The sequence below is a fragment of the Sphingomonas sp. ERG5 genome (assembly GCF_000803065.1).
Lineage (GTDB): Bacteria > Pseudomonadota > Alphaproteobacteria > Sphingomonadales > Sphingomonadaceae > Sphingomonas.
Genome location: NZ_JSXI01000067.1, coordinates 57,066 through 113,317 on the forward strand (window position 1 = coordinate 57,066; position 56,252 = coordinate 113,317).

General features: G+C 65.1%; 54 protein-coding genes and 1 riboswitch (2 of these 55 cut by a window edge). Of the genes, 36 read left to right on the plus strand and 18 right to left on the minus strand.

The genetic code is table 11. The features are described from left to right. Window positions 1-1,604: the 5' portion of an ATP-dependent chaperone ClpB gene (gene clpB, locus OO12_RS21780; RefSeq protein WP_034160857.1), read on the minus strand. The gene continues 976 nt to the left of window position 1, outside the view; 1,604 of the gene's 2,580 nt are visible here — the first part of the coding sequence; the start codon lies at window positions 1,602-1,604; its stop codon lies off the left edge, out of view. A gap of 240 nt (window positions 1,605-1,844) precedes the next feature. Between clpB and OO12_RS21785 the strand changes: the two genes are divergently transcribed. The 4 genes from OO12_RS21785 (at window position 1,845) to OO12_RS21800 (ending at window position 9,737) form a co-directional block, all read left to right on the plus strand. After that, window positions 1,845-4,226 (plus strand): TonB-dependent receptor domain-containing protein, encoded by a 2,382-nt coding sequence (locus OO12_RS21785; RefSeq protein WP_034160858.1) that lies wholly within the window; start codon window positions 1,845-1,847, stop codon window positions 4,224-4,226. A 93-nt stretch (window positions 4,227-4,319) separates the two neighbouring features. Next, on the plus strand, window positions 4,320-6,476 hold the full coding sequence (locus OO12_RS21790; RefSeq protein ID WP_034160859.1) for a penicillin acylase family protein: 2,157 nt from the start codon (window positions 4,320-4,322) through the stop codon (window positions 6,474-6,476). Window positions 6,477-6,571: 95 nt separating this feature from the next. Then, complete coding sequence (locus OO12_RS21795; RefSeq protein WP_034160860.1) at window positions 6,572-9,397, plus strand: M16 family metallopeptidase; 2,826 nt, start codon at window positions 6,572-6,574, stop codon at window positions 9,395-9,397. A gap of 37 nt (window positions 9,398-9,434) precedes the next feature. Further along, window positions 9,435-9,737: a hypothetical protein gene (locus OO12_RS21800; RefSeq protein ID WP_034160861.1), complete on the plus strand. Its 303-nt coding sequence runs from the start codon at window positions 9,435-9,437 to the stop codon at window positions 9,735-9,737. A gap of 241 nt (window positions 9,738-9,978) precedes the next feature. Here OO12_RS21800 and OO12_RS21805 read toward each other — a convergent pair whose 3' ends face one another. The 5 genes from OO12_RS21805 to OO12_RS21825 form a co-directional block, all read right to left on the minus strand. After that, window positions 9,979-11,049 (minus strand): 5-(carboxyamino)imidazole ribonucleotide synthase, encoded by a 1,071-nt coding sequence (locus OO12_RS21805; protein WP_034160862.1) that lies wholly within the window; start codon window positions 11,047-11,049, stop codon window positions 9,979-9,981. Then, entirely contained in the window at window positions 11,046-11,531 is a 486-nt protein-coding gene (gene purE / locus OO12_RS21810; RefSeq protein ID WP_034160916.1) for a 5-(carboxyamino)imidazole ribonucleotide mutase, read from the minus strand. The genes OO12_RS21805 and purE overlap by 4 nt, the downstream gene beginning before the upstream one ends. Window positions 11,532-11,711: 180 nt before the next feature. Beyond that, window positions 11,712-12,398 (minus strand): 2,3-diphosphoglycerate-dependent phosphoglycerate mutase, encoded by a 687-nt coding sequence (gpmA, locus tag OO12_RS21815; RefSeq protein WP_034160863.1) that lies wholly within the window; start codon window positions 12,396-12,398, stop codon window positions 11,712-11,714. Window positions 12,399-12,480: 82 nt separating this feature from the next. Then, window positions 12,481-13,626, minus strand: a complete 1,146-nt coding sequence (locus OO12_RS21820) for a M14 family metallopeptidase (RefSeq protein WP_034160864.1) — start codon at window positions 13,624-13,626, stop codon at window positions 12,481-12,483. Beyond that, complete coding sequence (locus OO12_RS21825; RefSeq protein WP_034160865.1) at window positions 13,623-14,240, minus strand: DUF4136 domain-containing protein; 618 nt, start codon at window positions 14,238-14,240, stop codon at window positions 13,623-13,625. The genes OO12_RS21820 and OO12_RS21825 overlap by 4 nt, the downstream gene beginning before the upstream one ends. Window positions 14,241-14,399: 159 nt before the next feature. Between OO12_RS21825 and ykgO the strand changes: the two genes are divergently transcribed. Both ykgO and OO12_RS21835 read left to right on the plus strand, forming a co-directional pair. Then, on the plus strand, window positions 14,400-14,525 hold the full coding sequence (gene ykgO, locus OO12_RS21830; RefSeq protein ID WP_003046794.1) for a type B 50S ribosomal protein L36: 126 nt from the start codon (window positions 14,400-14,402) through the stop codon (window positions 14,523-14,525). Then, window positions 14,526-15,143 carry an HAD family hydrolase gene (locus tag OO12_RS21835; RefSeq protein ID WP_034160866.1) on the plus strand — a complete coding sequence of 206 codons (618 nt, stop codon included), beginning with the start codon at window positions 14,526-14,528 and terminating at the stop codon, window positions 15,141-15,143. Window positions 15,144-15,256: 113 nt separating this feature from the next. On the opposite strand, the gene OO12_RS21840 is transcribed toward OO12_RS21835, so the two are convergent. After that, window positions 15,257-16,438 carry an aspartyl protease family protein gene (locus tag OO12_RS21840; RefSeq protein WP_052216161.1) on the minus strand — a complete coding sequence of 394 codons (1,182 nt, stop codon included), beginning with the start codon at window positions 16,436-16,438 and terminating at the stop codon, window positions 15,257-15,259. Window positions 16,439-16,545: 107 nt separating this feature from the next. Then, window positions 16,546-18,003, minus strand: a complete 1,458-nt coding sequence (gene pyk / locus OO12_RS21845) for a pyruvate kinase (protein ID WP_034160867.1) — start codon at window positions 18,001-18,003, stop codon at window positions 16,546-16,548. Between the two features lie 74 nt (window positions 18,004-18,077). On the opposite strand from pyk, the gene OO12_RS21850 reads away from it, so the two are divergent. From OO12_RS21850 to OO12_RS21885, 8 genes are all read left to right on the plus strand, one after another. Beyond that, window positions 18,078-18,386 carry a DUF1244 domain-containing protein gene (locus OO12_RS21850; RefSeq protein WP_034160868.1) on the plus strand — a complete coding sequence of 103 codons (309 nt, stop codon included), beginning with the start codon at window positions 18,078-18,080 and terminating at the stop codon, window positions 18,384-18,386. 73 nt (window positions 18,387-18,459) lie between these two features. After that, window positions 18,460-19,827 (plus strand): metal-dependent hydrolase family protein, encoded by a 1,368-nt coding sequence (locus OO12_RS21855; protein ID WP_235364959.1) that lies wholly within the window; start codon window positions 18,460-18,462, stop codon window positions 19,825-19,827. Between the two features lie 83 nt (window positions 19,828-19,910). Then, entirely contained in the window at window positions 19,911-20,150 is a 240-nt protein-coding gene (locus tag OO12_RS21860; RefSeq protein ID WP_034160869.1) for a DUF2312 domain-containing protein, read from the plus strand. Window positions 20,151-20,297: 147 nt separating this feature from the next. Further along, entirely contained in the window at window positions 20,298-21,041 is a 744-nt protein-coding gene (locus OO12_RS21865; protein ID WP_034160870.1) for a YebC/PmpR family DNA-binding transcriptional regulator, read from the plus strand. Between the two features lie 67 nt (window positions 21,042-21,108). Then, window positions 21,109-21,606 (plus strand): crossover junction endodeoxyribonuclease RuvC, encoded by a 498-nt coding sequence (gene ruvC / locus OO12_RS21870; RefSeq protein ID WP_034160871.1) that lies wholly within the window; start codon window positions 21,109-21,111, stop codon window positions 21,604-21,606. A 120-nt stretch (window positions 21,607-21,726) separates the two neighbouring features. Further along, window positions 21,727-22,317 carry a Holliday junction branch migration protein RuvA gene (gene ruvA, locus OO12_RS21875; protein WP_034160872.1) on the plus strand — a complete coding sequence of 197 codons (591 nt, stop codon included), beginning with the start codon at window positions 21,727-21,729 and terminating at the stop codon, window positions 22,315-22,317. Between the two features lie 85 nt (window positions 22,318-22,402). Further along, entirely contained in the window at window positions 22,403-22,744 is a 342-nt protein-coding gene (locus OO12_RS21880; RefSeq protein ID WP_034160873.1) for a hypothetical protein, read from the plus strand. 231 nt (window positions 22,745-22,975) lie between these two features. Continuing rightward, on the plus strand, window positions 22,976-23,626 hold the full coding sequence (locus tag OO12_RS21885; protein ID WP_034160874.1) for an RcnB family protein: 651 nt from the start codon (window positions 22,976-22,978) through the stop codon (window positions 23,624-23,626). A gap of 67 nt (window positions 23,627-23,693) precedes the next feature. Here OO12_RS21885 and OO12_RS21890 read toward each other — a convergent pair whose 3' ends face one another. Further along, window positions 23,694-24,290 carry a hypothetical protein gene (locus tag OO12_RS21890; RefSeq protein WP_034160875.1) on the minus strand — a complete coding sequence of 199 codons (597 nt, stop codon included), beginning with the start codon at window positions 24,288-24,290 and terminating at the stop codon, window positions 23,694-23,696. Window positions 24,291-24,424: 134 nt separating this feature from the next. Between OO12_RS21890 and ruvB the strand changes: the two genes are divergently transcribed. After that, window positions 24,425-25,447 (plus strand): Holliday junction branch migration DNA helicase RuvB, encoded by a 1,023-nt coding sequence (gene ruvB / locus OO12_RS21895; protein ID WP_034160919.1) that lies wholly within the window; start codon window positions 24,425-24,427, stop codon window positions 25,445-25,447. A 19-nt stretch (window positions 25,448-25,466) separates the two neighbouring features. Here ruvB and OO12_RS21900 read toward each other — a convergent pair whose 3' ends face one another. After that, complete coding sequence (locus OO12_RS21900) at window positions 25,467-26,360, minus strand: LysR substrate-binding domain-containing protein (protein ID WP_034160876.1); 894 nt, start codon at window positions 26,358-26,360, stop codon at window positions 25,467-25,469. A gap of 117 nt (window positions 26,361-26,477) precedes the next feature. On the opposite strand from OO12_RS21900, the gene OO12_RS21905 reads away from it, so the two are divergent. The 6 genes from OO12_RS21905 to ftsH all read left to right on the plus strand — a co-directional run bounded on the left by OO12_RS21905 (window position 26,478) and on the right by ftsH (window position 34,877). Next, complete coding sequence (locus OO12_RS21905) at window positions 26,478-27,350, plus strand: PhzF family phenazine biosynthesis protein (protein WP_034160877.1); 873 nt, start codon at window positions 26,478-26,480, stop codon at window positions 27,348-27,350. A gap of 64 nt (window positions 27,351-27,414) precedes the next feature. Beyond that, the gene (gene ptsP, locus OO12_RS21910) at window positions 27,415-29,685 is read left to right on the plus strand and encodes a phosphoenolpyruvate--protein phosphotransferase (RefSeq protein WP_034160878.1); all 2,271 of its coding nucleotides are present in this window, start codon (window positions 27,415-27,417) and stop codon (window positions 29,683-29,685) included. A gap of 111 nt (window positions 29,686-29,796) precedes the next feature. After that, the gene (locus tag OO12_RS21915) at window positions 29,797-30,810 is read left to right on the plus strand and encodes a helix-turn-helix domain-containing protein (RefSeq protein ID WP_052216162.1); all 1,014 of its coding nucleotides are present in this window, start codon (window positions 29,797-29,799) and stop codon (window positions 30,808-30,810) included. 60 nt (window positions 30,811-30,870) lie between these two features. Next, entirely contained in the window at window positions 30,871-31,833 is a 963-nt protein-coding gene (locus tag OO12_RS21920; RefSeq protein ID WP_034160879.1) for a tetratricopeptide repeat protein, read from the plus strand. Between the two features lies 1 nt (window position 31,834). Then, on the plus strand, window positions 31,835-32,839 hold the full coding sequence (gene tilS, locus OO12_RS21925; RefSeq protein WP_235364960.1) for a tRNA lysidine(34) synthetase TilS: 1,005 nt from the start codon (window positions 31,835-31,837) through the stop codon (window positions 32,837-32,839). A gap of 79 nt (window positions 32,840-32,918) precedes the next feature. Further along, window positions 32,919-34,877 (plus strand): ATP-dependent zinc metalloprotease FtsH, encoded by a 1,959-nt coding sequence (gene ftsH / locus OO12_RS21930; protein WP_034160881.1) that lies wholly within the window; start codon window positions 32,919-32,921, stop codon window positions 34,875-34,877. 235 nt (window positions 34,878-35,112) lie between these two features. Here the strand turns inward: ftsH and OO12_RS21935 are convergent, their stop codons facing one another. Next, the gene (locus OO12_RS21935; RefSeq protein WP_235364961.1) at window positions 35,113-36,210 is read right to left on the minus strand and encodes a DUF3667 domain-containing protein; all 1,098 of its coding nucleotides are present in this window, start codon (window positions 36,208-36,210) and stop codon (window positions 35,113-35,115) included. A gap of 58 nt (window positions 36,211-36,268) precedes the next feature. On the opposite strand from OO12_RS21935, the gene OO12_RS21940 reads away from it, so the two are divergent. The 13 genes from OO12_RS21940 to OO12_RS22000 all read left to right on the plus strand — a co-directional run bounded on the left by OO12_RS21940 (window position 36,269) and on the right by OO12_RS22000 (window position 46,586). After that, window positions 36,269-37,540, plus strand: coding sequence for a glutamate-5-semialdehyde dehydrogenase (locus OO12_RS21940; RefSeq protein ID WP_034160882.1), 1,272 nt, complete (start codon window positions 36,269-36,271; stop codon window positions 37,538-37,540). 30 nt (window positions 37,541-37,570) lie between these two features. Next, window positions 37,571-37,834: a CopG family ribbon-helix-helix protein gene (locus tag OO12_RS21945; RefSeq protein ID WP_052216163.1), complete on the plus strand. Its 264-nt coding sequence runs from the start codon at window positions 37,571-37,573 to the stop codon at window positions 37,832-37,834. Continuing rightward, window positions 37,822-38,118, plus strand: a complete 297-nt coding sequence (locus OO12_RS21950) for a type II toxin-antitoxin system RelE/ParE family toxin (RefSeq protein ID WP_034160883.1) — start codon at window positions 37,822-37,824, stop codon at window positions 38,116-38,118. Before OO12_RS21945 ends, OO12_RS21950 begins: the two co-directional genes overlap by 13 nt. Continuing rightward, window positions 38,115-38,732: a nicotinate-nucleotide adenylyltransferase gene (locus tag OO12_RS21955; RefSeq protein ID WP_034160884.1), complete on the plus strand. Its 618-nt coding sequence runs from the start codon at window positions 38,115-38,117 to the stop codon at window positions 38,730-38,732. Before OO12_RS21950 ends, OO12_RS21955 begins: the two co-directional genes overlap by 4 nt. Window positions 38,733-38,740: 8 nt before the next feature. Further along, entirely contained in the window at window positions 38,741-39,154 is a 414-nt protein-coding gene (gene rsfS / locus OO12_RS21960) for a ribosome silencing factor (RefSeq protein ID WP_034160885.1), read from the plus strand. 49 nt (window positions 39,155-39,203) lie between these two features. Then, on the plus strand, window positions 39,204-39,626 hold the full coding sequence (locus OO12_RS21965) for a 23S rRNA (pseudouridine(1915)-N(3))-methyltransferase RlmH (protein WP_034160886.1): 423 nt from the start codon (window positions 39,204-39,206) through the stop codon (window positions 39,624-39,626). Window positions 39,627-39,631: 5 nt separating this feature from the next. Next, entirely contained in the window at window positions 39,632-40,819 is a 1,188-nt protein-coding gene (locus OO12_RS21970; RefSeq protein ID WP_034160887.1) for a murein hydrolase activator EnvC family protein, read from the plus strand. A gap of 511 nt (window positions 40,820-41,330) precedes the next feature. Next, window positions 41,331-42,653 (plus strand): S41 family peptidase, encoded by a 1,323-nt coding sequence (locus OO12_RS21975; protein ID WP_034160888.1) that lies wholly within the window; start codon window positions 41,331-41,333, stop codon window positions 42,651-42,653. Continuing rightward, entirely contained in the window at window positions 42,653-43,141 is a 489-nt protein-coding gene (locus OO12_RS21980) for a disulfide bond formation protein B (RefSeq protein WP_034160889.1), read from the plus strand. The genes OO12_RS21975 and OO12_RS21980 overlap by 1 nt, the downstream gene beginning before the upstream one ends. Beyond that, the gene (locus OO12_RS21985) at window positions 43,138-43,674 is read left to right on the plus strand and encodes a demethoxyubiquinone hydroxylase family protein (protein ID WP_034160890.1); all 537 of its coding nucleotides are present in this window, start codon (window positions 43,138-43,140) and stop codon (window positions 43,672-43,674) included. Before OO12_RS21980 ends, OO12_RS21985 begins: the two co-directional genes overlap by 4 nt. Window positions 43,675-43,747: 73 nt before the next feature. Further along, on the plus strand, window positions 43,748-44,164 hold the full coding sequence (locus tag OO12_RS21990; protein WP_034160891.1) for a hypothetical protein: 417 nt from the start codon (window positions 43,748-43,750) through the stop codon (window positions 44,162-44,164). Between the two features lie 172 nt (window positions 44,165-44,336). Next, window positions 44,337-45,806 carry a hypothetical protein gene (locus tag OO12_RS21995; RefSeq protein ID WP_052216164.1) on the plus strand — a complete coding sequence of 490 codons (1,470 nt, stop codon included), beginning with the start codon at window positions 44,337-44,339 and terminating at the stop codon, window positions 45,804-45,806. Continuing rightward, a riboswitch (ZMP/ZTP riboswitch) is annotated at window positions 45,793-45,871 on the plus strand. (Overlaps the previous gene by 14 nt.) Before the next feature lie 19 nt (window positions 45,872-45,890). Further along, complete coding sequence (locus OO12_RS22000) at window positions 45,891-46,586, plus strand: DJ-1/PfpI family protein (RefSeq protein WP_034160892.1); 696 nt, start codon at window positions 45,891-45,893, stop codon at window positions 46,584-46,586. Here the strand turns inward: OO12_RS22000 and OO12_RS22005 are convergent. The 6 genes from OO12_RS22005 to OO12_RS22030 all read right to left on the minus strand — a co-directional run bounded on the left by OO12_RS22005 (window position 46,583) and on the right by OO12_RS22030 (window position 52,998). Beyond that, window positions 46,583-47,215 (minus strand): DedA family protein, encoded by a 633-nt coding sequence (locus OO12_RS22005; RefSeq protein WP_034160893.1) that lies wholly within the window; start codon window positions 47,213-47,215, stop codon window positions 46,583-46,585. The genes OO12_RS22000 and OO12_RS22005 overlap by 4 nt on opposite strands. Before the next feature lie 41 nt (window positions 47,216-47,256). Then, complete coding sequence (locus tag OO12_RS22010) at window positions 47,257-48,654, minus strand: UdgX family uracil-DNA binding protein (protein WP_034160894.1); 1,398 nt, start codon at window positions 48,652-48,654, stop codon at window positions 47,257-47,259. Between the two features lie 15 nt (window positions 48,655-48,669). Then, entirely contained in the window at window positions 48,670-49,155 is a 486-nt protein-coding gene (locus OO12_RS22015) for a hemerythrin domain-containing protein (protein ID WP_034160895.1), read from the minus strand. A gap of 48 nt (window positions 49,156-49,203) precedes the next feature. Next, window positions 49,204-50,256 (minus strand): SO2930 family diheme c-type cytochrome, encoded by a 1,053-nt coding sequence (locus OO12_RS22020; protein WP_235364962.1) that lies wholly within the window; start codon window positions 50,254-50,256, stop codon window positions 49,204-49,206. Between the two features lie 98 nt (window positions 50,257-50,354). Then, entirely contained in the window at window positions 50,355-51,548 is a 1,194-nt protein-coding gene (locus OO12_RS22025) for a parallel beta-helix domain-containing protein (protein ID WP_034160896.1), read from the minus strand. Window positions 51,549-51,750: 202 nt separating this feature from the next. Next, window positions 51,751-52,998 (minus strand): putative DNA modification/repair radical SAM protein, encoded by a 1,248-nt coding sequence (locus tag OO12_RS22030; RefSeq protein WP_034160897.1) that lies wholly within the window; start codon window positions 52,996-52,998, stop codon window positions 51,751-51,753. A gap of 229 nt (window positions 52,999-53,227) precedes the next feature. Between OO12_RS22030 and OO12_RS22035 the strand changes: the two genes are divergently transcribed. Then, entirely contained in the window at window positions 53,228-55,276 is a 2,049-nt protein-coding gene (locus OO12_RS22035; protein WP_034160898.1) for a sulfatase-like hydrolase/transferase, read from the plus strand. A 79-nt stretch (window positions 55,277-55,355) separates the two neighbouring features. Beyond that, window positions 55,356-55,787: a hypothetical protein gene (locus OO12_RS22040; protein WP_052216165.1), complete on the plus strand. Its 432-nt coding sequence runs from the start codon at window positions 55,356-55,358 to the stop codon at window positions 55,785-55,787. Window positions 55,788-55,982: 195 nt separating this feature from the next. On the opposite strand, the gene OO12_RS22045 is transcribed toward OO12_RS22040, so the two are convergent. Continuing rightward, window positions 55,983-56,252, minus strand: the final stretch of a protein-coding gene (locus OO12_RS22045) for a TonB-dependent siderophore receptor (RefSeq protein ID WP_034160926.1). It continues 1,875 nt past the right edge of the window; only the last 270 of its 2,145 coding nucleotides appear in the window; its start codon lies beyond the right edge, outside the window; the stop codon is at window positions 55,983-55,985.

Consider the following 56,252-nt stretch of genomic DNA (forward strand, 5'->3'; position numbering starts at 1 on the left):
TCGGCGGTCACTTCCTCGCGCAGCATCGCGCCCTTGGTCGCGCCAGCCGCCTCGTCGAGCTGGCGCTGCAATTGCGGGATCGTGCCGTAGGACAGCTCGCCCGCCTTGGCGAGATCGCCGGCACGTTGCGCCTGGTCGAGTTCGAGCCGTGCGGCGTCGAGCTTCTCCTTGACCTTGGCCTCGGCCGAGATCTTGTCCTTTTCCGCCTGCCAGCGCGTGGTCAGTTCGGCGGATTGCTGTTCGAGATTGGCGAGCTCGCCCTCCAGCGTCGCGAGCCGGTCGCGCGACGCGGCGTCACTTTCGCGCTTCAAGGCCTCGCGTTCGATCTTGAGCTGGATGATCCGCCGGTCGAGCGTCTCGATTTCCTCGGGCTTGGATTCCACTTCCATGCGGATGCGGCTTGCCGCCTCGTCCATCAGGTCGATCGCCTTGTCGGGCAGGAAGCGATCGGTGATGTAGCGGTTGCCGAGTGTCGCCGAGGCGACGATCGCCGCATCGGTGATGCGCACCCCGTGGTGCAGCTCATATTTCTCCTTCAATCCGCGCAGGATCGAGATCGTGTCCTCGACCGTCGGTTCGCCGACGAACACCGGCTGGAAGCGCCGCTGCAGGGCCGGATCCTTTTCGACATGCTTGCGATACTCGTCGAGCGTGGTCGCACCGACGCAATGCAGCTCGCCGCGCGCGAGCGCCGGCTTGAGCAGGTTCGACGCGTCCATCGCGCCTTCGGATTTGCCCGCGCCGATCAGCGTGTGCATCTCGTCGATGAACAGGACGATATCGCCGTCGGCCGATTTGACTTCATCGAGCACGCCCTTCAGCCGCTCTTCGAACTCGCCACGATATTTCGCGCCGGCGATCAGGCTGCCCATGTCGAGCGACATCAGGCGACGGTCCTTCAACGTGTCGGGCACATCGCCATTGGCAATGCGCAGCGCGAGGCCCTCGGCGATCGCGGTCTTGCCGACGCCGGGTTCGCCGATCAGCACCGGGTTGTTCTTGGTGCGCCGTGCGAGAATCTGGATCGTGCGGCGAATCTCCTCGTCGCGGCCAATGACCGGATCGAGCTTGCCGTCGCGCGCTGCCTGAGTCAGGTCGCGGGCGAATTTCTTCAGCGCATCGAAGCGGTCCTCCGCTCCCGCGCTGTCGGCAGTACGCCCGCCGCGCACCGTGTTGATCGCGGTGTTGAGCGCATCGGCGCGAACCCCCGCCGCCTGCAGCGCCTTGCCCGCGGCAGTGTTGAGCGACAGGGCAAGCGCAACCAGCAGCCGTTCGACCGTAACGAAGCTGTCGCCCGCCTTGGCGGCGATCTGTTCCGCCTGGTCAAGCACGCGCACTGCGTCGTTATCGAGCCCGGGGGTCTGCTGGGCACCGCCGCCCGACACGACCGGGATCTTCGACAAGGCGAGATCGGTTTCACTCACCGCGCGCTTCGCATCGCCGCCCGCCGCGGCAATCAAACCCGCCGCCATGCCCTGCTCATCTTCCAGCAGCGCTTTCAACAGATGCTCGGGCGCAATGCGCTGGTGGCTCATGCGGATCGCGACGGTCTGCGCCGATTGCAGGAAGCCCTTGGCGCGGTCGGTGAATTTCTCGAGGTTCATGTTGCTCCCATCTTCACTTGCTCGTGCGATATAGTGTTGCACTTATGCAACACAACCCGTCCGGCCGCCGCTTTGCCGTGATGATTGGAGCGTAACGCATCGCGCGCTGCAAGATGTCTCGAATACGCCATGCAACTGGCATCGAACTGTCATCGCGCCTGCGTAATTGTGCAACGCACAAAGCCTAGGCGGCGAGCGACGCGCAACTGCGCGCCTCGCTCTGCCCAAGGGGATTTCATAATGCGTGTTCTCACCGCTTGCCTGCTTGCCGGCACCGCGCTTGGCTGGCCGCTCGTCGCCAATGCTGCCGTCGCTGATGATGTCGCTGCTGCACCGGTTGCGCCAGCCGCCGACTCCGGCCCGGCCGAGCCCGAGGCAAATGCCCCCGAGGGCGATATCATCGTCATCGGCCGTGGTGAGACCCGCCAGGTGCAGCGTTTGGGCCAGGATGACATCTCGATCCTGGCGCCGGGCACCAGCCCGCTCAAGGCGATCCAGAAACTGCCCGGTGTGAACTTCCAGTCGGCCGACCCCTTCGGCGCCTATGAATGGTCGCAGCGCGTCTCGATCCGTGGTTTCAACCAGAATCAGATCGGCTTCACGCTCGACGGCATTCCGCTTGGCGACGGCACCTATGGCAACACCAACGGCCTGCATATCAGCCGCGCGATCAGCTCGGAGAATATCGGCGAAACGCGTGTGTCGCAGGGCTCAGGCTCGCTCGGGACTCAGGCGACCAATAATCTCGGCGGCACGATCGAATTCTTCTCGTCCGATCCGAAATCCGATTTCGGCCTGTCGCTCAATGGTACTTATGGCAGCAGCAACACGGTCCACGCCTTTGGCCGCCTCGACACCGGCGAACTCGGCGACAACGGTCCCAGCGCCTATGTGTCGTACAGCTATCTCGACACCGGCAAATGGAAGGGCCGCGGCGCGCAGCGCCAGAACCAGGTCAATGCCAAGTTCATCGCACCGGTCACCACGGACTTGCGCGTGGTCGGCACCTTCAATTATTCGGAGCGCCGCGAGGAAGATTATCAGGACATGTCGCTCGATATGATCAAGCGGCTTGGCTATCGCTGGGACAACATCACTGGCCAATATCCGCTCGCCGTGCGGGTTGCCGATGTTGCGAACAATATCGATAATGTAAACAACACGACTGGTGCGCCGGGGGCCGACGGCTTGTCGGACATCACTGGGCTCGCCCCGTCCAACCCGTCCGCAGGCAAGGTTTTCCCGGCGCCATTCGGCTCCATCGACGATGCCTATTACGACGCGGCGGGCCTGCGGAACGATTATGTCGCCTCGCTTGGTATCGAGACCCGCAAGGACGCGAAGATTCATGGCCAGCTCAAGGCCTATTATCACGACAATCGCGGCCAGGGCATCTGGTTCACGCCTTATGTGCCATCGCCTTCCGGCGTGCCGATCTCGGTCCGGACGACCGAATATAATATGCACCGCAAGGGCGTGTTCGGATCGCTTGGTACCGATCTGGGCGCATTCGGCGACATCACCGTGGGGGCCTGGTACGAGCGCAACGATCTGCGCCAGGCACGTCGCTTCTATGGGCTCGACAGCCGTATCGTACCGACACGCACTGCGCTTGAGTTCCAGAGCGGCGCGTTCGCGACGCAATGGGACCTGCGCTACAAGACCGACACCGTGCAATATTATGTCGAGGACAAGATCGCGATCGGTGATCTGACCATCAATCTTGGCTGGAAGGGCTTCGATGTCCGCGGCAGCTCGGATGCGATCATTGCCGGGCCGCTCGCGACCGGCAAGGTCAAGACCACCGACTGGTTCCAGCCGCATGCCGGCTTCACGTACAAGCTGAGTGAGCGCGCCGAGCTGTTCGGCGGTTTCACGCAGGTGACCCGTGCCTTTGTTGCCGCCGCCACCAACGGGCCGCTGGCGACCAGCCAGGCCGGTTTCAGCAAGCTCGGCGATCTCAAGCCCGAATCCTCGGACACCTATGAACTTGGTGCGCGCGGACGTTCGGGCATCTTCACCGGTTCGCTCAGCGGCTATTATATCGATTTCCGCAACCGCTTGCTGGCTTTTGCCAATGGCGCGGGGATTCTTGGCAACCCTGCAATCCTGCAGAATGTCGGCGGCGTTCGTTCATACGGCATTGAGGCGACCGGACAGGTCAAGCTGCCCGGCGGGTTCGGGGCGTTCGCATCCTATGCCTATAACAACTCGACCTATCGCAACGACGTGTTCAACGCCGATGGGTCATTGGTCGGTGGCGTGGGCATCAAGGGCAAGACGGTGGTCGACGCACCGAAGCATATCGCCTCGGGCGAGCTGACCTATGACAGCAACCTGTTCTTCGGCCGGCTCGGCGCCAATTACATGAGCAAGCGCTACTTCTCCTACAGCAACGACCAGTCCGTGCCGGCACGGGTGTTGTTCGACGCGACGGTCGGCGTGCGGATGAAGGTCGCCGGGGATCGCCAGGTCGAATTGCAGGTCAATGGCACCAACCTGCTCGACAAGAACTATATCGCGACGATTGGTTCGAACGGTTTCGTCCAGAAGGGCGATAGCCAGACGCTCCTGATCGGCGCACCGCGCCAGGTGTTCGTGACACTCAAGGCCGGGCTCTGATCCACCTTCTCAACCCCTCCCGCACCGGGAGGGGTTGAGAAGCATTCCGCCTGCTGTACCGTGCCCGCAAATCATAAAGCGGGGAGGACGGCAATGCGCAGAGTCTTGAAGATCGGCGCGCTTGGTCTCACCGCGCTTCTCGTCCTGATGGCGATCGGGCTGGCTGTGTGGGAACCGCTTCTCGCCGAGACGCCGGCACCGCCGCCAATGCACAATTATGCCAGCGTCATCGCGCGCGACACGTTCGGCGTACCGCACATCTTCGGCAAGACCGATGCGGATGTCGCCTATGGCGTGGCCTATGCGCATGCCGAGGATGATTTCTCGACGTTGCAGGAAGCGGTCGCCATGTCGCGCGGGCGACTTGGCGCGATGACTGGCGCGGATGGCGCAAAGGTCGATTATGCGCTGCACCTGCTCGGCGCCCGCGAGACGGTCGATCGCGACTATGCAAAACAACCCGCCGATGTCCGCGCGCTGCTCGACGGCTATGCATCCGGTTTGAACCGCTATGCCGAGCGGCATCCGGGCGAAGTGCGATTGTCCCGGCTCTTCCCGGTCGATGGACGCGATATTGCCACCGGCTTCGTGCTCAGGACGCCATTCTTCTTCGGGCTCGACCAAGTGCTGGGCGCCTTGTCCGGCGATACGCCATTGCCGAAGGAAAGCGCCGGGCCGACGCCGGATTCGCCCGATCCCGCGGCGATTCCGGCGGGTGCGCAGAGTGCCGGTGACGGCAATCAGAACGGATCGAATGCATTCATCGTCGCGCCCAGCCGGTCGGCTGACGGCTTCACGCGCCTCGTGTCGAACTCGCATCAGCCATGGCGTGGGCCAGTCACCTGGTATGAACTGGTTGTCCATTCCGGGCAGGGCTGGAATTTCGCCGGCGCGACTTTTCCGGGCGTGCCGTTCCCGGTGCTGGGACATAACGAGACGCTTGGCTGGACCAACACGGTCAACCGGCCCGACCTGACCGACGTCTATAAGCTGGTGCTCGATGCCGCCGGCACGCAGTACCGCTTCGACGGGAAATGGCTGCCGCTGCAACGGACGCGGGTGTGGCTGCATGTGAAGTTCGGACCGTTCGTGCTGCCAATCCCGAAGATGGTCTACCGCGCCGTGCAGGGGCCGGTCATCATCAACAAGAGCGGTGCGTTCGCGATGCGCTACGCCGGGGCCGATCAGGTGCGGATGATCGAGGAATATTATCGCCTGACCAGGGCGCGCGACTTTGCCGAATGGCAGAAGGCGCTGGCGATCCAGGGGGTCTCGGCGACCAATTTCCTCTATGGCGACGCCAAGGGGAACATCGCCTATTTCTACAATGCGAGCTTCCCCAACCGTAAGCCGGGATTCGACTATTCGACCGTGTTGCCGGGCGATACCTCACGCGACCTGATGGCGGGGACGGTGCCCTGGGCGCGGGTGCCGCGCAACGTGAACCCGGCATCGGGTTTCCTGATCAACGCCAACAACACGCCCTATCAGGCGGCGGGGGCAGGGTCGGAGATCAACCCAGGCGACTATTCGCCACTGCTCGGGATCGAGACCGACACCACCAATCGCGGCACGCGCGCGATCGAACTGATGGGCGCGAACCCATCGATCAGCCGTGCCGATCTGGAGCGGATCAAGTTCGACACCGGGGTGAGTAAGCTCAGCTGGGCGGCGAAATGGTATGCCGATCTCGCGGCGGTCGATGCGAAGGGCGATCGCGCCCTGGTCGACGCCAAGGCGCTGATGGCGAAATGGGACTGGAACTTCGACGGCAGGAACCCGGCCGATGCGTTGGCCGCGATCCTGTTGAGAGCGGGGCAGAAATGGCATTATCGCCGCGCGCCGCGACTCGATCCGCGCGAGGAACTGGGCAAGGCCGCTGCCTATTTGACCACGCATTTCGGGCGGATCGATCCGCCGCTCGGCACCGTGCTCAGATTGCGCCAGGGCAAGGTCGACTTGCCGCTGGATGGTGCGCCTGACGTGCTGCGCGCCGCGTCGACCTGGGACGAAGCGCCCGATGGGCGGCTGGTGGTCAACCATGGCGACAGTTTCGTGATGTTCGTCGAATGGGACAAGGGCGGGCGAGTCAGCTCCCGCTCGATTCAGCCCTATGGCGCAGCGACGACGCGGCCGGATTCGCCGCATTATGCCGACCAGGCGCCGTTGTTCGTTGCGCACAAGTTCAAACCGGTGCGCTTCGCGCCGGCGTCGCTGCGCGGCAATGTCGAGCGAGTCTATCGACCCTGACCGGAACGGATGGAAAGGACAGGCTGGTTCGATTGCACCGGATCGTTTCAGTGTTATTGTGTCACATAACGGTCTTAAGCCAAGGATTCTCCCCGATGACTGCCAAGATTTTCGCGCTTTCCGGCGTGGCGCTGTTCGCGCTCACAACCCCCGCACTCGCCGCGCCTGATGCTGCCGCGGCCGCCAAGCCCGCGCCGGTCGCCGATCTCGTCAAGCAAGTCGATATTCCGTACGAGGAATTCACGCTCAAGAACGGACTGCGCGTCATCATCCATACCGACCGCAAGGCGCCGGTCGTCGCGGTGTCGGTGTGGTATGACGTCGGCTCGAAGCATGAGCCCAAGGGCAAGACCGGCTTTGCCCATTTGTTCGAGCATCTGATGTTCAACGGCAGCGAGAATGCGCCGGGCGACTTCTTCGAGCCGCTGAAACAGATCGGCGCGACCGACTATAACGGCACCACCTGGTACGACCGGACCAATTATTTCGAGACGGTGCCGACCCCCGCACTGGAAAGCGCGCTGTTCCTCGAAAGCGACCGCATGGGCTATCTGCTCGGTGCGGTGACGCAGCATGTGCTCGATGTGCAGCGCGGCGTGGTGCAGAATGAGAAGCGCCAGGGCGACAATCAGCCTTATGGCCTGGTCGATTATGCCAAGACCGCGGCGTTGTTTCCCGCCGACCATCCTTACGGCCATGACACGATCGGATCGATGGCCGATCTCGATGCCGCGAGCCTGTCGGATGTGAAGAACTGGTTCCGCGACCATTATGGCGCGAACAATGCGATTATCGTCCTGGCAGGCGATGTCGACACGGCCACCGCGCGGCCGTTGATCGAGAAATATTTCGGCGCCATTCCTGCGGGCACCAAGACGGTCCGTCCCGCGGCACCGGTGCCGACTCTGCCCGCAGCCAAGGTCGAAGTGATGAAGGATCGGGTCGCGACGACCCGTATCATGCGGATCTGGGCCGTGCCGGGGCTCGACAACAAGGATGCAACGGCGCTCGACGTTGCCGCCGGCGTGCTTGGCGGACTGGCCAGTTCACGGCTCGACAATGCGCTGGTGCGCAAGGAGAAGCTTGCCGTGGCCGTGACGGCGGGCAACCAGACCTTTGCTCAGATCGGCACGTTCGAAGTCAGTGCCGATGTGCGTCCCGGAGTCGATCCGGCATTGGTCGCCAAGCGGCTTGACGAAATTGTTGCCGATTTCATCAAAAATGGCCCGACCGCCGATGAAGTGCAGCGCGTAACGACCGGCGAAGTCAGTGACCGTATCGAGGGGCTGGAATCAGTCGGCGGTTTTGGCGGCAAGGCCGTCGCCCTGGCGCAAGGTGCGCTCTATTCGGACGATGCGGGCTTCTACAAGAAGCAACTCGCGACGCTCGCGGCCGAGACGCCTGACAGCGTCAAGGCAGCGATGAAGACCTGGCTGACGCGACCGGTCTATGCGCTGACCGTCGAACCCGGCGCGCGCACCGCCTATGACGAGGCGAAGGCGCCCGAGGAAAAGGCTGATGTGGCGGAGGGCGCACCGTTCAAGGGCACGCGTGGCGATATGCCCGCAGTCGGCACGATTGCCGATCTCGATTTCCCCAAGGTCGAACGCGCCCGGCTCAGCAACGGCATCGAGCTGATCTATGCGCAGCGCAATGCCGTGCCGATCACGCGCGCGGTGATCAGCTTCGACGCCGGCGTCGCCGCCGACCCCGCGACCAAGCTCGGCACGCAGCAACTGACGCTCGGCATGCTCGACGAAGGCACGACGACCAGGGATTCGATCGCCATCGCCGAGGCGCGCGAGCGGCTCGGTGCGGAGATCGGTACCGGAGCGAGCCTCGACCGGACCTATTTGTCGCTCTCCGCGCCGAGCCCAAATCTTGGCGCGGCGCTCGATCTGTTCGCCGATGTGACGTTGAACCCGGCCTTCGCGCCCGATGAGGTGGCGCGGCTGAAGAACCAGCAACTGGCGGCGATCGCGTCGGAACTGACCAATCCCAGCGGGCTTGCCGGGCGCGCGTTGCCCAAGCTCGTTTATGGCCCGGCTTCGCCTTACGCCAAGTCATCGGGTCGCGGCGATCCGGTTGCGGTCGCGGCGCTGACGCGCGACGATCTGATCGCCTTCCAGCACGCCTGGCTGCGCCCGGAAAAGGCGAAGATCTTCGTGGTCAGCGATCGCCCACTCGCCGAGGTGAAGGTGGCGCTCGATCAACGCTTCGGCGGCTGGAAGGGCGTCGGTGCTGCCGGGGTCAAGAATTTCAGCGTGGTCTCCAAGCCATCGGCGCCGAAGATCCTGCTGATCGATCGCCCCGATTCGCCGCAATCGCTGATCCTTGGCGCCGCGCCCAACAGCCTCAAGGGCACCGCGGAACTGCTGCCGGTGATTACCGCCAATGACACGCTTGGCGGCAGCTTCCTGTCGCGGATCAACATGGATCTGCGCGAAGAGAAGCACTGGACCTATGGCGCTTCGGGTAATTTCAGCCGCTCGCAGAACGCCGCGCCCTATATCGTCTCGGCGCCGGTCCAGGCCGACAAGACCGGCGCGTCGATCGCCGCGATTCGCCAGCAAGTGGGTGAGTTCCTGACCACCAAGGGCCTGACCAAAGCGGAGTTCGACCGCACCATCACCGGCAAGACTCGCGAACTCGCCGGCAGCTTCGAAACCTCGGGCGATGTGCTGGGCGCGATGCAGACCAACGACCTCTACAAGCGCCCGGACGACTATTATGCCACGATCACGCAAAAATATCGTGCGATGACGCAGAGCCAGCTTGACGCTGCGGCACGCGCGACAATCGACCCCAAGAGCTTCATCTGGGTGGTGGTCGGCGACGCCAAGACGGTCCGCCCTCAGCTTGACAGCCTTGGGCTGCCGGTCGAGGTGGTGCCCGCCGCGTCCATCGCGGGCGTGAAGTGATCCACAGACCAACCAATCCGAGTTGAGGAGAGACGAAATGGCCGATGTTGATGGCACCTGGGATACCGTAGTGAAGTCGCCGCTAGGCGATCAGAAGGCCACGCTGGTCGTCAAGAGCGATGGCGCCGGCTGGACCGGCAGCAACACCGGCGCGCAGGGCTCGGTCGACATCACTGACGGCGTGCTCGATGGCAACACGCTGAAGTGGAAGATGAGCATTGTCGTGCCGATGCCGATGACGCTCGATTGCACCGCGACGGTCGATGGCGACACGATCTCCGGCAGCGTCGCTGCAGGCGCGTTCGGCAGCTTCCCGTTGACGGGAACGCGCGCCGCCTGATCGGCCGCTTACCGACGTGAATGAAGGGCTCGCCACCAATGTGGCGGGCCCTTTTTCATTGGCGCGGTCGATCCGGCTTGATCGACGAGAGCCAGATGACGTCAGGTAACTCTTCTTCGTCATACCCGCGAAAGCGGGTATCCCGCTGCCTTGCCCCGCACTGAGAAGAAGAAGCGGGATTCCCGCGGTCGCGGGAATGACCGGGTGGTTCAATCAAATGTCATCCCACCCTGATGCCGCTCTAGTCGCGCAGGAGCCGCGTGACATGGCCCATCTTGCGACCGAGGCGGGTTTCCTTGCCGTAGAGATGCAGATGCGCGCCGGGTTCGGCGAGGATTTCGGCCCAGCGATCGGCATCGTGGCCAATCAGGTTCTCCATCGCCACCTTGGCGGCGGTAAGGCCGGTATCGCCAAGCGGCAGGCCGCAGATCGCGCGGATATGGTTCTCGAACTGCGAACAGGCCGCGCCCTCGATCGTCCAGTGGCCGGAATTGTGCACGCGTGGCGCCATCTCGTTGAACACCGGGCCATCCGGACTGGCGAAGAACTCGCAGGCCAGGATGCCGGCATAGTCGAGCGTGTCGGCGATCCGGCCGGTGAGTGCCGCCGCTTCACTCCATTGTGCCGCGATCTCGGCCGGTGCCGGCAAGGTCGAGCGCGCCAGCACGCCGTCCTGATGCTCGTTCCAGGGCGGAGGATAGCTGACCATCGACCCATTGGGTGACCGTGCGAGCAGGATCGAGAATTCATGGCTGAAGGTCACGAACCCTTCGAGGATCGCCGGGCGCTGGCCAATCGCTTGCCACGCCTGTTCGGCGTCGGCGGGAGAGGTGAGCCGTACCTGGCCCTTGCCGTCATAGCCCAGCCGCAGCGTCTTGAGGATCGCCGGACAGCCGATCGTGTCGATCGCCGCCTTCAGCTCATCGAGCGTCGCCACCGCGGCCCAGGGCGCGGTACGGCCGCCGATCTTCCCGACGAACGCCTTTTCCACCGCACGGTCCTGCGCGACCCCGAGCGCGCCCGGCGCGGGATGCACCGGCACTTTGGCGGCGAGATACTCGACCGGTTCGAGCGCGATGTTCTCGAACTCATAGGTCACCACGTCGCAGGCGGCGGCGAATTCGTCGAGCACGATACGGCTGTGATAATCGGCGCGGGTGAAGCTCGACGCCGTCTGTGCCGCGACGCTCTCGGCATCGGGGGCGAGCACGCGCGTATGATAGCCGAGCTGGGCCGCGGCGACCGCGAGCATCCGCCCGAGCTGGCCGCCGCCGAGGATGCCGATGGTGGAACCGGGCGGAAGCACCGTCATGCCGGGTCGGTCGCCACGTTATCGGTCTGTGCCGCGCGCCAGGCCTGGAGCCGCTCGCTCAAGGCGGTATCGCCGAGCGCGAGGATCGATGCCGCGAGCAGGCCGGCATTGATTGCGCCGGCCTTGCCGATCGCCAGCGTGCCGACGGGGACGCCGCCGGGCATCTGGACGATCGAATACAGGCTGTCCACGCCCTTCAACGCGGCGCTTTCCACCGGTACGCCGAGCACCGGCAAATGCGTCATCGATGCCGCCATGCCCGGCAGATGCGCCGCGCCGCCCGCGCCGGCGATAACGACCTTCAGGCCGCGTCCGGCGGCGCCGGTGGCATAGTCGTAAAGGCGCTGTGGGGTGCGGTGCGCGGAAACGACCTTGGTTTCATGCGGTACGCCAAGCGTGTCGAGGATGGCGGCGGCATGGCGCATCGTCTCCCAATCGGAGGTGCTGCCCATGATGATGCCGATGAGTGGCGTATCCGCCATATCCATGCCCCGTCCCAAAGGAGCGGCCTGACTAGCGGCGGGATCGGGGGAGGGCAACCGTGCACGCAAGGCGCGCCCGGACTTGTCCATATTCGCGCTGGACAGGAGATGAGCGCTGCCCCGGCGAAGCCTTGCCCATGTAAAGCCAGCCGCGGAACAAGTCCGAATGGCGGATAGGGCCTAGCGCTCGTTCAGATAATAGCGGTCGGTCGCGTTCAGCGCGTCGTCCAGTTGGTAGACGATCGGCTGGCCGGTGGGGATTTCCAGCGCGGTGATCTCGTCGTCGGGGATGTTCGACAGATGCTTGACCAGCGCGCGCAGCGAATTGCCGTGCGCGGAGATCAGCACGCGCTGCCCGGCCCTGAGCGCGGGGGCGATGCGGCCATCCCAATAGGGCAGGACGCGCGCGATCGTGTCCTTCAGGCTTTCGGTCGAGGGAATGGCGATGCCGGCATAGCGGCGGTCCTGCGACAGGTCATACTCGCTGCCCGCTTCGAGCACCGGTGGCGGGATGTCGAAGCTGCGGCGCCAGGCATGCACCTGCTCGTCGCCGTGCAGCGCTGCGGTCTCGGCCTTGTTCAGGCCGGTCAGCCCGCCATAATGCCGTTCGTTGAGCCGCCAGTCCTTCTCGACCGGCAGCCACAGCCGGCCCATTTCCTCAAGCGCGAGATTGAGCGTCTTGATCGCGCGCGTTTGCAGCGAGGTGAAGGTCTGATCGAAATCCAGGCCCTTTTCGGCCATCAGCCGACCGGCGGCGCGCGCTTCCTCCGCGCCCTTTTCGGTGACATCGACATCCCACCAGCCAGTGAAGCGGTTTTCGAGGTTCCACGACGACTGGCCGTGGCGGATCAGGACGAGTATGGGCATGGCGTTCCTTCGGGCGTCGTCCTGAAATCGTTCAGGCCGCGCAGGGGCGCTGAAACAAGCTCAGCACGACGGCGTCAATGGGTCAGAGCGTGTCGATCATGGCCGCGAGAACCTCAAGGCATGAATGCGCGAGCTTCTTGCTGCGCGCCGCCGACCAGCCGAACTCGGCATCGGCGTTCGCATCATGGTCCTTGAACGGCATCTCGAGCGTCATGCCGAGGGCGCCGAAGCGTTCGGCAACCTGATTGGTCGACATGCTGAGATTGGCGCTGCCCGGGCCCGATTTGCCATAACCGAGTTCGGTCTGGAAATCGGCGGTATGGGCGGCGAGGCGGCGGCCAAAATCGTAGAATTTCTCGCCCAGCGCGTCGGTCCAGGACGGAATCCCCTCGAACCCGGCGATGAAGTTCGCCGGTATCGCTTCGTCGCCATGCACGTCCATGGCGAAATCAACGCCCGTGGCATCCATCGCATCGCGCACGCACAACACTTCGGGGCTGCGCTCGACCGAGGGCTCATGCCATTCGCGGTTGAGGTTCACGCCCACCGCATTGGTGCGCAAATGCCCGCGGAACGTCCCGTCGGGGTTCATGTTGGGCACGATGTGGAAGGTCGCCCTGGACAGCAAGTCGGCGGTCACCGGGTCGGTCGTGTCGGTCAGCCGCTCCAGCGCGCCCTCCATCCACCATTCGGCCATCGATTCGCCGGGATGCTGGCGGGCATAGAGCCAGGCCTGCTTCGGCCCGCGCCCGATCGTCAGGCAATCGATCGCCCGTCCATCGATCGTGGTGCCGAGCTGACGGTGCGTCATGCCGGGCTTGAGCGCCATGCGCGCGATCAGCGCATCATGCCGTTCCATCGTATAGGGCGCGAAATAGGCGAACCAGACCAGGTCGGTTTCGCCGGCCCAGTCGAATTCGAGCACGCTGCCGGCATAGCGGGTCGGCGATTGCCGCCAGGTCTCGCGATCGGTCGAGACGCGCACCTTGTAATCGGGCCAGCCGCCCGGATAGGCCGAATCGCCGGTGTTGAGGATGCGGAAGCTGAGCGTGCGCCCCTTCGCCCCCGCGACGCGGAAATAGAACCATTGATAGAAATCGGACTGGTGATCCTTGACGATCTCCAGGTCGATTCGGTCACCCTCAATGGCGATCACGCGGATGTTGCCGCCGTCAAAGGCGGCGTTGATGGCGATGCTGGCCGGGGTCGGCGTTGGGGTCGAGCTCATTTGACCGTGATAGTGCGGCCCGATTCTCCCGGAAAGCCCCGGAACAGCGCATTGGCCAATTTACCTGCCGCGACATTCGCCTGGGCATCGACCGCGCGCACGTCCGCGCCGGTCTGGGCACGGCCTTCCCAGATCACCGTTCCGTCGCTGCGGCGGCGAATCTGCACCGACAATTCGGTCAGGATGATTTCACGCGACTTGGGCTTGCCGATCGGGAAGGAGATGCCGCCGCCCAGGCTGACTCCGCCGCCACGATAGCCGCCGCCGCCCACGCCGCCGCCCAGGCCGATCGACACCGGCGAACGCGCTGGCCCGACATCCTGCGCGGTGCGCGTAAAGCCGACCACCGCGAGATATTGCGCGGTGACGCCCTGGGCCGGGGTGGTGAAGCCAGCCTGGAGCAGTTCGGTTTCAACCGCCGCGGCATAGGTCTTGAATTCGATGCTCGCCGCGCCGCCGCCGGCGAGCGGCTCGACCGCAAGCGAGCCATGCTCGAGCGGCGCACCGAGATGGAAGCGCGTGACCTCGACCGGGCCACTTGCCGTCGTCGTGGTACAGGCGCCCAAAGAGGATGCCGCCAGCGCGATCGCCAGTCCATATGCCACGTTCTTCATGTGCGCGCCTCTTAAGTCGATTGTTGCATGTGTGTAACGCTTCACCGCCCCTTGCCGGTTCCCCCGCCAGTTTCCGGGCCGGTTCGCCTTGACTTGGGCGGCAGCCGACTATAGGCGCTCACGTCTTTCCGGCACCACCAGAATCGAAGAAGTTTCGACATGAAGATTCGCAATTCCCTGAAGTCCCTCAAGGACCGTCATCGCGACAACCGCGTGATCCGTCGTCGCGGGCGCACATATGTCATCAACAAGACGAACCGCCGCTTCAAGGCCCGCCAGGGCTAATTGACGAGCGGGCCGGTCGCCGTCGTCTTCGACGTCGGCAACGTCCTTTACGATTGGGACCCCCGGGTTCCTTACGGGCGCCTGATCAAGGATGATCGGGCGCTCGATGCGTTCCTGCGCGATGTCGCGACCAGGGAATGGCATTTCCAGCACGACGCCGGCCGCCCTTTCGCGGAGACATCGGCGGAGTTGAGCGCACAATATCCCGACCATGCCGACATGATCGCGCTGTGGGGGCCGCAGTTCCACGAACAGATTCCGCACATGCTGCCGGGCATGCAGGCGCTGGTCGAGGAACTCGATGCGGCGGGCGTGCCGCTCTATGCGATCACCAATTTTTCGGGCGAGTTCTGGCCGCCCTTCCGCGACCGCGAGGCGGCGATCTTCGACCGGTTCCGCAGCATCGTTGTTTCGGGCGACGAGAAGCTGACCAAGCCCGACGCCGCGATCTACCATCTCGCGCTGGAGCGATTCGGCCTGCGCGGCGACGAAGTGGTGTTCGTCGATGATCGCGACGAGAATGTCGTCGGCGCGACGGATGTCGGGATGGGCGCGCTGCTGTTCACCGATGCCGCGACATTGCGTGCCGACCTGGTGAGGCTCGGCCTGCTCGCCTGATTGGGATTTTCCCGGTTATTTTCCTCGAACAGGGAATTGCCACTTCCTGCCGGAGTGTCGCTCCAGGAGAGTCACTCTTCAGGTCAGCCGTAACCGGTAGAGCGCTCAGCGCGCTATAGGTCAGCCAGAACCACGACCACCGGACCATGATCCGATATCATCGGAATATGGGTGCCGACTGGTCCTTTCAGCAATTTCCGGACATCCTCCAGCGTCTGCGTGGAGGAAGGCGCTGCGTTGACAGTGACGATATGATCGCCCGCCTTCAGGCCTGCCGCATCGGCCGGGCTGCCCTTGGCGACGAACGCGATCGCGAATGCCTGGTCGCTTCGTTCGAGGCGCAGGCCCGAGCGATCGGCGAGATCGGGCTGGCCCCAATCGGCGTTGGGCTGGAAATATATCTGCTTGCGCGGGTAATCGAAAAAGATCGTGAACTGACGCAATACGCCAAAACCGATATTGCCGGCGGTATCCTTGCGCGCGGATGTGCCAGCCCTTTGTTGCGAGAGGAACGTCACCGGGCGTTTCGCGGTCGCGGTGCCGAGATCGAGCAGTTCGGCGCGTGCCAGCAGGGCGTAGACCGGACCGCCGATGCCGCGGGCGGACATCACCCGCGTCCTGGCATGATAATGGGTCGCCAGATCATGGTCGGTGACGAACGGCGCCGACAGCGTCAACGACCCGGTGCTGCCGGTATCGATCGTGAAGCGCCCATCGATGCCATCGACCTTGCCATCGATCTGCGGTGTTCTGCCCCGAAAGGAGAGCCGGGCGGGCGCTGCCGGCCCGGTATAGCGGGCATCCTTGCCGGTATAGAGGGTGAGCGTCGCGCCGGCATAGTCGAGCCGCACGGGGAATCGGTCGAGCACTTCGAATCCGATCAGGCCATCGACTGGCACCTCGTCGGACGCGCCGGGGGGCAGGTCCAGCACGTAGAAGGTCTGGTTCGCCAGCGTGACGCCGCCCAGCTGGAGTGAGTCCACCATCGTGGAACCGGCCGCTTGAGTCCCGCCCGTGCCCGTCACATCGACATTGTTGCGAACCGGAAGACCGAGGCGCTTTGCGGCTTCGGGGGTCAGGACGTTCGATGCACCTGTGTCGAACAGGAAATGGAAGGGGCCTTTGCCGTTTATCTCGACATCGACATACACATGGCCTGATCGCACCCGGATCGGAATTTCGATCCCCGAAGACCCGGCTATGCCGTCCGCGCGCGCCTCGGCAACGATGGCGGGCACGAGCAGGAGAACCGCCGCGACCATGGCAAGCCGGAAGATGTGACGCGGCGAGATCATATCCGGGCAATCCCCTGGCGGATCGCCGGTCGGCGACCTTCTGCGTTCAGGCGCACATTATCGACCACCGGCATTGCATCACGCTTGCGACCGGCCGCCAGCCCGCTTCAATCGCTATAGCCCTTCAGCTCGTCGCCGATGATGCGCACGACGTGAAGCACATTGGTCGACCCGGGCGTGCGGAACGGCACGCCGGCGATCACGATCACGCGGTCGCCCGCCTTGGCGATATTGTGGCGCAGCGCCATGCGCTTCGCCTTTGCCACCATGTCCTCGAACGATTCGACATCGCGGGTGTGCACCGCATGAGTGCCCCATAACAGGCCGAGCCGCCGCGCCGTCTCCACCTTGGGGGTCAGCACCATCAGCGGCACCGAGGGCCGTTCGCGCGCCACGCGCCGCGCGGTCGAGCCGGACGTGGTGAAGCAGATGATCGCCGCCACGCCGACCGTTGCGGCAATGTTCTTCGCCGCCTCGGCCAGCGCATCGGCGGTGGTCGGGTCGGGGCGGGTGACGGTGAAATGGATGCGGTCGCCATGCATCGGATCGCCTTCGACCGCGACGCCGATCGAATTCATCATCGCGACCGATTCGATCGGCCAGGCCCCGGCGGCACTTTCCGCCGACAGCATGATCGCATCGGCGCCATCATAGATCGCGGTCGCGACGTCGGACACTTCGGCCCGGGTCGGCGACGGCGAGGTGATCATCGATTCGAGCATTTGCGTCGCCACCACCACCGGGCGGCCGAGCCGGCGCGACACTTCGACGATGCGCTTCTGCAGCGGTGGGACCGATTCGGGCGGCAATTCGACGCCGAGATCGCCGCGCGCGACCATCACGCCGTCGCACTGCTCGACGATCTCCTCGAGCCGGTCGATCGCCGAGGGTTTTTCGATCTTGGCGAGCAGCGCCGCCTTGCCCTGGATCAGCAGCCGCGCCTCGGCCAGATCCTCGGGCCGCTGGACGAACGACAGCGCGATCCAGTCGACCCCCTGATCGATCGCCCAGGCCAGGTCGCTGCGATCCTTGGGGGTCAATGCCGCCATCGGCAGGACCACGTCGGGGACGTTCAGCCCCTTGTTGTTGGACAATGTACCACCGACTTCGACGCGGGTAATGATCTGGTCGGGATCATGCTCGGTCACGCGCAGCACCAGCTTGCCGTCGTCGAGCAGCAGCCGTGCGCCAGGTTCGATCGCGGCGAAAATTTCCTTGTGCGGCAATTCGACGCGCGTCGCATCGCCGGGCGTCTTGTCGCGGTCGAGCGTGAAGATCGCGCCCTTGACCAGTTCGGTGCGCCCGCCCTCGAACTTGCCGACGCGCAGCTTCGGACCCTGAAGATCGGCGAGGATCGTCGTCGGGCGGCCATATTTCTTTTCGAGGCTGCGGATCGCCTTGATCACCTCGACCTTCGATTCCTGGTCGCCATGGCTCATATTGACGCGGAAGGCATCGGCGCCGGCCTCGAACAGCTTGCCGATCATCTCGACGCTGTTGCTGGCGGGGCCCAATGTCGCAAGGACGCGCACCTTGCGCGAACGGGGACTGATGGCCTTGGTCATGGTTCGCGTCCTCGGGGCTTTGCGGGCCTTGGCTCTAAAGCCTATCTCCCGCCGATCAACCTGGAGAATGCACTATGTCGCAACTAAAAGAGATCGACGATGCCGAGGCTGCCGTAGCGTTCCGTCGGCTCGTCGCGCATCTGCGCCACCGCGACGATGCGCAGAATGTCGATCTGATGGGGCTGGCCGGATTCTGCCGCAACTGCCTGTCCGACTGGGTCGAGGAGGCGAGCGAAGGCCGGTTGAGCAAGGACGAGGCGCGCGCGGCGATCTACGGCATGCCCTATGCGCAGTGGAAGGCCGAGCATCAGGCTGAGGCGACACCCGAACAGCTTGAGCGGATGCGCGCCAGCGTCGCGAAAAATGCCGGCGGGACGAGTTGATTGCGCCTCAAATCTGGTTAGGGCTGACGCGCAAGGCCGATCGATACGGACCGGACAATCAAGGGGTCAGGGGATGACAATGCACAGGATGCTGGTTTCGGCGATCGCGCTCACCATGGGCATGGCCATAGCCGCGCAGGCACAGACCGCGCCGGCCGCATCCCCGGCACCCAAAACGATCTTCATCCATGCCGGTCATGTCATCGACCGCCCCGGCCAGCCGGCGCGCGGTGCGACGACCATCGTGGTGCGCGACGGCAAGGTGGTCGAGCTGCGCGACGGGTTCGCCGCGCCGGACGGCGCGGATGGCAATGCCAGCGTGATCGACCTCAAGGATCGCTATGTCCTGCCCGGGCTGATCGACATGCACGTGCATCTCTGGGGCATTGGCGGCGATCCGATGCGCGCGCGGCTCGGCGAACTCAACCGCGACGATGCCGATGATCTGATCGAGGCCGAAAAGAACATGCGCGTCACGCTGGAGGCGGGGTTCACCACGGTGCGCGACCTTGGCGGCAATCCGCGCGGCATCCGCGCGTTGCGCGACGGGGTCGAGGCCGGCGCGGTCGCCGGGCCGACGATCGTCAATGCCGGGCAGATGATCTCCGTCACGGGCGGGCATGGCGATGGCAGCAACGGCCTGGCCGAGGAATATGCCGACGCGGTCCATACGCATCAGATCAACACCTGTGACGGCCCCGACGATTGCCGCCGCGCGGTGCGCGCGCAGATTTCGCTCGGCGCGCAGGTGATCAAGTTCGCGGCGACCGGCGGCGTGCTGTCGAACGTCGCGGGCGGGCTCGGGCGGCAGATGACGCCGGAGGAGATGAAGGCGATCGTCGATACCGCGCACGCCTTTGGCCGCAAGGCGACCGCGCATTCGCATGCGCGCGAAGGCACCGAGGCCGCACTGGAGGCGGGGGTCGATTCGATCGAGCATGGCACTTTCCTCGAAGACTCGACGATCCGGTTGTTCAAGCAGCACAATGCCTGGCTGGTCCCGACGATGATCGCGCCGATCTCGGCGCTGGCGCAGGCGCGTGGCGGGCAATTGCCGCCGGCGACGATCGCCAAGGCCGAGGCGGCCGCAGCGGCTGCGGCGGCGAGCCACCGGCGCGCCTTCGCTGCCGGGGTAAAGGTCGCCTTCGGCACTGATACCGGCGTGTCGCGGCACGGTGAGAATGCGCAGGAATTCGCGCTGATGGTCAAGGCCGGGCTGACGCCCGCAGCGGCGATCCGCGCCGCGACGATCGACGCCGCCGACCTGCTCGGGCGCAAGGATCAGCTCGGCTCGCTCGAACCGGGCAAATTCGCCGACATCATCGCGGTGACCGAGGATCCGCTGGCCGATGTGACCCGGCTCGAGCGAGTCGATTTCGTCATGCGCCACGGCGTCGCGGTCAAGGTCGGCGGCGTTCGCCAGGCTTTTCCACCGAATTGATCGCAGCCCCGGTTGAGCCGCGTCGAGCGATGGCTTAGAGGCCCCGCCTCAAATCATTTCATCCTACCGGAGCATTCCCACTCATGAGCGACATTATCGCCGCCGACCAGCTACGCCTTTTGATCGAACGTATCGAACGCCTCGAAGAGGAAAAGAAGGGCATCGCCGACGACATCAAGGACGTCTATGGCGAAGCCAAGTCGACTGGCTACGACACCAAGACGATGCGCCAGATCGTCCGGCTGCGCCGCATGGAAAAGCACCACCGCGATGAGGCTGAGGCGCTGCTCGAAACCTATAAGGTCGCGCTCGGTCTGGTGTGATTCGCGTCTTGCGTTCATGTCGAGCCTCTCGACAAAGCTTGAGACAGGCTTGTCGAGGGGCTGCTCTTTCTTCTACCAGCGCAGGTTCAGCAGGGGGCAGGGCTTCGACAGGCTCAGCCCGAACGGTTCGTTTTTCAGGACTCTCCCATGGCAGGCCATTCCAAGTTCAAGAACATCATGCACCGCAAGGGTGCGCAGGATAAGAAGCGCAGCTCGCTCTTTTCCAAGCTGAGCCGCGAAATCACCGTCGCGGCGAAGATGGGCCTGCCCGATCCGGACATGAACCCGCGCCTGCGCATGGCGGTCAACGCGGCCAAGGCGGCGTCGCTGCCCAAGGACAATATCCAGCGTTCGATCGACAAGGCGAGCCGCAGCGATGCCGAGACCTATGAAGAAATTCGTTACGAAGGCTTCGGTCCCGGCGGCGTGTCGCTGATCATCGAGGCGCTGACCGACAACCGCAACCGCACCGCGACCAATGTGCGCACCGCGGTATCGAAGAATGGCGGCAATCTCGGCGCGTCGGGTTCGGTCAGCCATGGGTTCGACCGTATGGGCCTGATCAACTATCCGGCCAGTGCCGGCGATGCCGACACAGTCTTCGAGGCTGCACTCGAAGCGGGCGCCGAGGATGTGTCGTCGACCGAGGACGGCCATGAAATCTGGACCGCGAACGATTCGCTGCACGAAGTGATCAAGGCGATCACTCCGGTGCTTGGCGAACCCGAAGGCGCGAAGCTCGCCTGGCGTCCGCAGACCATGGTCGATGTCGGCGAAGGCGATGCGAGCCTGTTGTTCAAGCTGATCGACACGCTTGACGATGACGATGACGTCCAGACCGTGTGGGGCAATTACGAAGTCTCCGACGAGGTGATGGAAAAGCTGGGATGACAGGCGCGTTTGCGCCCGGCCGGCTTGTTGTGTCTGGTCGTTTCCGCGCGAGCACCTCTTCTCCGCGATGATCATCCTCGGCCTCGACCCCGGACTCGGCACGACTGGCTGGGGCCTGATTCGCGCCGAGGGCAACCGCTTGTCCCATCTCGCCAATGGCAGGCTGAAGACCGACAGCGCCGCGCCGCTGCCGCGCCGCCTCGCCCATCTCGATATGATGATCGCCGCGCTGATCGTCGACCATGCGCCGGACGGCGCCGCGGCCGAGGAAGTGTTCGTCAACGCCAACCCGCAATCGACGCTGAAACTCGCCCATGCGCGGGGTGTCGTGCTGTGCGCCGCCGCACGCAGCGGTATCGAGGTCGGCGAATATGCCTCGCGGCTGGTCAAGAAAGCGGTGGTCGGTACCGGCAACGCGGAAAAGGCGCAGGTCCATGCGATGGTCGGCCGCTTGCTGCCCGGCGTGAAGATCGACGGCCCTGATGCCGCCGACGCGCTCGCCGTGGCGATCTGCCATGCGCATCATCTGGCGTCGGCGCGGCGCATTCCTGATCCGTCGAAATAGCGCGACGTAACTCCCGTGAAAGCGGGAGTCGCGCTTCCTTTTCTGCCCGCAAAAGAAGAAGCGGGATCCTCGCTTTCGCGGGGATGACGCGAAGAACAAAATCAACCTATGGTTGAATCTATGATCGCGCATCTCAAAGGCCGCCTCGACGCAACCGGTATCGACCATGCGGTGGTCGATGTTGGTGGCGTCGGTTATCTCGTTGGCGCTTCGGCCAGGACGCTGGCGAGCATCGGCCCGATCGGCGAAGCGGTGATGCTGCACACGGAAATGCTCGTGGCGGAGGACTTCATCCGCCTGGTCGGTTTCGCGACGGCAAGCGAGCGCGACTGGTTCCGCTTGTTGACCGGGGTGCAGGGCGTTGGCGCGCGCGTCGCGCTGGCGATCCTCTCCGCGCTTGATCCGGCCGAGCTGAGCCGCGCCATCGCCGCGCAGGACAAGGCGATGGTCGCGCGTGCCAATGGCGTCGGCCCGAAGCTTGCCGAACGCATCGTGCGCGAATTGAAGGACAAGATCGGCGGCGTGGCGATCGGCGGCGCTGCGCCGATCGTGCCCGGCGGTGCGGGCGCCGACGCCGTGTCGGCGATGCTCAATCTCGGCTTTCGCCCGGCCGAGGCCAATGCCGCGGTCGCTTCGGCGGAGGAGGAGCTGGGCACCGGCGCGACGCTCGATGCGCTGGTCCGCCTTGCCCTGCGTAAGGCGGCGAAGTAAGGGCGCGCGATCCGGTCGCCAATGCAGACCATCCGCCGAGCCGTCAGGGGGGATCCTTACGGTGACGTATCGATTGTGGGGTGCCATGTCGAAGATGCGATTGATACTTGCCGCAGCGCTTGCGCTGACCGCAACGCCGTGTTTTGCCGACAAGCCCGCATCGACGCCAGCGCTGCCCGCCGCGCTTCCCGCGCTCGGTGCCGACTGGATGCCCGATCCGGATCCGAGCGATGCGGTCACCCATCCCGGTCTCTGGCCGCGTGGCAATGCCACCGCGGCGGGCCTTGACGACATGATCCATGATGAACGGCTTTCCGCGCATCTGTCGAGCAACGGCCGTTCGGCGAGCGGGCGCATCCTGCGCTCGGTGAGCGGCGGATATCTGGTCGTGCCGCTCTTGAAGCTTCATTTCCCGCACCGCCGCTAGAGTTTGATCCAGCAAGACGGCACCGGCCCGCTCCCCCACCCGGCCCCCCACAGAATATACTGAATGGGTGGCCGGGTGGGGGAGCGGGCCGGTGCCGCGCTTCAGCGCAGCTGGATCAAACTCTAGCGGAACTCCGGCGCGGCGTTCCGCTAGCCGCGCATGGTTGCAACTGCAGTTGTCAGCGGGGCGCGACAAGCATAGCCTCCCGCGTTCCACAGGTGGAGACGACGCATGAAGCGACTCGTATTGGCGGCAACCAGCGTGTTGTTGATCCTTCCCGACATGGCCCTTGCCGTTCAGGCCGCACCCGAGCAAAGGCCCGCGCCGCCCCAAACGAGACCCGCACCGGGCAGGCCGCAGGTCCAGCCGCCACGCCCGGGAACCGGCGGGCCGCAGATTCAGCCGCCCCGTCCAGGCGGGCCGCAGATTCAACCACCGCGTCCGGGCCGGCCCGGCCCCGGGAACGGTGGACCGCAGATCCAGCCGCCACGGCCCGGCAATGGCGGTCCTCAGATTCAACCCCCGCGCCCCGGTCCGGGCAATGGCGGTCCGCAAATCCAGCCACCGCGTCCTGGCCGCCCCGGCCAGGTCAGGCCGCCGCGCCCGCCGCATCGTCCCGGCACCGGACGCCCGCCCCATTTCCGGCCGATCCATGGGCCCGGATTCCAGTATCCGCGCGGCTATCGCTATCGCCGCTGGGTGGTCGGGTTGCTGCTGCCGCGCCTGTTCCTGTCGAACAGCTATTATTATAATGACTGGTATGGTCTGGGCGTCGGCGCGCCGCCGCGTGGGTACCGCTGGGTCCGCTATGGCCCGGACCTGTTGCTGGTGCAGACGCGCACCGGGCGCATCGCCGATGTGATCTACGGCGCCTTCTACTGAGGCGAATGGATCGGCATCGATCGTAGGAAGAAGGGCGGCCGGCACCCGTGTCGGCCGCCCCTTTTCGTCAGGCGCCGATCTTCTTCGCCAATGCGATCGCGATACCCTTGGCGCTCGCATTATCCGCGCTCGCCAGGGTGATGATCACGAACTTGTCCTCGCCGATAAAGACGTTCAGCTGGTTGATGCCGGGGACGAAGAACGCTTTCTTGCCCAGGCCGGCAATGTCCTCGACCGGCTTGTCGGAAAAGGCCTTGATCGATGCCGCGGCGGCATTTTTGGCGGCGTTCATCGCGCCATCGCTATTGTCGGCGATCGGCGACCAGCGCGCCATGAAGCTCGCATTGCCGCCGCCCGCCAGCGTGTAGGTGCATTCCGACGTCGCGGCAGCGCTGCCGTCTGCCTGATGGACCATGCCGAGTTGGGCTTCGGTTACCTGAGTGCCGAGCGCGGCCCCGACCGTCGCCTTGTCGAGCAGGGCGCAGGCATCGGTCGCATTCCAATTGCCGGGTGGCTTGGTACCGCCGCCGGTGCTGCCGCTCGCGCTGGTCTCCGCCGTTGCGGTGCCATTGGCGGTGCCGCCGCCGGAGGGGGCGTTACAGGCCGTGAGCAGTAAGGTGCTGCTCAGGGTCGCAACCATCGTCATCTTGTTGATCGGCATCATACCGTCTCTCCCGTTATGCGCTGCGATGGTGCGCCCAATATGTGCAGCGGCGTGAGCCTAGGGCGTGATGTGGGCAGGCGAAAGCGATTTGCCGTGCTCGACAGCAGGGCGTGCCTCCCGCTACGACCGCATTCGTGACCGATGCCGACCGCTTCATGACGCCCGAGCGCAAGCCCGAGGATATCGACGCCGCGCTGCGCCCCAAATCGCTTGACGAATTTGTCGGGCAAAAAGCGGCGCGCGAGAATCTGCGCGTGTTCATCGCCGCCGCCAAATCGCGCGGCGATGCGCTTGATCATGTGCTGTTCTTCGGGCCGCCCGGTCTGGGCAAGACGACGCTGGCGCAGATCGTCGCGCGCGAAATGGGTGTGGGATTCCGCGCCACCTCCGGTCCGGTGATCGCCAAATCGGGCGATCTCGCCGCGTTGCTGACCAATCTCGAGGATGGCGATGTGCTGTTCATCGATGAGATTCACCGTCTCGCGCCGGCGGTCGAGGAAGTGCTCTATCCGGCGATGGAGGATCGTGCGCTCGACCTGATGATCGGCGAGGGCCCCAGTGCGCGTAGCGTGCGGATCGACTTGCCGCGCTTCACCCTGGTCGGCGCGACGACGCGACAGGGCTTGCTGACCACGCCGCTACGCGATCGGTTCGGTATTCCGGTGCGGCTCAGTTTTTATACCGTCGACGAGCTGGAGCGCGTGGTCGCGCGCGCCGCGTCGCTGCTTGACCTGCCGGTGTCGGCGGACGGCGCGCACGAAATCGCACGCCGCTCGCGCGGGACGCCGCGCATCGCCGGGCGGTTGCTGCGCCGGGTGCGCGACTTCGCCAATGTCGCGGGCACACCCGTGGTCGATGCCCGGGCGGCCGATGCGGCGCTCAACCGGCTCGAAGTGGATTCGCTCGGTCTCGACGCGATGGACCGGCGCTATCTGATGATGATCGCCGATGTCTATCGCGGCGGCCCGGTCGGGGTGGAGACGCTGGCGGCGGGGCTGTCCGAACCGCGCGACACGATCGAGGAAGTGATCGAACCCTATCTGATCCAGCTCGGGTTGATCGCGCGCACGGCGCGGGGACGGTGCCTGAATGCGGGCGGCTGGAAGCATCTCGGGCTCAACCCGCCGGCCACGTCGCAGGACGGGCTGTTCGACTGAGCTTTGCCGGATCGGTCGGTCAGGTAGCGGCGTGGGGCTGAAGCGCCGCGGCCATCCACCGCCGCAGGTCGGAGACGGCAGCGGAATCAGCGGCCTCGGGCGGGGCCACGAAATGATATGAATCGCCTGGCAGGACCGGGGCGAAGGGTTGAACCAGCAGCCCGGCCGCCAGCGCGTCGGCGACGAGAACCAGGCTGGCGATGACAATGCCGTGCCCGGCAATGGCCGCTTGAATCGCATGGCCGCCATCGGTGAAGCGGGGGCCGGCAGTCACATCGACCCCATCGAACCGCGCAACGCCGCACCACCGCGCCCAGTCCGGCGCCGGGCTGGGCGCGCGCCGCCCGTCAATGTGGAGAAGAACGGCTTTCTTCAGGGCCGGAAGGCCCGTGATGCCAAGCGATGGGCTGCAAACGGGCGCGAATGCGTCATCGGTCAGTTTGACCGAATCCACATTCGGATAGCCGCCCGGGCCGTACCGGATCGCGATGTCCACTTCGCCGCGCCGAAGATCGACCAGCTCATCGGATGCATGCAGGCGAAGATCGACCATGGGCAGGATCGCCTGCAATTCGGCCAGACGCGGAACAAGCCATTGGCTCATAAAGGCGGTGTTCGCGGAAAGCGTTATTTTCTCCAGGCCGCTCGCTTGCCGCACGCGCCTGACCGCGTCGCCAATCGTCTTCAGCGCCGCCGCCGCCGCTTCATGGAGTTCGGCGCCGCCCGGCGTCAGCAGAACCCGCCTTGGATTCCGGTCGAGCAACTTGATGCCCAGATATTCTTCCAGCTGTCGGATCTGGTGGCTGACCGCCGTTGGCGTCACCGAAAGTTCGAACGCCGCGCGCTTGAAACTCGCATGCCGCGCCACGGCTTCGAACGTGCGGAGCGCAGCGAGCGGAGGAAGGTCGTTCATGATGAATCCTGCTCATCTTATGCTGAGAATTGGTCGATTGCTGAACTGAAACGCTGCGCATAACACCGAGCCGCGGGGATTATGAGATGAATTTTCATCATCATTTGGAGTATCGTTATGGGTGGACTGGTGTTCGGGATGGTCGATGTTTTTGCCGATGCGCCCTTGGAGGGTAATCCGCTGGCCGTCGTCGAAGGCGGCGAACAGCTTTCGGATGATGTGCTTCGCGCGATCGCGCGCGAGTTCAACCAGGCTGAAACGACCTTCATCATGAACAGCGCGAAAGCGGACCGGAAGCTCCGCTCGTTCACCGCGGCGGGCGCCGAGGTCTTCGGCGCGGGCCATAACGCCCTTGGCGCGTGGCTGTGGCTGGCGCGAGGCGATGCGCTTGGTCCGCTGGATTCGGCGACCACCTTTCAACAGGAAATTGGGGACGCGGTTCTGCCGGTCGTTCTCGAACGCCGTGACGGGCAGGTCCATGGCCGCATGCGGCAGAAGCCGCTCCGGCTGTTGCCGGCTCTGAGCGATACCAGCGGCCTGGCGGCGGCGCTTGGTCTGGCGGCCGGGGATTTTCTTTTCGATCCGGCGCCCCGGGTGGGCGATACCGGCGCGGCCCATCTGTTGGTTCGGGTCCGTGACAAAGCGGCGGTCGATCGCGCCGAGCCGAATGTGCCGGCGCTGCTGAGCTTGCTCGAAGGGGCGCAGGCGGAGGGCTGTTATGTCTATTGGTTCGACGCGGACTCCGGCGCGGATGCCTATGCGCGCTTCTTCAATCCGACGGTCGGCCTGTGGGAAGACGCCGCGACCGGCACGGCGGCCGGTCCATTGGCGGCCTATCTGTTCGCGGAGCGTCTGTTGCGCGGAACGTCGCTACTGGTCGAGCAGGGGACGCGCCTGGGACGCCGCAGCCTCTTGTCCATCCAAGTCGGGGAACAGCCCGAATTATCCGGCTCGGGCATCGTCGTGATGGAGGGCCGAATCCTGCTGTAGATTTCGGCAAGATCGCGCGCCTGCGTGATGGCTCCCCGCGCAACAATCTGATAGCGCAGTGAGGATGCCGACCGCCGCCAACTCCGCCCGCGAAATCCTGGTCAGACTGCACGATGTGATGGCGTCGCGCACGGCGGCGCAGGCGAAGCTCAATTCGGTGGTCGGGATCGTCGGCGAAGCTATGTCGAGCGAGGTCTGCTCGATCTATCTGCTGCGTGACGGCGTGCTCGAACTCTATGCCACGCGCGGCCTGGCGCAGGAGGCGGTGCATGTCACCAAGCTCGCGCTGGGCGAGGGGCTGGTCGGCACGATCGCCGAGCAGGTCGAGACGCTCAACCTCGATGAGGCCGCGAGCCATCCCGATTTCGCCTACAAGCCCGAAACGGGCGAGGAAAAATTCCACAGCTTTGCCGGCGTGCCGATCATTCGCCGCGAACGGTCGGTTGGCGTGCTGTGCGTCCAGCATGCCGATCCGCACAAATATGACGATGTCGAGATCGAGGCGCTGCAGACCGTCGCGATGGTGCTGAGCGAGCTGATCGCCAATGCCGATCTGGTCGATACCGCCGGCGCGGCGACCTTGCGGCCGCAAACCACGGCGGCGATGCGCATCGACGGGCTCAAGCTCGTCGAGGGTATGGGCAGCGGCTATGCCGTGTTCCACCAACCGCGCATCACCATCGAGCATACCGTCGCCGAGGATATCGATGCCGAGCGACACCGGGTCTATGCCGCGTTCGACAAGATGCGCGAGCAGATCGAGCGCATCGCCAGCCAGGCCGAATTCGGCGTCGGCGGCGAACATGACGAAGTGCTGCAGACCTACAAGATGTTCGCCTATGACGAGGGCTGGAGCCGCCGCATCAATGAAGCGATCGATTCCGGCCTGACCGCCGAGGCGGCGATTGAGCGTGTGCAGCAGCGCACCCGCCAGCGCATGCGTCAGATCGACGATCCGCTGCTTGCCGATCGCATGCATGATCTGGAGGATCTGTCGAACCGGCTGCTGCGCATCGTCTCGGGCCAGATGGGCACCGCCGCGCAAGGCGGGCTCAGGCAGGACACGATCCTGATCGCGCGCAATCTCGGGCCGGCCGAACTGCTCGAATATGACCGCCGCCGCCTGAAGGGCGTGGTGCTCGAGGAAGGGTCGCTGACCGCGCATGTCACCATCGTCGCGCGGGCGATGGGCGTGCCGGTGCTTGGCCGGGTCAAGGGCGTGCGCCGCTCGATCGCCGAGGGCGATATGCTGCTGCTCGATTCGACCGCGTCGAATGTCTTTGCGCGTCCCTCGCCGGCGATGGAGGAAGCGTTCGAGGCGAAGCTGCAGCTGCGCCAGAAGCGCCGTGCGGTGTTCGCCGCGCTGAAGTCCGAATTGCCGATCACCACGGATGGTCACCGTGTGACGGTGATGGTCAATGCCGGCCTGCGCGACGATGTCGCGGCGCTCGACATGACCGGTGCCGACGGCATCGGGCTGTTCCGCACCGAATTCCAGTTCCTCGTCTCCGCCACGCTCCCGCAACGCGAACGGCAGCAGCGACTGTACCGCGAAGTGCTCGATGCGGCGGGCGACCGGCCGGTGATCTTCCGCACCGTCGATATCGGCGGCGACAAGGCGCTGCCCTATCTGACTCAGGACGATGCCGAGGAGGAGAATCCGGCGATGGGCTGGCGCGCGCTCCGGCTCGCGCTCGAACGCGACGGGCTGATGAAGGTCCAGGCGCGCGCGTTGCTCGAGGCGGCGGCGGGGCGCACGCTCAACGTCATGTTCCCGATGGTGTCCGAACCCTGGGAATATGAACAGGCGCGCGCCTTGTTCGAGGTGCAGCGCGACTGGTTCGTGCAGCGGGGCCGCAAGCTGCCCAACGAAATCAATTACGGCACCATGCTCGAAGTGCCGGCGTTGGCCGAGCAGCTCGACATCCTGCTGCCCAAGCTCGATTTCCTCTCGGTCGGCACCAATGACCTGACTCAGTTCCTGTTCGCCGCCGACCGCGCCAATCCGAAGCTGGCCGAGCGTTACGACTGGCTCAGCCCGGCGATTCTGCGCTTCCTTGCCCGGCTTGTCCCACCGACGACCGCGGCCGGCGTACCGCTCGGCGTGTGTGGCGAAATGGGGGGGCGGCCGCTCGAGGCGATGGCGCTGATCGGGCTCGGCATCGACCGGCTGTCGATCACGCCCGCCGCAGTCGGACCGATCAAGGCGATGGTCCGCTCGCTCGACCGGGCGGCATTGATGGCGCACATGAAGCTGCTTCTGGCGGCGCCGCCGCGCGACATGCGCGGCGCGTTGAACGCCTGGGCGGTGGAAAGCGGCGTCGAACTGGCATGATTGTGTGACGGATCGGGTAGGGAGGGCGTTGACACCATCGCGACCCTTTGTGAGACACGTCCGCAATCGCAGGAAAAAACATCGGGCCGCACCTTCCTGCCGGAGACAATCATGACCGACGTCGAACCCGGCGAGGAAGCCACACTTTTCCCCAAGACGGCGGGGGAAAGGTTGCGCGACGCGCGTGAAGGGCAAGGCCTGTCGCTGGCCGAGATCGCCTCGCGGACGCGCATTCCGATCCGCCAGCTCGAAGCGATCGAAACGGGCAATTTCGCGGCGCTGCCATCGGTCACCTATTCGGTCGGTTTCGCCAAGGCCTATGCGCGCGCGGTCGGCCTCGACGAAGTCGCGATCGCGCGCGAAGTGCGCAGCCAGAACGAGGAAGGCGTGCGGCGTACCGAATATGAGGCCTATGAGATCAACGATCCGTCGCGCAATCCGACCAGCGGCGTCGTGATCGTTTCGGTGGTGGTGACGCTGTTGCTGATCGTCGCGGTCGGCCTGTGGTACGGGACGACCCTGTTCCGTGGCGAGGACCCGACATCGGTCGCGCCGGTCGCTGAAAACCAGATCGCGCCCGCCCCGGTGGCCGCACCGGCGCCAACACCGGTTGCGCCGGCCGGCGGCCAGGTCACGCTGGTCGCCACCGATGAGGTGTGGCTGCGCGTTTATGATGCGAACAAGAAGACGCTGTTCGAAAGCACGATGAAGGCAGGCGACCGTTATGACGTGCCGGCCGACGCGAATGGCCCGATGATCAATATCGGCCGGCCCGACAAGGTGCAGGTGCTGCTCAACGGATCGCAGCTGCCGCCGCTCGGCGATGGCCGGGTGGCGATCAAGGATGTCGGGGTCAGCGCCGCGGTGCTCAATGCGCGGGTCAATGGCGTGTCGGTGCCCACGCCGCCCACGGCAATGCTGCAAAGCGGTAACGGGCCGCAAAGCGGTAACGGGCCGCAAAGTGGCAACGGGCCCCAAAATGGCAATGGATCGTCGACAAGCTCATCGCGGCGAAATGCCGAGAGGCGCCCGACGCCGCCGCCGACGACGACCACGCCCGCGACGCCGATCGAGCCGCTCGCCACCTCTCCTGCGCCGGCGGCATCGCCGGCGACTGCTCCTTAAGGCTGGCGACAGGATGAAGATGTCAGCTATACCGCCCCATTCACTGCACCGGGGGGTGTCATGCGTAACTATTTGACGACGGCTATTTTACTGATCGGGGTCGCGGTGATCCCGGGCACCGCCCTCGCGCAATCGGCGGTCGAGAACCGTGTCGAGCGGCTCGAGGGACAGATGCGCGCGGTTCAGCGCAAGGTTTTTCCGCCGCAGGGCAACAATCAGCTGATCCAGCCCGACATCGCGCCGAACGACTATTCGACGCCGTCCACCGGCGCGCCATCGGGTAGTCCGCTCAGCGACCTGACCGCGCGGGTCGATGCGCTCGAATCGCAATTGAGCGGGCTGACCGGCCAGATCGAACAGCTCCAGTTCAAGGGCCGCCAGCTCGATGAGGGTTTTGCCGCCTATAAGCGCGCCACTGACGCGCGACTGAAGGCGCTGGAGGGCACCGCCGCCCCGGCCGATACGACGGCGATCGATACGCCGCCGGTCGCGGCCGTCACGCCGAAGCCGCCTGCGACCAGGCCGGGGGCGACCAGGCCGGTCACACCGACCACCGCGCCGACGCCGGCCGCCGCCAAGGATCCGGCCCGCGCCGAGCGCGTTGCGGCAATCGAAAAGCCCGCCACCGAAGATGCCGGCGAGGACCTGTATAATTACGGCTACCGACTGTGGGAGGCGAAGCTCTACCCCGAGGCCGAGGTGCAGTTCAAAACGCTGGTCAAGGATTATCCGCAGCATCGCCGCATCAGCCGTGCGCAGAACATGCTTGGCCGGGCGCTGCTCGATGGCGGCAAGCCGAACCTCGCGATCCTCGCCTTCTACGACAATTACCGCAAGATGCCGAAGGGCGACCGCGCGCATGAGAGCCTGTTCTACCTCGCCCAGGCGCTGGTGAAGCTCAACAAGCCGGCGGCCGAGGTGTGCAAGGTCTATGACGAGCTCGAGGATGTCTATCCCGACAAGCTCTCGCCGCAGATGAAGGCCGATGTCGCGCGCGGTCGTGTCACCTCCAAATGCAAATGAGGTGACGTTGGCGGCCGAACGGATCGCGCGCGCTGCGTGCGATCTGGCGGCGGCCCTGCGGCGGCCGGTCCAGCCGGATGACCGGCTGGCGCTGGCCGTGTCCGGCGGCCCGGACAGCATGGCGATGCTGGCATTGCTCGCGACGGCCTTTCCGGGACAGGTGATCGCCGCGACGGTCGATCACGGCCTCAGGCCCGAGGGGGCGGCGGAGGCGGCGATGGTCGCCGCCTATTGCGCCACGCAGGACGTGCCGCATGCCGTTCTGACTCTCGCCACCGCAATCGGCCCCGCCAATATCCAGGCCGCTGCGCGCGACGCACGCTATCTTGCGCTTCGCGGCTGGGCGACCGGGGCCGGTGCGACACTGCTCGCCACTGCGCATCATGCCGATGATCAGGCGGAAACCTTTCTGATGCGCGCCGCGCGCGGGTCAGGCCTGTCGGGGCTTGCGGCGATCCGCCCGGCTCAGCGCGTCGGTGCCGATCCGGAACGGGGCCTCATGCTGGTCCGCCCTTTTCTCGGCTGGCGCCGTGCCGATCTGCGGCGCGTCGCCGAAACCTGGTCGCTGCCTTTTGTCGACGATCCGAGCAATGCCAATGCGCGATTCGACCGGACGCGCTTTCGCACCTTGCTGCGCGAGGCGCCGTGGCTCGATGCCGGCCAGATCGCGCTTTCCGCGGGCTATCTCGCCGAGGCCGATCATGATCTGCGCGCGCTTGAACAATGGCTATGGGTGAGCCGCGCTTTGCCCGGTGACGCCGAAACGCTGCGGATTGATGTCACCGCCCTGCCGCGCGAGGTCCGTCGCCGTCTTGCGCGAATCGCCATCGCCAAAGCGCGGGCCGAAATGGGTATTTCCGCGCCGAAATGGTCGCCTGCGACCAATATCGAGGCGCTGCTCGATGCGCTCGACGCCGGAAAATCGGCGACTCAAGGGGGCGTTCTGGCCTCGGCCAAGGGCGGAATCTGGCAATTTCGCGTGGCTCCGCCGCGCCGAACGCACTGATAAACCCGACTCCTGCGTCTGTTCCATTGCCATTAACCTCGCATCGCCTATCTTGTGATCTCGAAAGGTATGCGCAGCGATGAACGATAACGAAAAACAGCCTGGCCCCGACAGCGGCGGTCCCAACCCCTGGATGAAGAGCTTGCTCGTCTGGGTTGGCATCCTTGTTGCGCTGGCGCTGTTCGTGACGCTGATCGACGGCCGTACCACCCCGGCGGTGGGCGGAGCGATCGCGTATTCGACCTTCCTCGACAAGGTCCAGGAAGGCACGGTGAAGGAAGTCAATGTCGCGGGCGACGTGATTTCCGGCACGCTGCGCGACGACACGCGCTTCCGCACTTATGCGATGGCCGATCCGCAGCTGACCGAAAAGCTGCGCGCCAAGAACATCATCATCACCGCCAAGCCTGAGGAAGGCCCGGCGATCTGGCAGGTCATCCTGATCCAGTCGCTGCCGTTCCTGCTGTTCCTGGGCATTGCCTTTTTCGTGCTGCGCCAGATGCAGAAGAATAGCGGCTCGGGCGCGATGGGCTTCGGCAAATCGCGTGCGAAGATGCTGACGCAGAAGGAAGGCCGCGTGACCTTCGACGACGTCGCCGGCATCGACGAAGCGCGCGAGGAATTGCAGGAGATCGTCGAGTTCCTCAAGGACCCGACCAAATTCGCCCGCCTCGGCGGCAAGATTCCCAAGGGCGCGCTGCTGGTCGGCTCGCCCGGCACCGGCAAGACGCTGCTCGCCCGCGCCATCGCGGGTGAGGCGGGCGTGCCCTTCTTCACCATTTCCGGTTCGGACTTTGTCGAAATGTTCGTCGGCGTCGGCGCGAGCCGCGTGCGCGACATGTTCGAACAAGCCAAGAAATCGGCGCCATGCATCGTCTTCATCGACGAAATCGACGCGGTCGGCCGTCATCGCGGCGCGGGCCTCGGCAATGGCAATGACGAACGCGAACAGACGCTCAACCAGCTGCTGGTCGAAATGGACGGCTTCGAGGCGAGCGAGGGCATCATCATCGTCGCGGCGACCAACCGTCCCGACGTGCTTGACCCCGCCTTGCTGCGTCCGGGCCGCTTCGACCGCCGCGTGACGGTGCCGCTGCCCGATATCGAAGGTCGGGTGAAGATTCTCGAAGTGCATATGAAGAAGGTGCCGCTCGCGCCCGACGTCGATGCGCGCACCCTCGCGCGCGGCACGCCGGGCATGTCCGGCGCCGATCTCGCCAATCTGGTCAATGAAGCGGCGCTGATGGCCGCGCGGCTTGGCAAGCGCCTCGTCGCGATGGCGCAGTTCGAGATCGCCAAGGACCGCGTGATCATGGGCACCGAGTGGAAATCGCTCGTCATGACCCCGGATGAAAAGCGCATGACCGCCTATCATGAGGCCGGCCACGCGCTCGTCCGCGTGCATGAGCTGGCGTCGGATCCGATCCACAAGGCGACGATCATCCCGCGCGGTGGTGCGCTGGGCATGGTCGTGTCGATGCCCGAGCGCGACAATTACTCCTATCATCGCGACAAGATGTACGCCGATCTGGCGTCGGTCATGGGTGGCCGCGTCGCCGAGGAAGTGATTTTCGGGCACGACAAGGTGTCGTCGGGCGCATCAAGCGACATCAAGCAGGCGACCAAGCTCGCCCGCGCGATGGTCACGCAATGGGGCATGTCGGAAACGATCGGCCCGCTCCAATATGAGGAGCAGCAGGGCGAGACCTTCCTTGGCTATTCGCAGACTCAGCGGCACAATATGTCGAACGAGACGGCGCTGGCGATCGACGGCGAAATCCGCCGCCTGGTCGAGGGCGGGCACAAGCGTGCGACCGAGCTGATCACCAAGCATGTCGATCAGCTCCACGCCATTGCCGGCGCGCTGCTCGAATTCGAGACGCTGACCGGTGAGGAGATCAAGGCATTGGTCGCTGGCAATCAGATCGACCGCGACAGCGGCCCCAAGGCGCCTTCGGTGCCGGTGGGCGGCACGTCGATCCCCAAGACGCGGCGCCCCAAGGGACCGTTCGGCACCCCGAGCCCGGTCGGCGCCTGAGGCGATCCTGCTGATACCACCCGGATACGACCTTGTCGTATCGCGATGACGAATGACCCCTTTCCGGCTCGGGCCGGGAAGGGGTTTTTCGTGGTCAGGTGGGCGGCGCGGATCGTGCCCGGCCCCGGACCTGATCCGGGGCGTCAACATCCTGATTCGGATCCGTCGCATGACAGGCCCGTCATGCCTGTCGGTGCAAGGCTCGGGGCGGGGTGGCCCCGCTCGACGCCGCGCGTCAGACCGCGGACGTGCTGGCGATCGCCATGAAGAACAGGAGGGCCGCGACATAAGCGGAGACGACCAGCGCACATGTCCGCCACAATGCGCTGAACCGGGTCAGGCCATAGGCGCCCTTTAGCTGCTTATACATGTGGAATGGCGGGCCGAACAGGAACACCAGGACGATGATCGCCGTCGGCAGTCCCAGCGCGCTGCCGATGCTCAGGCCGACCACGCCCAGCGTCATCGCCGACAATGAATAGATCGCGAAGATCGCATGGTCGTACGGCCCGACATCGCGGCGGAACGCGAACAACAGCCAGATGAACGGCAAGGAGATCGGGATCAGCGCCCAGCTGAACTTATAGGCGTTCGATTGCAGCTTGTAGAAGAAGAGTCCCGGTTCCTTGCCCACCTTCTGGACGCGCGTGTCGAGCCATCCATTGCCCGTCTGGGCCAATTGGATCGTCACCGGTTCGGGCAGTTTACCCTCGGTGATGCCATGGGCCATGGTCAGGCCCTTGATGTCGCCGCGCACATCCTCAAGGCGTTCGTCGATCCGCTCGGTATCGCCGCCGCGCGCGACCGCCGCGTCCCGCTGTTTGACCAGCCGCGCCTCGCGCTTCTTCTCCTTGTCGATTTCCGCGGACAGTTCGGCGATGCCGCTCTTGCCATTATGCGCCACCGTCGTGCCATGGCCGAACGGGCCGCCGACCATCCCGAAGGTCGCGACCATCAGGAACACCGAGAACAGGAACAGCGCCAGCGGCGAGACGAAGCGCATCCGCTCGCCCGCGATATAACGGCGGGTGAGCGCTCCGGGCCGCATGAACAGCATCGGCAGGGTGCGCCAGATCTTGCCCTCGAAATGGAACACGCCGTGCAGCAGGTCGTGGAACAGCGAGTGAAGATTGCGGTGCACATGCGCGTTCTGCCCGCAATGATGGCAATGATCGCCGATCAGCGCGGTCCCGCAATTGAGGCACGGGCCATGGCCCGCGCCGTCATGCGTTCCGGTGCTTCCCGGTGCGATGGCGTGCCCGATCAGGGCACCCGTGGCGATGTCGCCGACTGCTTCGATTTCCCCCGTCATCGCCGCTTCGAATAGCATCATGCCGGAGAAAGGCGATAGGGGTTTGGCCCTGCGCGGTGGTCGTGATAGCGACAGGATCATGGCTAGCACCGCGCTTGAGTTCGATCCCGTCTCGCTGATCGCCGATATGGGCGTTCGCGCCCGTAGCGCCGCGCGCACGGTCGCGGCTTTGCCAAGCGCGACCAAGGCGCGTGCACTCGACGCGGCGGCGGACCGGTTGCGCGTCGCGACGGCGGAGATTCTCGCCGCAAATGCGCGCGACATGGCGCATGGCCGCGAGATTGGCCTGTCGGACGCCATGCTCGACCGGCTGATGCTCGACGAAGCCAGAATCGAAGCGATGGCCGACGGCGTGGCGGCGATCGCTGCGTTGCGCGATCCGGTCGGTGCGCTGATCGATGAAAGCCGGCGGCCCAATGGCCTGGTGCTGCGCCGCGTGCGCGTGCCGATCGGCGTCATTGGCATCATCTATGAAAGCCGGCCCAACGTCACCGCCGATGCGGCGGCGCTCTGCGTCAAGGCGGGTAATGCCGTCATCCTGCGCGGCGGATCGGAAGCCGCGCACAGCAATCGGGCGATCCATGCCGCGTTCGTGGCCGGCCTGGACGAAGCCGGCTTGCCCGCCGACATCGCGCAACTCGTGCCGACCACCGACCGTGCCGCGGTTGGGGCGATGCTCACGGCCGAAGGGGTGATCGACCTGGTCGTGCCGCGTGGCGGCAAGAGCCTGGTCGCACGCGTCCAGGCCGAAGCGCGCGTGCCGGTGCTCGCGCATCTCGACGGCATCAACCATGTCTTCGTCCATGCCGCCGCCGACCCGACAATGGCGGCGCGTATCGTGGTCGATGCCAAGATGCGCCGCACCGGCATTTGCGGCGCGATGGAGACGCTGCTGATCGACCGCGACTATCCCGATGCCATTGGCCTGACGACGGCGCTTGCGGCGGCGGGATGCGAAGTGCGCGGCGATTCGGCGATCCGCGCGCTCGATGCGTCGGTCGCCGTCGCCGATGCGGCCGATTGGGACACTGAATATCTCGACGCGATCGCGTCGGTCGCGATCGTCGATGGCCTTGATGGCGCGATGGCGCATATCGCCGCGCATGGGTCGCATCATACCGATGCGATCGTCACGGCGGACGAAGCCGTGGCCGACCGTTTCATCGCCGGTGTCGATTCGGCGATCGTGCTGTGGAATGCCTCGACGCAGTTCGCCGATGGCGGCGAATTCGGCCTGGGCGCGGAAATCGGCATCGCCACCGGCCGCCTGCACGCGCGCGGCCCCGTCGCCCTCGAAGGGCTGACCACCTATAAATGGGTCGTGCGGGGCACGGGACAGGTGCGGGGTTGATCTGCTGTATCGAATGTATACATTGAATACATGGGCAAGACTTCAGTCGTCACCACCCGCCTTGATGCCGAGACCGTCGAACTGGTCGATCGCATCGTCGAAGCGCGTGGGCAAAGCCGTTCATGGTTCATTGCCCGCGTCGTGGGTGAGGCTGCCCGGCGCGAACAGGCGTTCCTGGATTTCGTGCAGCAAGGAATAGACGAGCTTGATCGCGGTGAAGGCATTCCACACGATGTCGTGATGAGTGAACTCGATGCGATGATCGCGAAACATGAGGCGCGATGCCGCGACTGATCTGGTCGCCGTCATCGCTGGATGACCTGAAAGGCATTGACCGCTATCTCGCGCCACTTGATGGCGCCGCTGCTGGCCGGATCTTGCGGGCCATCCGTGCGACCGCCGAACGGCTGCGGGATTATCCCCGTATCGGTCGCGCGATCGAGGAACGGTTTCATGTGCTCGGCGTGCGGACGACGCCTTATCTGCTGATCTATCGCATCATCGACACGGAAATCGAGATTGTTCGCATCAGGCACGCCAGGGAGGATTGGCTGGGCGAAATCGAGGGCGAACTATGACCCGCATCGGCCTGCTCGGCGGTTCCTTCAATCCGGCGCATCGCGGGCATCGCGCGATCAGCCTCGCCGCGCTCGACGCGCTCGGGCTCGACGAAGTGTGGTGGCTCGTCTCGCCGGGCAATCCGCTGAAGGATGCGGCGCGCGACATGGCGCCATTCGCTGTCCGCCTGGCTTCGGCGCGGGCGATGGCGCGGCATGCGCCGATCCGGCCGACCGATATCGAGCTGCGGCTCGGCACCCGCTATACTGCCGATACGCTCTACAAACTGGTCCGGCTTTACCCCAAAAAGCGCTTCATCTGGCTGATGGGCGGGGACAATCTCGCGCAATTCGATCAGTGGCGCGACTGGCGCGGCATTGCGCGTGAGGTTCCGATTGCGGTCATTGCCCGTCCGGGGTATGAGCATGCTGCCCGCGCGGCTCCCGCGATGGGTTGGTTGCGGCGCTTCATCCGGCCCGCATACCAGGCAAAGAGCTGGACGACGTGGAGAATGCCGGCACTCGTGCTGTTGCGATTCCGCCCTGACCCCACCTCGGCGACCGGCCTGCGCAAGACCGATCCCGCCTGGCAACGGCGTTTCTTGCCGCAATCCGGATCAACACGCTCATCATAGGAATCGTTTTGGCTTCAACTTCACCCGTCATTCGCGCGACCGACCCGGAAGAGGTCGAGGCGCTGCACAAGCTGGTCCTGGCTTCGCTCGACGACGATCAGGCGGTCGACACGATCTCCATCCCGCTCGCCGGCAAATCGTCGATCGCCGATCATATGGTGATCGCGAGCGGCCGGTCGACGCGTCAGGTCGCCTCGATGGCGTCGAAGCTCGCCGAGAAGATCAAGGGCGAACTCGGCCGCACGACGCGGATCGAAGGGCTGCCGACCGCAGACTGGGTGCTGATCGATGCCGGCGATGTGATCGTCCATCTGTTCCGCCCCGAAGTGCGCAGCTTCTACAATCTTGAGCGGATGTGGGCGTTCGGCGACGCACCGCCGGTGCCGACTGCGCCGGCGCTCGACGCCGATTCCGACGATTAAGAGCTTTTGGAAATGCGCTGAAAGCGCATTTCCAAACGGACTCTAGGCCTTGCTGCTCCATATCGTCGCACGGGGTCGCATCGGGAAAAGCCCCGAGGCGGAACTGGTCGCGCGCTATCTGAAGCGATTGTCCTGGCCGACCAAGGTCACCGAGCTACCCGATACCGGTGGCAAATTGCCGGTGGTCGAATCGCAAACCCGCATCGTCATGCTTGACGAGACCGGCGAGGTGTTGCCCTCACGCGTTTTCGCCGAGAAGCTCGGACGCTGGCGCGACGATGGCGTGCGTGAAACGCGCTTCATGATCGGCGCGGCGGATGGTTTCGACGACGCCGATCGCGCAAAGGCCGATCTGCTGTTCTCATTCGGCCGCGCGACCTGGCCGCATATGCTCGCCCGCGCGATGCTCGCCGAACAATTATGGCGGGCGACCAGCATCCTTGCCAACCATCCCTATCACCGCGAAGGATAGGCGGCATGCGGGGGGGCACGAAGCTATGGGGATTGATTGCGGGCGCGGGCGCATTCGGCCTGGTCGCCCAATCACTGCCCGCGCAGGACCAGCGCCACCGCCTGGCCGAGGCCAAGGCGCAGTCCGAGGCGGCGGCGCAGCGCTCCGCCCGGCTTGAGGCGCAGGCCGCGCATGAACAGGATCAGGCGCGCCAGGCACGCGCGCAGGAAGCCGCCGTCGCGGCGCGCATCCAGCAGGCCGAGGCCGACATCGCGGCGGGGCAGGCGCGGATCGAAATCATTCGCCGCCAGCTTGCCGATCAGCGGGTGCGGCTGGCGCAACGCCAGGGGCCGGTCGTCCGGCTGGTCGCGGCGCTGCAATCGCTGGCCCGCCGTCCCGCGTTGATCAGCATCGTCCAGCCGGGGTCGGTCGGCGATATCGTCCATGTCCGCGCGGTATTGTCGAGCACCTTGCCGGTGATCCATGCCCGCACCGCCGATGTCCGGGCCGATCTCGCGCGCTCCCGCCAGCTCCAGGCCAGCGCCGCCCTCGCCACCCGGGCTCTCGCCGACAGCCGGTCCCGGCTCGAGGAACAGCGTCTCGCGCTCACCCGGCTCGAGGCCGAACATCGCTTGCGGTCGCGCTCGTTCGGGCGCGACGCCCTGTTCGAATCGGATCGCGCCATCGCGCTCGGCGAGCGTGCCCGCGATATCGTCGATTTGATGGGCCAGCTCGGCAATCAGGCTGCGGTGCGCGAGAGCCTCGAATCGCTTCCCGGCCCGCTGCCGCGCCCGCCGCGGCCAGGAGAAGTCGCTTCGCCGGTCGATACCGTGTCCTGGTCGCACGCGTCGCCACCCTATCGTTTGCCGGTGGTGGGCAAGATGGTCACTGGCCTGGGTGAATTGTCGGATGCCGGCGTGCGCTCGCGCGGGCTGACCATCGCCGCCGCGGCCGAAGCGACCGTGGTGGCGCCCGCGGCGGGGCGGGTCGCTTATGCCGGTGCCTTTCGTGGTTATGGCACGATCGTCATCCTCGATCATGGCGCTGGCTGGACCTCGCTGGTTTCCGGGCTGGGCGCAGCGTCGGTGCGGGTCGGCGAAAGCGTCAGCCAGGGGTCGCCGATCGGACGTGCCACCCGTGGCGACGATCCGCGCGTGACGGTCGAACTGCGCCGCAAGGGGCGTGCGGTCGACATGACGCCGTTGATCGGGTGAGCAGGATCTGGATTCGGCGGCATGCCGGTGATTCAAATCGCTCGCTGGGGTCGTCATGCCGGTTCTCCGGTGCGGATGTCGCGCATCGGTAAAAGCCCATTTGCCGGGCGATTTGAATCAGCAGACCGGAAACCGAGCCGACCATGACCCCACTCCAGCCATTTCCCTTCACTCCCGCAGCACAGCGGAAAAACTCCCGTGCGGATCCATCAAAACTCCCGCAGCTTTTCCCGCAGACTCCCGCAGAACGCTCAAAAAGCATTTTCCCCCGGAAACTCCCGCAACAACTCCCGCAACTGCGGGAATTTGGGGTGCTGGCAGCCCTGCGCCAATGTGCTGTGGCGTCGGAACGATTGATCTCGCCGATTCAATCCTGCCCGTGCCGATGCGACCATCCCTTCTTTTACGGATTGCCGGGGCGGGCTCACCGCAGGTTCATCCTTACTGCGCTTTGATCGCGCCGAATTAACCGCTAGAGTTGCGGCAACTGCTCTCCCGATTTGGAAATTTCATGGCTCGTCCCTTCATTCAGGCAACCGCGATCGCCATCGTCCTGGCGGTGGTTCCCGCCACGACCGCCGCGATGGCGCAGGTCGATACCGATGCCTATCGTGAGATCGACCAGTTCATGGACGTCTTCAACCGGGTGAAGGGCGCCTATGTCGACAAGGTCGACGACAAGACGCTGATCAAGGGCGCGATCGACGGCATGCTGGCCGCGCTCGACCCGCACAGCGCGTATGAGACCGGGCTCGATTACGACAATCTGCGCATCCAGACGATGGGCAGCTATGGCGGGCTCGGCCTGACCGTCACGTCGGAGGATGGCGCGGTCAAGGTCATCGCGCCGCAGGAGGATACGCCGGGATATCGCGCCGGGATCAAGTCGGGCGATTACATCACGCATATCGACGGCAAGCTGATCTACGGCCAGACCCTCGACGAGGCGATCACCCAGATGCGCGGCGCACCCGGCAGCAAGATTGCGCTGACCCTGATCCGTCCCGGTCGCGACAAGCCGATCGAAGTGACGCTGGTGCGCGAAAAGATCGTGCAGAAACCGGTGAAGTGGGAAGTCAAGAACGGCATCGGCATCCTCAACATCAACACTTTCTCCGAAAATACCGGCGCCGCGGTGAAGGCGGGGATGGTGGGGATCGAGAAATCGCTCGGCCATCCGCCGCTCGGCTATATCGTCGATCTGCGCGACAATGGCGGGGGCCTGCGCGACGAAGCGATCAACGTCGCCGACAATTTCCTCAACTATGGCGAGATCGTCTCCGAACGCGGCCGTGAAAAGGGCGATATCGAGCGCTTCTATGCCAAGAGCGGCGATCCCTCGCGCGGCCTGCCGGTGATCGTGCTGATCAATTCGGGATCGGCTTCGGCATCGGAGATCGTCGCCGGCGCGCTGCAGGATCATCACCGTGCCCTGATCATGGGCGTTCGTTCGTTCGGCAAGGGGTCGGTGCAGACCGTGCTTGATCTCGGCAATAATTCGGCGCTGCGCCTGACCACCTCGCGTTACTACACGCCGTCGGGGCGCTCGGTGCAGGAGGGCGGGATCGAGCCCGATATCAAGGTGCCGCAGATTTCCGACCCCGATTTCAAGACGCGGCCGGTCTTCCGGGAGGCCGATCTGCGCCGCCATTTGATCAACGAGGTCAAGGCCGACAATGCCGTGCTCGAAGAGGATACCAAGGACGATCCGCGCTATAGTTCGACGCCCGACCAGCTGAAGGCCAAGGGCGTTACGGACTTCCAGCTCGATTATGCGCTGAAGACGCTCGGCCGGCTTGGCGCCGCGTCGAAAATGGCGGCATCGGCAAAGTAATGGCCCGGACCCGCTTCCAGCTCGCGCATGAAATCGCCTTTTTCCTGCCGGCCGCGCTCATGGCGGGCGCGCTGCTCTCGCAATATTGGGGCGGCTTGTTTCCATGCGAGATGTGCCATTGGCAGCGCTGGCCGCATTATACCGCGATCGGGCTGGCCGGCTTCGGCTTCTTCGTGCCACCCCCGGCCCGCCGCTTGCTGGTGGCGCTCGCCGCGCTGGCCATCGCCGCGAGCGGCGCGATCGGCGTGTTCCATGCCGGGGTCGAATATCATTGGTGGAACGGGATCACCGCGTGCGCCTCGAACATCACCGGATCCGGCGGCTCGGCGCAGGACATGCTTGCCCGGATCATGGGCGCGCCGATCATTCGCTGCGACGTGGCGCAGTGGAGCCTGTTCGGAATCTCGCTCGCCGGCTTCAATGCGATCTTTTCACTTGGTGGTGCCGTCACCATCTTGTGGCTGATGGTCCAAGATCGACGCAGATGAGCGGCTGGAAACCCGGCGACGCGAAGCGGGCGACCGACTCGATGATCCGGGTGGATCAGGCGGGCGAATATGGCGCGACGCGTATCTATGCCGGGCAGCTGGCGGTGATGGGCGACCGTTCGCCCGCCGCACGCGCGATTGCCGGCATGGCCAATCAGGAGGAGCGACACCGCGCCTTTTTTGACAGGATGATCGCGGAGCGCGGCGTGCGTCCGACCTTGTTGCAACCGTTCTGGAATGTCGCCGGCTTCGCGCTCGGCGCCGTGACCGCGGCGATCGGGCCGGCGGCGGCAATGGCGTGCACCGTGGCGGTCGAGACCGAGATCGACAAGCATTATGCCGACCAGCTGATCGAGCTGGGTGACAGCGATCCGGTCTTGTCGGCGGCGGTGGCCGATTTTCAGGCCGAAGAGGTCGAGCACAAGGAAGCCGCGCTTGCCGCGGGGGCGGAGACCGCGATCGCCTATCCGCTGCTGAGTGCGGTGATCCGCCTTGGCTGTCGCGTTGCGATCGCCACGGCGAAGCGGATATGACGAACGGAATTGATGTGATTTGGGAGACGGAAGGGACGCTGATGCGTTCACCCGTCGGACGGGAGCAAGACTGATGACATTCGCACTCCGCGCGGCATTGGCCGCAACGATCATCGCCGGCGGCGGTGCCGCCGCGGTGCCGGCCTTTGCGCAGAACGCACCGCAAAATGGCGTCCTGGTGATCTATGGCACGCAGAAATGCCCGACCGATCCGAACGGCAACGAGATCGTGGTGTGCGAACGGCGCAGCGCGCAGGAACAGTTCCGCATTCCCAAGGAGTTGCGCGAACTCGAAGTCACGCCCGAGAATCAGAGCTGGGCGGTGCGCGCCCAGGCCAATGACCAGGCCGGCGCAAGCGGCATCGGCAGCTGCACCAATGTCGGCCCGGGCGGCGGCAGCGGCTGTTTCGTGCAGCAGGCCAATCAGGCGCGACGCATCAACAAGGACAAGAAGGCGGCGGACGAGAAGGTGCAGGCATCGCTGCCCTGATCGGGAGTTGCGGGATGGTTTTGCCCCGCTAGAGATCGACCGGGGATGATCGCGGCGATCGCCTGATGGCTGGGGGAAATGATGGCAGTCTACGCGCGGGCCCGATCGTCGTCACGAGCGCCATCGCTCGGATCGGACATGATTGACTGCGTGCTGGTCTTCGGCTGACCTGATGACCGGCGCCGCGCCCGTCCGGGCCCCCCATGCGATCGCGATCGGGCTGTTCCTGCTTGTCTGGCTGTCGTGCAGCTGGTTCGGGTCGCAGGAGTTCAATCCCAACAACTCCACGCGCTTGTTCGCGGCGATCTCGCTGGTCGAACAGGGCGATGCGACGATTGACGAGTTCCAGGCCCTGACGATCGACAAGGCGAAGATCGGCGACCATTATTATACCGACAAGTCGCCGGGAATGACGCTGATGGCGGTGCCGTCGGTATGGATTGCCGATCGGCTGACCGGGGATAGCGCGCGACGGAACCCGATCGATCTCGCAAGTTCGCGGTTCGAAAATTACCTGAAACTGCGCATGCGCCTGACGGTCGCGACGACGGTCGCGGTGCTGATCGCTTTTGCTGCCGTCTTGTTGTTCGACCTCGCGACGGGTGTCACTGGCAGCGTGAAGGCCGGGCTGGTCGCCGCGCTCGGCTATGCGACGGCAACGCCGGCCTGGGGCTGGTCGACGACGATTTTCGGTCATGCACCGGTCGGCGCGTTGCTGTTGATCGCGACCTGGGCGGTGTGGCGCGGCACCTCGGGCGTGCGCGAGCTTGGCCGGTGGCGTTACCCGTTGATGTTCGGCGCGGCGCTTGGCTGGGCGATCGTGATCGAGTTGCAGACTGTGCTGCCCGGCGTCGCGGTCGGCCTCTGGGCGATCTGGCGGACGCGCTCCCTGTCATGGCCGCTGCGCTTCCGGCTCGCTGCGCTGACCGCGCTTGCCGGCCTGGCGGCGCTGACGCCGATGCTGGTCTATAACGAGATCGCCTTCGCGACGCCGTTCAAGGTCGGCTATCAGGGCGTGGTTGGCTTCGATGGGATGCAGCAGGGGCTGTTCGGCCTGACCTATCCGCATTTCGATGTGCTGGTGCAGCTGCTCGCCGGCCCCGATCGCGGGCTGGTGTTCGTTGCGCCCGTCCTGCTGCTCGCGCCGTTCGGTCTCGCCCGGCTGATCCGCGCGCCGGCGACGCGCGATCTCGGCTGGCTTGCGCTGGCGGTCACCGTCATCGTGCTGCTTTACAACGCATCCTATTATTATTGGGACGGCGGCTATTCGACCGGGCCGCGCCACTCGATTCCGGCGATGGGGTTTCTCGCCCTTGGCCTTGCGCCGCTGTGGCGGGCATGGGGCGGCACGGCCCGGCGTCTGATCGCCGGTTTGCTGGGGCTGAGCATGGCGATCAATCTCGCCATCGCCGCCGCCGAGGTCACCGCGCCGCACGGCTATCCCTTTCCGCTCTACGATCCGGTGATAACGCGCTTCCTGGCCGGCCAGATCCGCACTGTGCCGAGCGAGTGGTGGCGGTGGGGAACCGGCTTTGGTCTCGCGCTCTATCTCACGCTCGCGCTGCCGATCCTGTGGTTCCTGTTTCGCGCAGCGGGCTTGTCCGACAGGGATGAGCAGAATAGTCTCGCGCCGGTCGCGTGACTGGCGAAGCGTGGAGCACCACGGGGAAGCGCGACGGATCCATGCCGCTCGCCTGGGCAGACTTCATTCGTGACGGAGTGACCCATGGCTGAGCTTTCCCCGATCCGTGTCGCTTTCCTGCTTTTCCCCAATGTCACGCAGCTCGATCTGACCGGTCCGGCACAGGTGTTGTCGCGGCTGGGCAATGTGACGATCGACCTGGTTGCCGCGACGCTTGATCCGGTGCCGACCGATGCGGGGTTTGCGCTACTGCCGACCGTCAGGTTCGACGACGCGGTCCAGCCCGACATTCTTTGTATCCCGGGCGGCTTCGGCGTGACCGATGCGAGCGAGGATGCGGCGACGATGGCCTGGGTGCGCTCGGCCGCTGCCGGCGCGACCTGGGTGACCAGCGTGTGCACCGGATCCCTGCTGCTGGGCGCGGCGGGCCTGTTGCGCGGTTATCGCGCAACCACGCATTGGGCGCAGCATCACCACCTTGCCGCGTTCGGTGCGATCCCGGTGCGTGAGCGCGTGGTGTTCGACCGCAATCGCGTGACCGGAGGCGGGGTGACGGCGGGGATCGATTTCGGCCTGGCGCTCACTGCCGCGCTTCGGGGTGAGGATCATGCCCGGCTGGTCCAGCTCAGCCTCGAATATGATCCCGCGCCGCCGTTCGATGCGGGATCGCCCGAGCGTGCCGATGCGGCGACGCTCGCACGCTATCAGGCGCTGGCGGCGCGGAGCGCGCCGGGCCGCGACGCGCGTACCCGGGCACTTGCCGCACGCATGCCCGATTAAGGCTTGCGCTTCATGCCGCGTATGCGGTGCCAGATGTAGAAGCCCGCGCCGCCCACCAGCACCACGGCGATCAACGCATCGGCGCTATGGAACGCAGCCTTGAGGCGTGGGTCGCTGTTCCATTTTTCGCCCAGCACCATGCCGAGCCAGGCCAGCCCGAAGCACCACGGCCAGGAGCCGACAAAGGTGTACACATGGAACGGCAGCAGCTTCATCTTCGCCACGCCGGCCGGGAAGGCGATGAACGAGCGGATCACCGGCAGCAGCCGGCCGATCAGCACCGCCGAATTGCCGAAGCGCGCGAAGAAGCGATCCGCGGCATCAAGCTCACCCGGGCCGATCAGGACATAGCGGCCCCAGCGCTCGATCGCCGGACGCCCGCCGCGCTTGCCCAGCTCATAGGCCGGGATCGATCCGATATTGCAGCCGATCGCCCCCGCGGTCGCCGCCAGGTACAGGTTGAAATGCCCGGTCGAGACGAGATAGCCGGCGAACGGCATGATGATCTCGGACGGCAAGGGGATGCAGGCCGATTCGATCGCCATCAACAGCGCGATGCCGAGATAGCCGCCGCTGGAGATGACCCAGATGGTGAATGTGGCGAGGATGCCCAGGATGTGCTCGATCATGGGCAGATGCGATGGGGGAGGTTGGCGGCAAAGGGAAGCCCCTATTTCCCGGCGCCGATCCGGTCCGCGATCCTCCGCAAATCCTCGACGAAGCGGGCAAACTCCGCCTGCTTCATAGCCTCGTCGGGCAGGCGCAGCAGATAGCTTGGGTGAACCGTGACCCACGCCTCGCCGCCGTCGCTGGGGAGAACCAGTTGCTGCCCGCGCACATGGCTGATGGTCATCGTCTTCCCGAACAGCGATCGCGCGGCCGTCGCGCCCAGCGCGACCGTCACGCGCGGCTTTATCAGCAGGCGTTCCTGGTCGATCCACCAGCGGCATGCCTCGATCTCACCCGCGCCGGGCCTGGCATGAAGGCGCCTTTTGCCGCGTTGCTCGAACTTGAAGTGCTTGACCGCATTGGTGACATAGACGCTCGCCCGATCGATCCCCGCGTCAGCCAGTGCACGGTCGAACATCTGGCCCGCCGGCCCCACGAACGGCTTGCCCGCCAGATCCTCCTGGTCGCCCGGCTGCTCGCCGACGAACATCAGCGCGGCATCGACCGGGCCTTCGCCGAACACGACCTGCGTCGCGTCCTTGTGCAATGGGCAGCGCATACAATCCGCCGCTTCGTCGCGCAGCGCTTCCCACGCGTCCCGGATATTGCCGTGGGTACAGGCGCGCGCCGTTTCGATCATGCCGCTCTCCCGCGCCTGCGCCGCTGCGATCAGGCCGGGAACCAGCGCGGTTTCGGGCATGTTCTTCCAGTATTTCCTGGGCATTTCCTTGAGCATCGCGCCGATCTTGACGCGTGCCGGATTGAAGATCGAGGCGTAATAGGTCTTCCACACATCCTCGACCGGATCGCCGCCGGGCGCGTCGCCCTTCATCGCGCCGGGCCCCTCCTCCAGCGTCTTGCCGTCCCAGTGGATCGACAGCGCGGGGGTCAGGATCGACCAGCGCATCGATGCGAAGCGCTCGATGAAGAAGGCGGCATTGGCGCGGACGATGTGATGCTCGGGCTCGAACCAGGCGACGAAGCGCGGCCCTTCCGCGCCCGGCACTTCGCGGAAGCGCAGAAAGGCGCGCATCTTGTGGATGTCGCGCCGCACCTGCGTGGCGAGATGATCAAGGCGGCGGATCAGCGGATCGGCGCGATCCTCGATCAGCCCCGGCTGGGTGCGAAGCCGAACGAGCAGCGTGTAGAGCAAGGCGAAACGCGCAGGATCGCTGTGCGGCACCACATCATGCGCCAGGTCGATAAAGGCGCGCGGGACGGAGAAGCCGGCAGGCACCGGCGAGGGCGGTAACGCCGTCGTTCCGGCGAAGAGGTCGCCGCCGGCCTCACCGAGCTGCCAGATGACCTGCTCGGGCGGAACGGCGTCGGCGGCCAATGCGCGCGCGGCGTCGCGCCAGCCTTCGACATCGTCCGGTTCCGCGAGGATCACAGTCCTCACCGCCGCGCCGCCGCGTCAGTCGCGCTCGTCGCTGCCCGGCGGCGAGGCTTCGGCGCGGGCCAGCTCCTTCGGCTTGCGCGTCTCGAAGACCTTGGCCAGCCGCTTCTCCTCCGCGCTGCTGAGCTCTTCGGCCGCGGCGGGAAACATCTCTTCCTCCTCCTCGTCGATGTGATGCTCATAGCGATGGCGCATTTCCCTGAACTTGGTCAGCCATGCGCCGGTGGCCATGTCGATCTCGGCCAGTTCGCCGAGATAATCGTCGATCTCCTTATGCTCGGACACCGAATGACGGGCGTCGTCGCGCAGTGCGGGATTGCCGAGCATGGTCGCATAGAGCGACTCCTCCTCGGCCGCGGCATGGGCCGATACTTCGACCCGGAATGCCTCGAACAATGTCTCGCGCGCCTCGCTCGCGCCGGAGGTCTCGCCGATCTGCGCAAGCAGCGTGCGGTGGCGGTCATGGTCAGCCTTGAGATCGGCAAAGATACGGGCGTCGGCCATCAAACTCTCCTGTGGTTGGCAGGAGAACCGATCGCGGCGGTGCTTGTTTCAGTTGCGAGTCGCTTTCACCCCCATGCTGGTCGGCGCGTCGCCCGGTGGCATCGCGGCGATCCAGCGGGTGAGCAGCGCGACCCCCTCGGCATGGACTGTTGCGCGCCCGAGTTCGGGCATGGCGATGCCGGGATCGGTGCTTTCCATGCGGAAGATCAGGATCGAGCGTTCGGGATGGCCGGGATCGATATCGAATTCGCCGCTGCCGCTGCCGCGCCCCGCCGCGACCGGGTGCTTCAGGATACCCCGCGCATTCAGGTCGGCCCGGTGCCAGTCGAGATACAGGCCCGAGTTGGACGCCGCGCCGTTCGGGTTGTGGCAATGCGCGCAATTGGTCTCGAGATAGGCACGCGCGCGGTCGGCAAGCGGGGCCGCGGGATCGTCCCAGCGCGCGAGGCGCGGAGCGTCGGCGGGGAGGCGGTCGAGCATCTTCGCCGCGAGCAGCGCCTGGAGCTGTTTGCCGTCATTGAGATTGCGAACCTTGGGTCCGATCGGGGTGATCACGCCCGACAGCGCGTGACAATCCTTGCACTGGTTCTGATTGGGCACCGAATAGCTGATCGTGCGCGCGACACCCGACGGATCGGTGAAGGTCACCGGGATGCGCGTGCCGGCGCGTTTCAGCACCGCGTCGGTGCCCGCATCATTCCACACATAGGGAAGCGCCACCCAGCCATTGGCGCGGTGGAGCAGCAGGCGCGTCTCGAGCGCCTTGAACCTGCCCGATTGCTGATAGCCAAAGGTCTTGATCAGCGCCGATCCGACCGGCAGGTCGATCACCTTGTCGGGATCATAGGCAGCGGTCTTGCCGCCGGGAATATAGATATAGCGCTGTTTCTCGGCATAGTCGGAGAAGAGCGGAGTGTTCAGCGTATAGGGCATCACCCGCGCCGCCGGCGTGCGGTTCGCGGTGTCGGCGAACAGGCGGAACTCGGACAAGGTCGCCGGATACCCCTCGGCGATGATGGCCGCATCGTTCACCCCGCGCGCGTCCGACACGGCGGCGGTCAGGATCACCATGCCGCCGATTGCCGAGACGATCGCCGCCAACAGGGTTCCCGGCGAAGGTTGGGGTCCAGTTGCAGGGCATTGCGACTGGACCCCAGCTTTCGCCGGGGAAGCGCTAAACCAGGACCAGCGCCGGAGAGTCACCGCGCGGCTGCCTCCATGGCTGCGGGCAATACGACCTTGGCGGGTTGAGCGCCGGCCTTGCCCCTGGACAGGTCGGCGGGGGCCGGCTTGGCCGTCTCCGGCGGCGCGGCGAGCGCCAGACCCAGGCTGAGCACCGCGACCTTGTCGGTGACCGCCAGGCCGGCCGTGTCGCCCGTTCCATCCCACAATATCGGCGGGATCGACCCACCGAACGTCTTGGCGAGCTGCTCGCCGCCGGGCAGTTGCGGTGCGAAGCCGGCTTTGCCGTGGCGGTTGCCGCCGACCGCGATTCCGCGCGGCAACGGGTTGTAGCGCGTGTCGGTAAAGGCCTTGCGATAGCTGACGATCATCACATTGGCCGTGGCGTTGCCCAACAGGTCGTTGTCGAAGACATGGACATTGTCGTTCGCCATCACCAGCACGCCGGTGCCGGTGGGCACGGTGGCGACGATGTTACCTTTGGGCGCGAAATTGGGGGTGTCGTTCTCGACCACCATATTCTTGAACACGCGAATATCGCCACCGCCCATCACCGGCAGATTGGGCAAGTCGAACACCAGGATGCCGCCGGTATTATGCGTTGCGGTATTGCCATAGACATCGGCGTTGCGGCTGTTCTCGATCTCGATCCCCGCGACATTCCCTTCGGCGCGCGAGTTGCGCACGATGATCCGCTTCGACTGGCCGACATAGATGCCCGCGTCGGACGCGCCTTTCACCACCACCGAATCGATCAGCACATCGCTGCTCTCGACTGGATAGATGCCATAGGCGCCATTGGTTTCCTTGGGCCCGCCCGTCCATTCGACGCGGACATTCTTGTAGACGATGCGGTCGGCACCCTTGGTCTTGATCCCGTCGCCCTTCGAATCCTCGACCGCGAAGCCACGCAGCACGACATCGTCGGAGGTGACGAGCAGGCCTTCGCCCGCGCCCAATTGTCCCTTGAAGCTGAGCACCGTCTTGTCCGGCCCGGCGCCCCGCACCGTGACCTTGTTCACATCGAGCGACAGGCCGTCGGTCAGGTCGAAGCGCCCCGCGCCGATCTCGATCACGTCGCCGGGCGCCGCTTCGATCAGCGCCCCCTGCAGCCGCGATTGCGCATCGGGTCCGGGCGCGACGGTGACGGTCTTGGCCAGCGCGGGCGATGTAATGATCGCAAGCGCCGCGAACGGCAGGATATGTTTCATGGTACAGCTCCTCTAGTGTCATGCGCGGGTTCGCCCCACGTCTATGACGATCATTCTCGGACCGAACCGGAGCCTTTGGCCTTGCCGATTCCGCATCCGTGCCGACATGTTCCGGCATTGGTGAAAAATCTAGCGATAACTATTTTATGGTCAATAGCTATTTCGGGGAAGCGGGACATTGGCGGCTTTTTTCCAGCCCTGATCAGGTGAAAAGCTCCATCTGTTTCGGCTTCGGCGCAAGAATGGTCTTCAGCCCCGCCAGATCGGTCAGCGCGCCGGGCCGCCAGCCCTCGGCGATCAGGAAGGGCCGCACCTTCACCACCGACACGGTCAGCCGCGCCACATCCTCGAGCCGCAGCCGCCGCCAGCGCCGCGCGGTGAGAATCGCATCGACCGCCCTGGTCCCGAGCCCGGGCACGCGCAGCAGCATTTCGCGCGGCCCCTTGTTCACATCGACCGGAAAGGCGCCGCGAAACTTCAATGCCCAGGCCAGCTTGGGATCGATGTCGAGCGGCAGCATGCCGGTTGCGGCATCGGTCGCCGCGACGACCTCGCTCGCGTCATAGCCATAGAAGCGCATCAGCCAGTCCGACTGGTACAGCCGGTGCTCGCGCAGCAGCGGCGGGCGCTGCAGCGGCAGGATCGCACTGGCATCGGGAATCGGCGAGAAGGCCGAATAATAGACCCGCCGGAGCCCGAAACGGTCGTAGAGCGTCGACGCCTTGCGCACGATGTCGCCGTCGGTCGCGGCGTCCGCCCCGACGATCATCTGAGTCGATTGCCCGGCCGGCGCGAATGTCGGCGCCGACCGGTATTTCCGCGTGGCATCGGCGGTGTCGATGATCGCCGCTTTCATCTCGGTCATCGCGCCTTCGATCCGGCTCTCGGATTTCTCCGGCGCGAGCCGTTTGAGCCCGCTCGCGGTCGGCAACTCGACATTGATCGACACGCGGTCGGCATGCAGCCCGGCCTGATGCACCAGCTCGGGATCGGCGTCGGGGATGGTCTTCAAATGGATATAGCCGCGGAAATGATGATCCTCGCGCAAGCTCCGCGCGACCGCGACGATCTGTTCCATCGTGTAGTTGGACGAGCGGATGATGCCCGACGACAGGAACAGCCCTTCGATATAGTTGCGCCGGTAGAAGGCGAGGGTGAGCCGGATGACTTCGTCGGCGGTAAAGCGTGCGCGGCGCACATTGCTGCTCTTGCGGTTGATGCAATAATGACAGTCGAAGATGCAGCTGTTGGTCAGCAGGATCTTGAGCAGGCTGATGCAGCGCCCGTCGGGCGCATAGGCATGGCAGATGCCCATCCCGCCATCGGTCGACCCAAGCCCCTTGCCGTCGCGCGCGTTGCGCTTGACCGTACCCGATGACGCGCAGGACGCGTCATATTTCGCCGCATCGGCGAGGATTTCGAGCTTCTGCTGAATGTCGATCTGGGTCATTCGTTCTTTATATGTTCTATTTGAGCTATCGTAAAGACCTGAAAGTTCAGGAATTTTCGATCACGGGCCGATGTGCCGTCATCATGTCCCGGCCCGACGACAGATGAAATCGGCGTCGAAACAACCGCAATGGTTTCAAAACATCGGCGTTGACGATGGCGGCGCATTGCCTTCCCGGCACTGATCCACGACCCTCCTGCCCGGGCGAGGCTGAAAAGGGGGCGAGAACATGGCGACGGGCAGCACGAACGAGACACCGCCACCGCACAACATCCTGGTGATCACCTGCGACCAGTATCGCTTCCCGCGCTTCTCCTATGGCGCGACGGGCGGCTTCGATGAGGAGTTGAAGCAGATCCTTGGCTTCCAGGGCGAGATCGGGAAGCATAACCGCTACGCCAGATATTTCCCCGGCCTGTTGCGGCTGCGCGAAAATGCCGTGGTGCTGCGCAACCACACGATCGCGGCAAGCGCCTGCACGCCGAGCCGGGCGACGATCTATACCGGGCAATATGGCACCAGGACCGGCGTCACCCAGACCGACGGCCTGTTCAAGAATGGCGATTCGGCGAACTTCCCCTGGCTCGAGGCCGACGGCATTCCGACGCTCGGCACCTGGCTGCGCTCGGTCGGCTATTCGACGCATTATTTCGGCAAATGGCATGTCTCCAACCCGCCGGAACATTCGCTGAAGCGCTACGGCTTCGACAATTGGGAGGAATCCTATCCCGAGCCGCACGGGTCGCAGGCCAATAATCTCGGCATCTACCGCGATGTCGGCTTCACCGACAGCGCCTGCAGCTTCATCCGCCGCCAGGGCCTCGCCTCCAACTACAACCGCGCCTATGCCTCGATGGCGGTGCAGGATCCGGCAACGACCGGCCCCGACAAGAATGCCATCCCGCCCTGGTTCGCGGTCGCATCCTTCACCAATCCGCACGACATCGCGACCTATCCCGGCGTGATCGCCCAGGCGCTGCCCGATGCCGATACGCGGTCCGGCACGCAATCGATCTTCGGCCCGCTGACCGTGCCGCTGGAGGTCGACAAGACGCCGGCGCCGGTCGCCGGCAGCATCACGATTCCGCTTAACCCGCAAGGCTTCCCGCAGGATTGCGCGCGCGCCGCGCCGACCCAGAATGAAAGCCTGGCCGACAAGCCGAGCGCGCAGCATGAGGCGGCCTATAAGGTCGGGCTGGCGCTTGCCGCCAAGGCCGGGTTCAATATCGTCAATGGCCTGGCCAGCGCTGCGGAGAGCAAGGGGCTCGATCCCGGCGGCGACCATGCAATGGACGCGGCGGTCGACCTGTCGCTGCGAAGCTGCCTGCCGTTCCAGCTGTCCGACGATCCCGATGCGAATTGCGAACAGTTCCTGCAGCTCTATGCCTGGCTGCACGCGGTGGTCGATGTGCATGTCGATGCCGTGTTGACCGCGCTCGAGGACTCGGGCCAGGCCGACAACACCATCGTCATCTTTCTCGCCGATCATGGCGAATTCGGCACCGCGCACGGCATGATGATCGAGAAATGGCACGCCGCGTATCAGGAGGCGCTGCACGTGCCGGTGGTGGTGAAATTCCCCGTCACCGCGCAGACCACGGGCTCGACCGATGCCGGGGTGATCGCACCCGATCCGGCGCAGCTCGATGCGCTGACCAGCCATATCGATCTGCTGCCGACGATTCTCGGCCTTGCCGGGGTCCATGACGAGAAACGCCGGCAGACCAGCGCGGAACTGGCGCAGAGTCGCCCGGTGCCGCCGCTGCCCGGTGTCGATCTCTCCGCGATCATCGCCAATGCATTGAACGGCGGGGCCGCGATGCCGATCATCGAGCCCGATGGCGAGATACGCGAAGGCGTCCTGTTCATCACTGATGACGAGATCACCGCGCCGCTGCCGCCGTCGCGCACCGCGCAGGAGAAGCACAGCTATGAGGAATTCGCGGTCTATCAGAAAGTGGTCGACGCGGTGCGCCACGGCGCGGGCGGCAAGCCCCCGGTCGACCTGACGCCGGGGTCGATCAGGCAGCCCAATAATATCCGCTGCGTGCGCACGCATGACTATAAGCTGGCGCGCTATTTCGACCCGTCGGGCAAGGAAGCGCAGCAATGGGAGATGTACGACCTGGCGCGCGATCCCAATGAAGCGATCAATCTGGTCGAGGTCAGCGCCACGCCGCCCCGCGCGCGGGGCGACTTGCCCGATGCCGAGCGGGTGCAGGGTGTGGCCGATCATCTGGCGGCGTTGCTGCGGCGGCTGGAGCGTCGCGATTTGTGATGGAGCGATGCCCGGCACTGGGTAATATAGGCTGTCGCGATGGGTTCGACATTTGAGAATTCAGGGGAGAGGTCCGCGGATGACGACCGACGAGATCGAAATCGGCAAGGTGCTCGAGGTGCTTTACGACACCGTTTCCGGGCCGGCGGGCCCGCGCGACTGGTCGCGACAGCGCGCGACCTTCCATGAAGACAGCCGTCAGATGCGCACCTGGATCGACGACGATGGCAAACCGGCGATCCGGATCATGGATCGTGAGGGCTATGCCGCCGATACCGCGCCCTTTTTCGCCGAGAATGATTTTTACGAGATCGAAACCGCCCGGAAGATCAACATCTTCGGCAATATCGCCCATGTCTGGAGCATCTATGAGGCGCGGCGCGCAATCGATGCCGGGGATCTGGATCGGCGCGGCATCAATTCGATTCAGCTCTACAAGGACGAAAATGGCTGGCGGGTGATCAGCATGATCTGGGACAATGAGCGCCCGGGCGTGGTCGCCAGCCTGTAGAAGACGGGAATCATACGCCGCGGATTGCGACTCTCCTCTTCATGCACCTCCCCGACAAAGGCCATGGACGGGAGCCGTTTCGAACCGGGTTGACCCACGTGAACCGACCGCCGCAACCAACCGCCGCGCGCGCCGCGTGCAAGGCGGCTCGCGCGACGCGACCAGTGCCCGGCTGAGCCGGATCGAGCCTGTCGGTCAGAATTTATACTTCAACGTCACCCGTGCATTCCTTGGCTCGCCATAAACGAAGCCGGGAAACCAGCTGTTGCCGCTGAAGAAAACCTTGTCGAAGAGATTGTCGACATTGAGCTGGAGCGACAGCTGTTTACTCAGATCATAACGCGCCATGATATTGACGATGGCATAGGCAGGCTGGCCGATTGGCTCCACCACGGCGGTGTCGGGAATTTTGGCGGTGACCGGCGGCCGGCTTTCCCATTTGAGCGCGCCGCCAAGATCGAGTCC

What these genes read in the sequence shown, in the direction of transcription:
- OO12_RS21950 (WP_034160883.1), top strand. Translation starts at nt 37,822, where the DNA reads ATGCCGCGACTGATCTGGTCGCCGTCATCGCTGGATGACCTGAAAGGC.
- OO12_RS21880 (WP_034160873.1), top strand. Translation starts at nt 22,403, where the DNA reads ATGTCGAAGATGCGATTGATACTTGCCGCAGCGCTTGCGCTGACCGCA.
- OO12_RS21990 (WP_034160891.1), top strand. Translation starts at nt 43,748, where the DNA reads ATGACATTCGCACTCCGCGCGGCATTGGCCGCAACGATCATCGCCGGC.
- purE (WP_034160916.1), bottom strand. Translation starts at nt 11,531, where the DNA reads ATGGCGGATACGCCACTCATCGGCATCATCATGGGCAGCACCTCCGAT.
- ptsP (WP_034160878.1), top strand. Translation starts at nt 27,415, where the DNA reads ATGCCGACCGCCGCCAACTCCGCCCGCGAAATCCTGGTCAGACTGCAC.
- OO12_RS21785 (WP_034160858.1), top strand. Translation starts at nt 1,845, where the DNA reads ATGCGTGTTCTCACCGCTTGCCTGCTTGCCGGCACCGCGCTTGGCTGG.
- OO12_RS21945 (WP_052216163.1), top strand. Translation starts at nt 37,571, where the DNA reads ATGGGCAAGACTTCAGTCGTCACCACCCGCCTTGATGCCGAGACCGTC.
- OO12_RS21970 (WP_034160887.1), top strand. Translation starts at nt 39,632, where the DNA reads ATGCGGGGGGGCACGAAGCTATGGGGATTGATTGCGGGCGCGGGCGCA.
- OO12_RS21850 (WP_034160868.1), top strand. Translation starts at nt 18,078, where the DNA reads ATGTCGCAACTAAAAGAGATCGACGATGCCGAGGCTGCCGTAGCGTTC.
- OO12_RS21865 (WP_034160870.1), top strand. Translation starts at nt 20,298, where the DNA reads ATGGCAGGCCATTCCAAGTTCAAGAACATCATGCACCGCAAGGGTGCG.
- OO12_RS21905 (WP_034160877.1), top strand. Translation starts at nt 26,478, where the DNA reads ATGGGTGGACTGGTGTTCGGGATGGTCGATGTTTTTGCCGATGCGCCC.
- gpmA (WP_034160863.1), bottom strand. Translation starts at nt 12,398, where the DNA reads ATGCCCATACTCGTCCTGATCCGCCACGGCCAGTCGTCGTGGAACCTC.
- OO12_RS21975 (WP_034160888.1), top strand. Translation starts at nt 41,331, where the DNA reads ATGGCTCGTCCCTTCATTCAGGCAACCGCGATCGCCATCGTCCTGGCG.
- OO12_RS21825 (WP_034160865.1), bottom strand. Translation starts at nt 14,240, where the DNA reads ATGAAGAACGTGGCATATGGACTGGCGATCGCGCTGGCGGCATCCTCT.
- OO12_RS22030 (WP_034160897.1), bottom strand. Translation starts at nt 52,998, where the DNA reads ATGACCCAGATCGACATTCAGCAGAAGCTCGAAATCCTCGCCGATGCG.
- ruvA (WP_034160872.1), top strand. Translation starts at nt 21,727, where the DNA reads ATGATCGCGCATCTCAAAGGCCGCCTCGACGCAACCGGTATCGACCAT.
- OO12_RS21795 (WP_034160860.1), top strand. Translation starts at nt 6,572, where the DNA reads ATGACTGCCAAGATTTTCGCGCTTTCCGGCGTGGCGCTGTTCGCGCTC.
- OO12_RS22025 (WP_034160896.1), bottom strand. Translation starts at nt 51,548, where the DNA reads ATGAAACATATCCTGCCGTTCGCGGCGCTTGCGATCATTACATCGCCC.
- OO12_RS21805 (WP_034160862.1), bottom strand. Translation starts at nt 11,049, where the DNA reads ATGACGGTGCTTCCGCCCGGTTCCACCATCGGCATCCTCGGCGGCGGC.
- OO12_RS21955 (WP_034160884.1), top strand. Translation starts at nt 38,115, where the DNA reads ATGACCCGCATCGGCCTGCTCGGCGGTTCCTTCAATCCGGCGCATCGC.
- OO12_RS21920 (WP_034160879.1), top strand. Translation starts at nt 30,871, where the DNA reads ATGCGTAACTATTTGACGACGGCTATTTTACTGATCGGGGTCGCGGTG.
- OO12_RS21800 (WP_034160861.1), top strand. Translation starts at nt 9,435, where the DNA reads ATGGCCGATGTTGATGGCACCTGGGATACCGTAGTGAAGTCGCCGCTA.
- OO12_RS22035 (WP_034160898.1), top strand. Translation starts at nt 53,228, where the DNA reads ATGGCGACGGGCAGCACGAACGAGACACCGCCACCGCACAACATCCTG.
- OO12_RS21860 (WP_034160869.1), top strand. Translation starts at nt 19,911, where the DNA reads ATGAGCGACATTATCGCCGCCGACCAGCTACGCCTTTTGATCGAACGT.
- OO12_RS22000 (WP_034160892.1), top strand. Translation starts at nt 45,891, where the DNA reads ATGGCTGAGCTTTCCCCGATCCGTGTCGCTTTCCTGCTTTTCCCCAAT.
- OO12_RS21985 (WP_034160890.1), top strand. Translation starts at nt 43,138, where the DNA reads ATGAGCGGCTGGAAACCCGGCGACGCGAAGCGGGCGACCGACTCGATG.
- ruvC (WP_034160871.1), top strand. Translation starts at nt 21,109, where the DNA reads ATGATCATCCTCGGCCTCGACCCCGGACTCGGCACGACTGGCTGGGGC.
- pyk (WP_034160867.1), bottom strand. Translation starts at nt 18,003, where the DNA reads ATGACCAAGGCCATCAGTCCCCGTTCGCGCAAGGTGCGCGTCCTTGCG.
- OO12_RS21980 (WP_034160889.1), top strand. Translation starts at nt 42,653, where the DNA reads ATGGCCCGGACCCGCTTCCAGCTCGCGCATGAAATCGCCTTTTTCCTG.
- ftsH (WP_034160881.1), top strand. Translation starts at nt 32,919, where the DNA reads ATGAACGATAACGAAAAACAGCCTGGCCCCGACAGCGGCGGTCCCAAC.
- OO12_RS21890 (WP_034160875.1), bottom strand. Translation starts at nt 24,290, where the DNA reads ATGATGCCGATCAACAAGATGACGATGGTTGCGACCCTGAGCAGCACC.
- OO12_RS21820 (WP_034160864.1), bottom strand. Translation starts at nt 13,626, where the DNA reads ATGAGCTCGACCCCAACGCCGACCCCGGCCAGCATCGCCATCAACGCC.
- OO12_RS21840 (WP_052216161.1), bottom strand. Translation starts at nt 16,438, where the DNA reads ATGATCTCGCCGCGTCACATCTTCCGGCTTGCCATGGTCGCGGCGGTT.
- ykgO (WP_003046794.1), top strand. Translation starts at nt 14,400, where the DNA reads ATGAAGATTCGCAATTCCCTGAAGTCCCTCAAGGACCGTCATCGCGAC.
- OO12_RS22005 (WP_034160893.1), bottom strand. Translation starts at nt 47,215, where the DNA reads ATGATCGAGCACATCCTGGGCATCCTCGCCACATTCACCATCTGGGTC.
- OO12_RS22015 (WP_034160895.1), bottom strand. Translation starts at nt 49,155, where the DNA reads ATGGCCGACGCCCGTATCTTTGCCGATCTCAAGGCTGACCATGACCGC.
- OO12_RS21940 (WP_034160882.1), top strand. Translation starts at nt 36,269, where the DNA reads ATGGCTAGCACCGCGCTTGAGTTCGATCCCGTCTCGCTGATCGCCGAT.
- OO12_RS22040 (WP_052216165.1), top strand. Translation starts at nt 55,356, where the DNA reads ATGACGACCGACGAGATCGAAATCGGCAAGGTGCTCGAGGTGCTTTAC.
- OO12_RS21900 (WP_034160876.1), bottom strand. Translation starts at nt 26,360, where the DNA reads ATGAACGACCTTCCTCCGCTCGCTGCGCTCCGCACGTTCGAAGCCGTG.
- OO12_RS21885 (WP_034160874.1), top strand. Translation starts at nt 22,976, where the DNA reads ATGAAGCGACTCGTATTGGCGGCAACCAGCGTGTTGTTGATCCTTCCC.
- OO12_RS21995 (WP_052216164.1), top strand. Translation starts at nt 44,337, where the DNA reads ATGACCGGCGCCGCGCCCGTCCGGGCCCCCCATGCGATCGCGATCGGG.
- OO12_RS21935 (WP_235364961.1), bottom strand. Translation starts at nt 36,210, where the DNA reads ATGATGCTATTCGAAGCGGCGATGACGGGGGAAATCGAAGCAGTCGGC.
- OO12_RS21855 (WP_235364959.1), top strand. Translation starts at nt 18,460, where the DNA reads ATGACAATGCACAGGATGCTGGTTTCGGCGATCGCGCTCACCATGGGC.
- OO12_RS21790 (WP_034160859.1), top strand. Translation starts at nt 4,320, where the DNA reads ATGCGCAGAGTCTTGAAGATCGGCGCGCTTGGTCTCACCGCGCTTCTC.
- OO12_RS21915 (WP_052216162.1), top strand. Translation starts at nt 29,797, where the DNA reads ATGACCGACGTCGAACCCGGCGAGGAAGCCACACTTTTCCCCAAGACG.